General features: G+C 58.5%; 55 protein-coding genes and 1 other RNA gene (2 of these 56 cut by a window edge). 21 read left to right on the plus strand and 35 right to left on the minus strand.

Translation table 11 applies throughout. The features are described from left to right. The 3 genes from AC1P02_RS02775 to AC1P02_RS02785 all read left to right on the plus strand — a co-directional run. Positions 1–646, plus strand: the 3' portion of a protein-coding gene (locus tag AC1P02_RS02775; RefSeq protein ID WP_485183989.1) for a methyl-accepting chemotaxis protein. The gene continues 1,265 nt to the left of window position 1, outside the view; the window shows 646 of its 1,911 coding nt (coding positions 1,266–1,911); the start codon falls outside the window, past its left edge; its stop codon occupies positions 644–646. Between the two features lie 163 nt (positions 647–809). After that, positions 810–2,456, plus strand: a complete 1,647-nt coding sequence (locus AC1P02_RS02780; protein WP_256685959.1) for a methyl-accepting chemotaxis protein — start codon at positions 810–812, stop codon at positions 2,454–2,456. Between the two features lie 135 nt (positions 2,457–2,591). After that, complete coding sequence (locus AC1P02_RS02785; RefSeq protein ID WP_485183991.1) at positions 2,592–2,774, plus strand: hypothetical protein; 183 nt, start codon at positions 2,592–2,594, stop codon at positions 2,772–2,774. Here the strand turns inward: AC1P02_RS02785 and AC1P02_RS02790 are convergent. The 6 genes from AC1P02_RS02790 to ampD all read right to left on the minus strand — a co-directional run bounded on the left by AC1P02_RS02790 (position 2,771) and on the right by ampD (position 11,767). Next, a complete protein-coding gene (locus AC1P02_RS02790) occupies positions 2,771–3,727 on the minus strand; it encodes a GGDEF domain-containing protein (RefSeq protein ID WP_058394580.1) in 957 nt (318 codons plus the stop codon). The two genes, AC1P02_RS02785 and AC1P02_RS02790, sit on opposite strands and share 4 nt — an antisense overlap. A 129-nt stretch (positions 3,728–3,856) precedes the next feature. After that, entirely contained in the window at positions 3,857–5,284 is a 1,428-nt protein-coding gene (lpdA, locus tag AC1P02_RS02795) for a dihydrolipoyl dehydrogenase (protein WP_021139031.1), read from the minus strand. Between the two features lie 160 nt (positions 5,285–5,444). Then, the gene (aceF, locus tag AC1P02_RS02800; protein ID WP_485183993.1) at positions 5,445–7,328 is read right to left on the minus strand and encodes a pyruvate dehydrogenase complex dihydrolipoyllysine-residue acetyltransferase; all 1,884 of its coding nucleotides are present in this window, start codon (positions 7,326–7,328) and stop codon (positions 5,445–5,447) included. Between the two features lie 85 nt (positions 7,329–7,413). Next, complete coding sequence (aceE, locus tag AC1P02_RS02805) at positions 7,414–10,074, minus strand: pyruvate dehydrogenase (acetyl-transferring), homodimeric type (protein WP_485183995.1); 2,661 nt, start codon at positions 10,072–10,074, stop codon at positions 7,414–7,416. Between the two features lie 79 nt (positions 10,075–10,153). Next, positions 10,154–10,918, minus strand: coding sequence for a pyruvate dehydrogenase complex transcriptional repressor PdhR (gene pdhR / locus AC1P02_RS02810; protein ID WP_005314150.1), 765 nt, complete (start codon positions 10,916–10,918; stop codon positions 10,154–10,156). A 276-nt stretch (positions 10,919–11,194) separates the two neighbouring features. After that, positions 11,195–11,767, minus strand: a complete 573-nt coding sequence (gene ampD, locus AC1P02_RS02815; RefSeq protein WP_282790785.1) for a 1,6-anhydro-N-acetylmuramyl-L-alanine amidase AmpD — start codon at positions 11,765–11,767, stop codon at positions 11,195–11,197. Between the two features lie 149 nt (positions 11,768–11,916). On the opposite strand from ampD, the gene AC1P02_RS02820 reads away from it, so the two are divergent. The 9 genes from AC1P02_RS02820 to yacG all read left to right on the plus strand — a co-directional run bounded on the left by AC1P02_RS02820 (position 11,917) and on the right by yacG (position 19,628). After that, entirely contained in the window at positions 11,917–12,387 is a 471-nt protein-coding gene (locus AC1P02_RS02820; RefSeq protein WP_485183998.1) for a retropepsin-like aspartic protease family protein, read from the plus strand. Between the two features lie 4 nt (positions 12,388–12,391). Further along, entirely contained in the window at positions 12,392–13,249 is an 858-nt protein-coding gene (nadC, locus tag AC1P02_RS02825; protein ID WP_374993759.1) for a carboxylating nicotinate-nucleotide diphosphorylase, read from the plus strand. Positions 13,250–13,584: 335 nt separating this feature from the next. After that, positions 13,585–14,007 carry a pilin gene (locus AC1P02_RS02830; RefSeq protein ID WP_485184000.1) on the plus strand — a complete coding sequence of 141 codons (423 nt, stop codon included), beginning with the start codon at positions 13,585–13,587 and terminating at the stop codon, positions 14,005–14,007. 3 nt (positions 14,008–14,010) lie between these two features. Further along, complete coding sequence (gene tapB / locus AC1P02_RS02835) at positions 14,011–15,717, plus strand: PilB family type IVa pilus assembly ATPase TapB (protein WP_058394588.1); 1,707 nt, start codon at positions 14,011–14,013, stop codon at positions 15,715–15,717. Positions 15,718–15,849: 132 nt separating this feature from the next. After that, positions 15,850–17,091, plus strand: coding sequence for a type II secretion system F family protein (locus AC1P02_RS02840; protein WP_059113460.1), 1,242 nt, complete (start codon positions 15,850–15,852; stop codon positions 17,089–17,091). Positions 17,092–17,154: 63 nt separating this feature from the next. Next, positions 17,155–18,030: a prepilin peptidase gene (locus AC1P02_RS02845; RefSeq protein WP_125729778.1), complete on the plus strand. Its 876-nt coding sequence runs from the start codon at positions 17,155–17,157 to the stop codon at positions 18,028–18,030. A gap of 19 nt (positions 18,031–18,049) precedes the next feature. Next, the gene (gene coaE, locus AC1P02_RS02850; protein WP_096119755.1) at positions 18,050–18,664 is read left to right on the plus strand and encodes a dephospho-CoA kinase; all 615 of its coding nucleotides are present in this window, start codon (positions 18,050–18,052) and stop codon (positions 18,662–18,664) included. 37 nt (positions 18,665–18,701) lie between these two features. Next, positions 18,702–19,424 (plus strand): cell division protein ZapD, encoded by a 723-nt coding sequence (gene zapD / locus AC1P02_RS02855; RefSeq protein ID WP_005314166.1) that lies wholly within the window; start codon positions 18,702–18,704, stop codon positions 19,422–19,424. Between the two features lie 9 nt (positions 19,425–19,433). Beyond that, on the plus strand, positions 19,434–19,628 hold the full coding sequence (yacG, locus tag AC1P02_RS02860) for a DNA gyrase inhibitor YacG (RefSeq protein WP_005314167.1): 195 nt from the start codon (positions 19,434–19,436) through the stop codon (positions 19,626–19,628). Between the two features lie 77 nt (positions 19,629–19,705). Here yacG and mutT read toward each other — a convergent pair whose 3' ends face one another. The 21 genes from mutT to rsmI form a co-directional block, all read right to left on the minus strand. Continuing rightward, positions 19,706–20,113, minus strand: a complete 408-nt coding sequence (gene mutT / locus AC1P02_RS02865; protein WP_005314168.1) for an 8-oxo-dGTP diphosphatase MutT — start codon at positions 20,111–20,113, stop codon at positions 19,706–19,708. An 8-nt stretch (positions 20,114–20,121) separates the two neighbouring features. Next, a complete protein-coding gene (locus AC1P02_RS02870) occupies positions 20,122–21,306 on the minus strand; it encodes a tetratricopeptide repeat protein (RefSeq protein WP_485184005.1) in 1,185 nt (394 codons plus the stop codon). A gap of 74 nt (positions 21,307–21,380) precedes the next feature. Then, the gene (gene secA / locus AC1P02_RS02875; protein ID WP_021140335.1) at positions 21,381–24,101 is read right to left on the minus strand and encodes a preprotein translocase subunit SecA; all 2,721 of its coding nucleotides are present in this window, start codon (positions 24,099–24,101) and stop codon (positions 21,381–21,383) included. 59 nt (positions 24,102–24,160) lie between these two features. Then, the gene (locus AC1P02_RS02880; protein ID WP_485184007.1) at positions 24,161–25,066 is read right to left on the minus strand and encodes a M23 family metallopeptidase; all 906 of its coding nucleotides are present in this window, start codon (positions 25,064–25,066) and stop codon (positions 24,161–24,163) included. Positions 25,067–25,215: 149 nt separating this feature from the next. Further along, positions 25,216–26,139, minus strand: a complete 924-nt coding sequence (lpxC, locus tag AC1P02_RS02885) for a UDP-3-O-acyl-N-acetylglucosamine deacetylase (protein ID WP_017412296.1) — start codon at positions 26,137–26,139, stop codon at positions 25,216–25,218. Positions 26,140–26,240: 101 nt separating this feature from the next. Then, positions 26,241–27,392, minus strand: coding sequence for a cell division protein FtsZ (gene ftsZ, locus AC1P02_RS02890; RefSeq protein ID WP_005305686.1), 1,152 nt, complete (start codon positions 27,390–27,392; stop codon positions 26,241–26,243). 40 nt (positions 27,393–27,432) lie between these two features. Further along, a complete protein-coding gene (ftsA, locus tag AC1P02_RS02895; RefSeq protein ID WP_005314183.1) occupies positions 27,433–28,692 on the minus strand; it encodes a cell division protein FtsA in 1,260 nt (419 codons plus the stop codon). After that, complete coding sequence (locus AC1P02_RS02900; protein WP_058394593.1) at positions 28,673–29,425, minus strand: cell division protein FtsQ/DivIB; 753 nt, start codon at positions 29,423–29,425, stop codon at positions 28,673–28,675. The genes ftsA and AC1P02_RS02900 overlap by 20 nt, the downstream gene beginning before the upstream one ends. 97 nt (positions 29,426–29,522) lie before the next feature. Continuing rightward, complete coding sequence (gene murC / locus AC1P02_RS02905; RefSeq protein ID WP_058394594.1) at positions 29,523–30,977, minus strand: UDP-N-acetylmuramate--L-alanine ligase; 1,455 nt, start codon at positions 30,975–30,977, stop codon at positions 29,523–29,525. Continuing rightward, positions 30,974–32,059 (minus strand): undecaprenyldiphospho-muramoylpentapeptide beta-N-acetylglucosaminyltransferase, encoded by a 1,086-nt coding sequence (gene murG / locus AC1P02_RS02910; protein ID WP_485184014.1) that lies wholly within the window; start codon positions 32,057–32,059, stop codon positions 30,974–30,976. Before murG ends, murC begins: the two co-directional genes overlap by 4 nt. Then, positions 32,056–33,240 (minus strand): cell division protein FtsW, encoded by a 1,185-nt coding sequence (gene ftsW / locus AC1P02_RS02915; RefSeq protein WP_005314192.1) that lies wholly within the window; start codon positions 33,238–33,240, stop codon positions 32,056–32,058. Before ftsW ends, murG begins: the two co-directional genes overlap by 4 nt. Beyond that, a complete protein-coding gene (gene murD, locus AC1P02_RS02920; protein WP_485184017.1) occupies positions 33,237–34,520 on the minus strand; it encodes a UDP-N-acetylmuramoyl-L-alanine--D-glutamate ligase in 1,284 nt (427 codons plus the stop codon). The genes ftsW and murD overlap by 4 nt, the downstream gene beginning before the upstream one ends. A gap of 3 nt (positions 34,521–34,523) precedes the next feature. After that, positions 34,524–35,606 (minus strand): phospho-N-acetylmuramoyl-pentapeptide-transferase, encoded by a 1,083-nt coding sequence (gene mraY / locus AC1P02_RS02925; protein WP_005314196.1) that lies wholly within the window; start codon positions 35,604–35,606, stop codon positions 34,524–34,526. Next, on the minus strand, positions 35,600–36,955 hold the full coding sequence (gene murF / locus AC1P02_RS02930; RefSeq protein ID WP_021140328.1) for a UDP-N-acetylmuramoyl-tripeptide--D-alanyl-D-alanine ligase: 1,356 nt from the start codon (positions 36,953–36,955) through the stop codon (positions 35,600–35,602). The genes mraY and murF overlap by 7 nt, the downstream gene beginning before the upstream one ends. After that, positions 36,952–38,436 (minus strand): UDP-N-acetylmuramoyl-L-alanyl-D-glutamate--2,6-diaminopimelate ligase, encoded by a 1,485-nt coding sequence (gene murE / locus AC1P02_RS02935; protein WP_485184020.1) that lies wholly within the window; start codon positions 38,434–38,436, stop codon positions 36,952–36,954. Before murE ends, murF begins: the two co-directional genes overlap by 4 nt. A gap of 98 nt (positions 38,437–38,534) precedes the next feature. Continuing rightward, a complete protein-coding gene (locus AC1P02_RS02940) occupies positions 38,535–40,289 on the minus strand; it encodes a peptidoglycan glycosyltransferase FtsI (protein WP_005314203.1) in 1,755 nt (584 codons plus the stop codon). Next, positions 40,286–40,600, minus strand: coding sequence for a cell division protein FtsL (gene ftsL, locus AC1P02_RS02945; protein ID WP_005314205.1), 315 nt, complete (start codon positions 40,598–40,600; stop codon positions 40,286–40,288). The genes AC1P02_RS02940 and ftsL overlap by 4 nt, the downstream gene beginning before the upstream one ends. Positions 40,601–40,603: 3 nt before the next feature. Beyond that, on the minus strand, positions 40,604–41,542 hold the full coding sequence (gene rsmH / locus AC1P02_RS02950; RefSeq protein WP_485184022.1) for a 16S rRNA (cytosine(1402)-N(4))-methyltransferase RsmH: 939 nt from the start codon (positions 41,540–41,542) through the stop codon (positions 40,604–40,606). Continuing rightward, positions 41,543–42,001, minus strand: a complete 459-nt coding sequence (mraZ, locus tag AC1P02_RS02955) for a division/cell wall cluster transcriptional repressor MraZ (RefSeq protein WP_021140324.1) — start codon at positions 41,999–42,001, stop codon at positions 41,543–41,545. Positions 42,002–42,450: 449 nt separating this feature from the next. Continuing rightward, positions 42,451–42,837, minus strand: an RNA gene (gene rnpB / locus AC1P02_RS02960) — RNase P RNA component class A. 62 nt (positions 42,838–42,899) lie between these two features. After that, positions 42,900–43,733 carry a 16S rRNA (cytidine(1402)-2'-O)-methyltransferase gene (gene rsmI, locus AC1P02_RS02965; RefSeq protein ID WP_485184024.1) on the minus strand — a complete coding sequence of 278 codons (834 nt, stop codon included), beginning with the start codon at positions 43,731–43,733 and terminating at the stop codon, positions 42,900–42,902. A gap of 199 nt (positions 43,734–43,932) precedes the next feature. On the opposite strand from rsmI, the gene AC1P02_RS02970 reads away from it, so the two are divergent. Genes AC1P02_RS02970 through dolP form a run of 4 tightly spaced genes read left to right on the plus strand, consistent with a single transcriptional unit; the run spans position 43,933 to position 47,216 of the window. Next, positions 43,933–45,720, plus strand: coding sequence for a penicillin-binding protein activator (locus AC1P02_RS02970; RefSeq protein WP_238155206.1), 1,788 nt, complete (start codon positions 43,933–43,935; stop codon positions 45,718–45,720). Continuing rightward, the gene (locus AC1P02_RS02975) at positions 45,662–46,033 is read left to right on the plus strand and encodes a YraN family protein (protein ID WP_165484344.1); all 372 of its coding nucleotides are present in this window, start codon (positions 45,662–45,664) and stop codon (positions 46,031–46,033) included. Before AC1P02_RS02970 ends, AC1P02_RS02975 begins: the two co-directional genes overlap by 59 nt. A gap of 9 nt (positions 46,034–46,042) precedes the next feature. Next, positions 46,043–46,633, plus strand: a complete 591-nt coding sequence (locus tag AC1P02_RS02980) for an SIS domain-containing protein (RefSeq protein WP_005314325.1) — start codon at positions 46,043–46,045, stop codon at positions 46,631–46,633. A gap of 4 nt (positions 46,634–46,637) precedes the next feature. Next, positions 46,638–47,216 carry a division/outer membrane stress-associated lipid-binding lipoprotein gene (dolP, locus tag AC1P02_RS02985; RefSeq protein ID WP_058394603.1) on the plus strand — a complete coding sequence of 193 codons (579 nt, stop codon included), beginning with the start codon at positions 46,638–46,640 and terminating at the stop codon, positions 47,214–47,216. 53 nt (positions 47,217–47,269) lie between these two features. On the opposite strand, the gene AC1P02_RS02990 is transcribed toward dolP, so the two are convergent. The 8 genes from AC1P02_RS02990 to zapE all read right to left on the minus strand — a co-directional run bounded on the left by AC1P02_RS02990 (position 47,270) and on the right by zapE (position 53,446). Then, the gene (locus AC1P02_RS02990; protein ID WP_373966988.1) at positions 47,270–47,695 is read right to left on the minus strand and encodes a ClpXP protease specificity-enhancing factor; all 426 of its coding nucleotides are present in this window, start codon (positions 47,693–47,695) and stop codon (positions 47,270–47,272) included. Further along, a complete protein-coding gene (gene sspA, locus AC1P02_RS02995) occupies positions 47,692–48,321 on the minus strand; it encodes a stringent starvation protein SspA (protein ID WP_005314352.1) in 630 nt (209 codons plus the stop codon). The genes AC1P02_RS02990 and sspA overlap by 4 nt, the downstream gene beginning before the upstream one ends. 87 nt (positions 48,322–48,408) lie before the next feature. After that, the gene (locus AC1P02_RS03000) at positions 48,409–49,143 is read right to left on the minus strand and encodes a cytochrome c1 (protein WP_058394604.1); all 735 of its coding nucleotides are present in this window, start codon (positions 49,141–49,143) and stop codon (positions 48,409–48,411) included. After that, a complete protein-coding gene (locus tag AC1P02_RS03005; protein ID WP_005314360.1) occupies positions 49,140–50,357 on the minus strand; it encodes a cytochrome b in 1,218 nt (405 codons plus the stop codon). Before AC1P02_RS03005 ends, AC1P02_RS03000 begins: the two co-directional genes overlap by 4 nt. Before the next feature lie 2 nt (positions 50,358–50,359). Continuing rightward, positions 50,360–50,953 (minus strand): ubiquinol-cytochrome c reductase iron-sulfur subunit, encoded by a 594-nt coding sequence (gene petA, locus AC1P02_RS03010; RefSeq protein WP_005314362.1) that lies wholly within the window; start codon positions 50,951–50,953, stop codon positions 50,360–50,362. 295 nt (positions 50,954–51,248) lie between these two features. Beyond that, a complete protein-coding gene (gene rpsI / locus AC1P02_RS03015) occupies positions 51,249–51,641 on the minus strand; it encodes a 30S ribosomal protein S9 (protein WP_005314365.1) in 393 nt (130 codons plus the stop codon). Between the two features lie 15 nt (positions 51,642–51,656). Beyond that, entirely contained in the window at positions 51,657–52,085 is a 429-nt protein-coding gene (gene rplM, locus AC1P02_RS03020; RefSeq protein ID WP_005314367.1) for a 50S ribosomal protein L13, read from the minus strand. 266 nt (positions 52,086–52,351) lie between these two features. Then, on the minus strand, positions 52,352–53,446 hold the full coding sequence (gene zapE, locus AC1P02_RS03025; protein WP_290020837.1) for a cell division protein ZapE: 1,095 nt from the start codon (positions 53,444–53,446) through the stop codon (positions 52,352–52,354). A gap of 140 nt (positions 53,447–53,586) precedes the next feature. Here zapE and AC1P02_RS03030 point away from each other — a divergent pair, with 140 nt between their 5' ends. From AC1P02_RS03030 to AC1P02_RS03050, 5 genes are all read left to right on the plus strand, one after another. Next, entirely contained in the window at positions 53,587–53,967 is a 381-nt protein-coding gene (locus AC1P02_RS03030; protein ID WP_087756661.1) for a Z-ring associated ZapG family protein, read from the plus strand. An 81-nt stretch (positions 53,968–54,048) separates the two neighbouring features. Continuing rightward, a complete protein-coding gene (locus AC1P02_RS03035) occupies positions 54,049–55,410 on the plus strand; it encodes a Do family serine endopeptidase (protein WP_005314377.1) in 1,362 nt (453 codons plus the stop codon). A gap of 89 nt (positions 55,411–55,499) precedes the next feature. Continuing rightward, on the plus strand, positions 55,500–56,630 hold the full coding sequence (gene degS / locus AC1P02_RS03040; protein WP_485184032.1) for an outer membrane-stress sensor serine endopeptidase DegS: 1,131 nt from the start codon (positions 55,500–55,502) through the stop codon (positions 56,628–56,630). Positions 56,631–56,946: 316 nt separating this feature from the next. Then, positions 56,947–57,306, plus strand: a complete 360-nt coding sequence (locus AC1P02_RS03045; RefSeq protein WP_485184034.1) for a transcriptional regulator — start codon at positions 56,947–56,949, stop codon at positions 57,304–57,306. Positions 57,307–57,324: 18 nt separating this feature from the next. Beyond that, a protein-coding gene (locus AC1P02_RS03050) for an SFCGS family glycine-rich protein (RefSeq protein WP_485184035.1) crosses the window boundary here: on the plus strand, positions 57,325–57,361 show its 5' end (the start). 329 nt of this gene lie beyond the right edge of the window; 37 of the gene's 366 nt are visible here — the first part of the coding sequence; it begins with the start codon at positions 57,325–57,327; its stop codon lies off the right edge, out of view.

The raw sequence follows: 57,361 nt of genomic DNA on the forward strand, positions 1-57,361 counted from the left end.
ACAGGCCAACGAGCAGGCGGATGCGGGGGCTGTCGTCGTCGCCCAGGCCCGCCACGGCATCGTCGGCCTCTCCAGCGAGATTGAGCAGGTCGCCGGTGTCATTGAATCCCTGGCCAACCAGACCGACTCCATCGGCAGCATTCTCGACACCATCCGCAGCATCTCGGAGCAGACCAACCTGCTGGCACTGAACGCAGCCATCGAGGCGGCGCGGGCAGGTGAACAGGGCCGGGGCTTTGCCGTGGTAGCCGACGAGGTACGCAATCTGGCGAGCCGCTCCGCCGCCTCCACCGCCGAGATCCAGGGCATGATCAACCGGCTGCAGGAGCAAAGCGCCCGCGCGGTCAGTGCCATGGCCCAGGGTCGCAGCCAGAGTCTGGAAGTGGTGGCTCAGGCTGATGAAGCCAATGCCGCCCTTGGCCATATCACAGCCCACATCACCCAGATCAGTGACATGAACATCCAGGTCGCCACCGCTACCGAGGAGCAATCCAGCGTGGTGGGCGAGATCAATCGCAACGTGGAAGACATCAACCAGCTCACCATGGAGACGGCCGACATAGCCCACCAACTGACCGAGTCGAGCCGCAGCCTGCAACAACTCTCGGGCGAGCTGGACAAGCTGGTCGGCAACTTCCGCCTGTAAGCGGCGTCGGGAGTCACACCTAAAAAGGAGCGCCATAGCGCTCCTTTTTTATGCGGCTTGCGGCCCATTCCCCGTGCCTTTGCCCGGGAGGCGGCCAATTCATATCTATACTGGCAACAACCCTCATCGACCACATCATGGCCAGCCATGAAGGAGCACTCCCTTGCTAGAAGGTAAACTGACGCTCAAATTGCAGCTGATCCTGGCTGTCACAGTGCCCTGTCTTGCCCTCTTGCTCGTGGGTGGCGCCAGCCTGCGAAGCATGGGCTCCATCCAGCAGCAATCCACCGAGCTCTACCAGAACACGGCCACCCCCATGCGCGCCATGGCGGAAGTTGTATCACGCATCCCCCGCATGCGGGTGGGGATCGACATGATGCTGCTGCAAGATACCTCCCTCAAAGATGAACGGGGCGTACTCAGTCGGGTCAAGGATGCCCGTGACGAGGACATTCCCGAGATGCGTCAGGCCATGCAGCAGGCGGTAACCGCCCAGACGGATCCGGCGGCCAGAGCAGATGCGCAAAAACTGCTGAGCCAGTTTGAAGGAATGGAGAGCAACGAGCTGAACCCCATGCTGCAGGCGCTGGAAAAAGGGGACATGGAGGCGGCAAGAGGCATCTATCGGGATCGCTATACGGTCACCTATGGCACCATGCGCAAGGATGCCAACGCCCTGCTCGACGGCCTGATCCAGCAGGCACAGCAGCGCCATCAGCGCGGTGAGCAGAGCTATGCCAGCGGACGAATGCAGATGATCACCATCATCAGCGGCGCCATCCTCATCTCGCTGCTGGTCTCGGTGCTCATCCTGATCAACCTCAAGCGTCGGGTCGGCTTCCTGCAACAGTACATCGGCTATGCCGCCGAGCATCTGGCGCTGGACTCCCGCGCCAAGCTCACTGGCAACGACGAGCTGGCGGAGATCACTGAGAGCTTCAATCACTTCGTCAGCAAGATCCACAGCGCCATCGAGCAGGTCGCCAGAAACTCCCACCAGCTCGCCGCCACCGCCGACGAAGTGGCCAGCAAGGCGCAGCTGACCCAGCAAAACTGTACCGCCCAGCGTGACCGAACAGTGCAGGTGGCCACCGCCATCCACGAGATGGGGGCAACCGTGAGCGAGATAGCGGGCAACGCCTCGCAAGCCGCCGAGGTGGCCAGGCAGGCCAACGACCAGGCTGAAGCGGGCGCTGGCGTGGTGGCACAGGCCCGCCACGGCATAGTCGGTCTCTCCGACGAGATTGCACAGGTGGCGGGCGTGATAGAGTCGCTGGCGACGCAGACCGACTCCATCGGCAGCATCCTGGAGACCATTCGCAGCATATCGGAGCAAACCAACCTGCTGGCCCTCAACGCCGCCATCGAGGCAGCCCGCGCCGGTGAACAGGGCCGCGGCTTCGCCGTGGTGGCCGACGAGGTGCGCAACCTCGCCAACCGCTCTGCCGCCTCCACCGCCGAAATTCAGGGCATGATCAACCGGCTGCAGGATCAGAGTGCCCGTGCTGTCAGCGCCATGACTCAGGGCCGCAGCCAGAGCCTGGCGGTAGTGACCCAGGCCGACGAGGCCAATGGTGCACTCGGTCAGATCACCGCTTACATCACCCAGATCAACGACATGAACATCCAGGTCGCCACCGCCACCGAAGAGCAGTCGAGCGTGGTCGGCGAGCTCAATCGCAACGTGGAGGACATCAACCAGCTCACCATGGAAACTGCCGACATAGCCCACCAGCTGACCGACGCCAGCCGCAGCCTGCAACAACTCTCCGGCGAGCTCGACAAGCTGGTGGGCAATTTCCGGCTGTAACCCCTTCTTCCCCTCACACGAGGAGCGCCGCGGTGCTCCTCGTCATATCAGCGGCAAGCCATGACGCACACCCGCAAACTCGCCTCCGCCCCTGCCTGGAAATGCCCCATAATCAGGGAAATAACAGGAGGTATCATGAGCAAGCTGGTGGTGACTATGTTGCTGGGGAGTCTGCTCTGCGCCTGCAGCAGCGGGCCTGTGCGAGTGCACGAGGCCGATGTCAGCGTGGACGATACCCGGATCCGGGTCAGTGATGGCAGCAATGGGGGCAATGGAACCTTCTGCCCTCCAGGTCAGGCCAAAAAAGGGCGCTGCTAGCGCCCTTTTTTACAATCGTACATTTGCTTGTCCGCCTGTTGCAGCAGCAGGTCCAGCGCCGGTGGCGAGAGCGCATCATAGTGCCCCACCCCGACCGAGCAGCTCAGCCGATAGGGTTTGCCGCTCTCCCGATTGAACCCGGCCAGGGCCTCATCGAGCCGTGCCAACACCCGTGGCACCTCTGCCGGCCCAGTACCCGGCAGCAATACCGCAAACTCGTCCCCGCCCAGCCGGGCAAAGATGTCTGCATCACGAAATACGCCACACATGAGGCTCGCCATCTGTCGCAGGGCATCGTCACCGACGTCGTGCCCCAGCCGATCGTTGATCTCCTTGAACCGGTTGAGGTCGAGAAACAGCAGGGTCGCCGCTCTCCCCTGACGATGGGCGAGTTGCAGGCATTTGTGTGCCAGCAGCATGAAACCGCGCCGGTTGGTGATGCCGGTCAACTCATCCATGGTTGCCAGCTGGATCGCCGCCAGTTCGCGCTCCACCATGCCGGCCAGGTCCGTCAGCAAGTCCCGCTGACGCTCATCCAGCAGGCGCGGCTTGCGATCTATGATGCACAGGGTCCCCAACTTGTACCCCTCCCCAATCTGCAACGGGCTGCCCGCATAGAAACGGATGTGGGGATCCCCGGATACCAGCGGATTGTCGGCGAAGCGCAGATCCCGGGTCGCATCCTCCACCACGAAGAGGTCATCGCCGAGAATGGCATGACCACAGAAGGAGATGTCCCGCGGCGTCTCCGGCACAGGCAAACCACAGCAGGATTTGAACCACTGCCGATCCTCATCCACCAGCGACACCAGCGAGATGGGCACATCGAACATGTTGCGGGCCATGCGGGTGATCCGGTCGAATCTTTCTTCGGCAGAGGTATCCAGAATGGCCATACGGCGCAGCGCATCGAGGCGCAGGCGTTCGTTGTCAGGAGTGGCCGGTGTTTGCATCGCAGGATCCATCGCGTGAAGTAACAGCCCTCAGCATAGCAATCGGCCCCGAACAAATCTCTTTATTCATCAAAAACAAAAAAGCCGCTCCTGAGAGCGGCTTTTTTCATGTTGGCTGCGAGAAGAAAATTACTTCTTCTTTTTGGCCTTGGCGTTCGGCAGGTCGGTGATGGAACCTTCGAACACTTCTGCAGCCAGACCCACTGACTCGTGCAGAGTCGGGTGAGCGTGGATGGTCAGGGCGATGTCTTCGGCGTCAGCACCCATTTCGATGGCCAGACCGATTTCACCCAGCAGTTCACCACCGTTGGTACCCACGATGGCACCACCGATGACGCGGCCGCTCTCCTTGTCGAAGATCAGCTTGGTCATGCCGTCGGAGCAGTCGGACGCGATGGCACGGCCGGACGCAGCCCACGGGAAGGTGGCGACTTCGAAGTTCAGCCCCTGTTGCTTGGCTTCCTTCTCGGTCAGGCCAACCCAGGCCATCTCCGGCTCGGTATAGGCGATGGACGGGATCACTTTCGGGTCGAAGTAGTGCTTCTTGCCGGCGATCACTTCGGCCGCAACGTGGCCTTCGTGAACACCCTTGTGAGCCAGCATAGGCTGACCGACGATGTCACCGATGGCGTGGATGTGAGGCACGTTGGTACGCAGCTGCTTGTCCACCTCGATGAAACCGCGCTCGGTCACGGCAACGCCGGCCTTCTCGGCATCCATCAGCTTGCCGTTCGGCACACGACCTACGGCAACCAGCACGTTATCGTAGCGAACCGGCTCGGCCGGGGCGTGCTTGCCTTCGTAGGAGACGTACAGGCCGTCTGCACGGGCTTCAACTGCGGTGACCTTGGTCTCCAGCATGATGTTGAATTTCTTGGCAACGCGCTTGGTGTAGATCTTGACGATGTCTTTGTCGGCAGCCGGTACCAGCTGGTCGGCAAATTCCACCACGTCGATCTCGGAACCCAGGGAAGAGTAAACGGTACCCATCTCCAGACCTATGATGCCACCACCGATCACCAGCAGCTTGCCTGGTACGGAAGTCAGTTCCAGCGCATCGGTTGAATCCCATACGCGCGGGTCATCATGGGGGATGAAGGGCAGTTTCACCGGACGGGAGCCGGCCGCTATGATGGCGTTGTCGAAGGTCACTGTCGTCTTGCCGTCAGCACCGTCTACTTCGAGGGTGTTCGGGCCGGTAAACTTGCCGAAACCGTTGACCACCTGAACTTTACGCATCTTGGCCATGCCAGCCAGACCGCCGGTCAGCTGGTTGATGACCTTCTCTTTCCACAGGCGAACCTTGTCGATGTCGGTCTGCGGGGCACCGAAGATGATGCCGTGTTCGGACAGCGCCTTGGCTTCTTCAATGACTTTGGCGACGTGCAGCAGTGCCTTGGACGGGATACAACCCACGTTCAGGCAGACGCCACCCAGGGTGGAGTAACGCTCGACGATAATGGTATCCAGACCCAGATCGGCGGCACGGAAAGCAGCGGAATAACCGGCAGGGCCAGCACCCAGTACTACGACCTGAGTTTTGATTTCTTTACTCATCATGACCTCTTTGTCGTTCTTATATATCCCCGGACGGCGCAGTCTTATGCCAACACAATGCCAAACAAGGCGGCTGCAACCGTGAAAAAACGGGGCAAGTTTACAATCCTGTTAATGAAATGAGAAGTAAAAAGGGCAGGCTCTGGGCCCGCCCTCTCACTTACAGGACCAATCGACGAATGTCGGACAACACACCACTCAAGGTGGTGACGAAGCGGGCTCCGTCAGCACCGTCTATGACTCTGTGGTCATAGCTCAGGGCCAGCGGCAGCATCAGGCGAGGCACGAACTCCTTGCCATTCCACTTCGGCTTCATCTCGGACTTGGAAACACCGAGGATGGCCACTTCCGGCGCGTTGACGATCGGGGTAAAGCTGGTACCGCCGATGCCACCCAGGCTGGAGATGGTGAAGCAACCGCCCTGCATGTCGGCAGCGGTCAGCTTGCCGGCACGTGCCTTCTTGGAGATCTCGGCCAGATCGCGAGACAGCTCGTAGATGCCCTTCTTGTTGACGTCACGCACCACAGGAACCACCAGGCCCCCCGGAGTGTCTACTGCCACACCGATGTGGATGTACTTCTTCATGATCAGCTTGCTGCCGTCTTCGGACAGGGCGCTGCAGAAGCGCGGGTGTGCTTCCAGGGCCTTGGCGGCGGCTTTCAGGATGAACACCAGCGGGGTGATCTTCACGTCCAGCTTCTGCTTCTCGGCCAGCAGGTTCTGCTCTTTGCGGAACGCTTCCAGATCCGTGGTATCGGCTTCGTCGAACTGGGTGACGTGCGGGATCATGGCCCAGTTGCGATGCAGGGCAGGACCGGAGATCTTCTGGATCCGGGTCAGTTCCAGCTCTTCGACCGGGCCGAACTTGCTGAAGTCAACCTTGGGCCATGGCAGGACACTCATGCCGTTGCCAGTACCGGTACCGGCTGCAGGGGCAGACTCGGCACGCTTGACCGCATCCTTCACATAGGCCTGCACGTCTTCTTTGACGATGCGACCCTTGCGACCGGAGGCCTTCACCTTGGCCAGGTTGATACCGAACTCACGGGCCAGACGACGTACGGCCGGTGCGGCGTGTACGTAAGCGTCATTGGCAACGAAGTCGGAAGAAGCAGCAGCCTGGGCAACCGGTGCCGGAGCAGCGGCAGCAGCGACCGGGGCGGCGGCCTGAGCAACCGGAGCGGCAGCGGCCGGAGCAGCACCAGCCACTTCGAATACCATGATCAGGGAACCGGTGGAGACCTTGTCACCCGCCTTCACCTTGATTTCTTTGACGATGCCGGCGAACGGTGCAGGCACTTCCATGGAGGCCTTGTCACCTTCCACGGCGATCAGGGACTGGTCGGCTTCGACCTTGTCACCCACGGCGACCATGATCTCGGTCACTTCGACTTCGTCACCGCCGATGTCAGGTACATTGACCTCTTTGGCAGCAGCGGCCACAGGGGCAGCAGCCACGGGAGCAGCAGTCTCAACCGGCGCAGCAACGGCGGCAGGAGCAGCGCCCGCCACTTCAAATACCATCACCAGAGAACCGGTAGACACCTTGGCGCCAGCGGCAACCTTGATCTCGACCACGCGACCCGCAAACGGTGCCGGCACTTCCATGGAGGCCTTGTCACCTTCCACGGCAATGATGGACTGGTCGGCTTCAACCATGTCGCCCACGGCAACCATGATTTCGGTCACGTCCACTTCGTCGTCACCTATGTCCGGTACGTGCACATCTTTGCGCGCGGCGGCAACAGGGGCGGCGGGAGCGGCAGCAGCAACCGGGGCGGCAGCCTGGGCAGGCGCCGGCGCAGCAGCGCCTTCCGCTTCGAAGATCATGATCTGGGAACCGGTGGCAACCTTGTCACCCACCTTGATCAGGATCTCTTTGACGATACCGGCAGCCGGAGCCGGTACTTCCATGGAGGCTTTGTCACCTTCCACGGCAATCAGGGACTGGTCGAGTTCGACCTTGTCACCCACGGCCACCATGATCTCGGTGACTTCAACTTCATCGGCGCCGATATCCGGAACCATAATCTGTTTGGACATAGTGCTTTATCCTCTTACGCGTCTGTCGCGTTAACCTTTGCAAGGCAGTGCCGGGCAATGTGTCCCGGCACTGCACTCGATCCTCTTACGCGTACAGCGGGTTGACCTTGTCGGCATCGATGCCGTACTTGGTGATGGCATCGGCCACAACCTGCTTGTCGATCTCGCCGCGCTTGGCCAGTTCGGTCAGGGCAGCAACCACCACGTAGAATTCGTTCACTTCGAAGTGACGACGCAGGTTGGCACGGCTGTCGGAACGGCCGTAACCGTCGGTACCCAACACACGGTAGTTCTCGGTCGGTACGAAGGCACGCACCTGATCGGCGAAGGACTTCATGTAGTCGGTCGCGGCTATGGTGGCGTCGGAGCCCAGTACGGTGGCGATGTAAGGCACGCGAGCCTCGGCGGTCGGGTGCAGCATGTTCCAGCGATCCACGTCCTGACCGTCACGGGCCAGTTCGTTGAAGGAGGTGACGCTGAACACGTCGGAACCCACGCCGTATTCGCTCGCCAGGATCTGGGCGGCGGTGCGCACATGACCCAGGATGGAACCACAACCCAGCAGCTGTACCTTGCCCTTGGTGCCGGCAACGGTTTCCAGCTTGTAGATACCCTTGCGAATACCCTCTTCTGCACCTTCCGGCATGGCCGGCATGGCATAGTTTTCGTTCAGGGTAGTGATGTAGTAGAAGACGTTCTCCGGCTTCTCACCGTACATGCGACGTAGGCCGTCCTGAACGATAACCGCTACTTCATAGGCGTAGGACGGGTCATAGGAGATGCAGTTCGGGATGGTGTTCGCCAGGATATGGCTGTGACCATCTTCGTGCTGCAGACCTTCACCGTTAAGGGTGGTACGACCCGAGGTCGCGCCCAGCAGGAAGCCACGGGCTTGCTGGTCACCGGCTGCCCACGCCATGTCGCCGACGCGCTGGAAGCCAAACATGGAGTAGTAGATGTAGAACGGGATCATCGGGCAATCGTTGGTGCTGTAAGAGGTCGCAGCAGCCAGCCAGGAGGACATTGCGCCCAGCTCGTTGATACCGTCTTGCAGAACCTGACCCTGCTTGTCTTCCTTGTAGTAGGAGACGATGTCACGGTCTTGCGGGGTGTACTGCTGACCGTGCGGGCTGTAGATGCCGATCTGGCGGAACAGACCTTCCATACCAAAGGTACGGGCTTCGTCAGCCAAGATAGGGACTATGCGCTTGCCGATGGACTTGTCTTTCAGCAGCACATTCAGGGAACGCACGAACGCCATTGTGGTGGAGATCTCGCGAGCCTGCTCGCCCAGCAGGGGACCAAAGGTCTCCAGCGCCGGGATGTCCAGCTTGGTGGTGGTCTCACGCAGACGGGTCGGTACATAGCCTTTGAGCGCGGCACGGCGGGCGTGCAGGTATTTGTGCTCTTCGGTACCCTCTTCGATCTTCAGGTACGGCAGGTTTTCCAGCTGCTCGTCGGTGACCGGCAGGCTGAAACGATCGCGCAAGTGACGCACAGAGCCCAGATCCATCTTCTTGACCTGGTGGGCAATGTTCTTGCCTTCGGCCGCTTCGCCCATGCCGTAACCCTTGATGGTCTTGGCCAGGATGACAGTCGGCTTGCCCTTGGTCGCTGCGGCTTTGGAGAAAGCGGCAAACAGTTTACGGGGATCGTGACCACCGCGGTTCAGGGCAAAGATCTCCTCGTCGGTCATGTCTTTGACCAGCGCGGCGGTTTCCGGGTAACGGTTGAAGAAGTGCTCACGCACGTAGCCGCCATCGCGGGACTTCATGGTCTGATAGTCGCCGTCCACGGTTTCGTTCATCAGCTGGATCAGCTTGCCGGAAGTGTCTTTCTTCAGCAGCTCATCCCACTTGCGACCCCAGATAACCTTGGTGACATCCCAGCCGGCACCTGCGAACAGGCCTTCCAGCTCGTTGATGACCTTGCCGTTACCTACGACCGGACCATCCAGACGCTGCAGGTTGCAGTTGACCACGAAGACCAGGTTGTCGAGCTTTTCACGCACGGCAACGGTCAGGGCGCCCTTGGCTTCCGGCTCGTCCATCTCGCCGTCACCCAGGAAGGCGTAAACGGTCTGCTCGGAGCAATCCTTGATACCACGGTCGGTCAGGTACTTCAGGAAGCGAGCCTGATAGATGGCGGCGATGGGGCCCAGACCCATGGAAACGGTCGGGAACTGCCAGAAGTCCGGCATCAGTTTCGGGTGCGGATAGGAAGGGATACCCTTGCCGTCCACTTCCTGACGGAAGTTGTCCAGCTGATCTTCGGTCAGACGACCTTCAGCGAACGCACGGGCGTAGATGCCCGGGGAGATGTGACCCTGGAAGTAAACCAGATCACCACCGTCCTTCTCGCTGCGAGCGCGGAAGAAGTGGTTGTAGCAAACTTCGTAGATGGTCGCAGAGGAAGCGAAGGAAGACATGTGACCACCGAGGTCCAGGTCTTTCTTGGAGGCGCGCAGCACTATCATCATGGCGTTCCAGCGGATGATGGCGCGGATGCGACGTTCCATCTCCAGATCGCCCGGGTAAGCCGGTTCGTCACTGGACGGGATGGTGTTGATGTAGTCGCGATTCGCCTTGGCAGCCACGTCCACACCGCTCACGCGGGCTTTCTCGGCCAGTTGTTCAAGAATGAACTGAGCGCGTTGCGGACCCTCTTCACGCAGCAGGGATTCCAGAGAGGCAAGCCACTCCAGCGTTTCTATCGGGTCCACATCGTTCTTCAGGATATCAGACATGGCTGGTTCCTATTTTGTTGTGATTGCACGGCATTGCACGGCGAAGGGCGCAAGCATTCGACAATAAAGCCTTGTGGGATTAGTTTTCCTGCTGACGGATCCGACGCATGGATCGCTGGATCCGGCTGTCTTCCCTCTGCATATCCAACAAGGTGTCCTCGATAAAGGCCAGGTGCTCATGACAAGCAGCCCTGGCCCGCTCCGGAGCCCCCGACAGGATAGCCTCGATCAGATGCGCACGATGGCGACGTATCTTGGCTACCACTCCCGGACGGCGATTCAAAATTTCGTTATTGCGTAAAATGTTCTGCTCAAGCATGGGGCCCATGGCCCGCAACAGGTGCAGCAGCACCACGTTGTGGGACGCCTCGGCCACCGCCAGATAAAACTGGGTAACAGCGGCGGATTCGGTGACCAGCGAACCTTGCTGACCGGCTTCCTCGATGGCGGACTGCGCATTGCGTATCCGCTCGAAGTCGGCATCGGTTCCCCGCAACGCAGCATAGTAGGCACAGATGCCTTCCAGCGCGTGACGAAACTCCAGCAGGTCATACTGGGCTTCCGGGTGGGTGCTGAGCAGCTCGAACAGGGGATCGGCGATCCCCTTGCTCAAGGCATTTTGTACGTAAGTGCCACCGCCCTGACGGCGATACAAGAGTCCTCTGGCTTCCAGGCGCTGGATGGCTTCGCGCAGGGAGGGGCGCGATACCTGAAACTGGATGGCGAGTTCACGTTCGGGCGGCAACTTCTGGCCCGGTTGCAAACTGCCTTCCAGAATCATCTGTTCCAACTCGGCGACAATGGCGTCGGCCAGCTTGGGTTGAGTAATCTTGAGATAGGGCATGAGGCTACTTTGTTAAATTGGTATTACCAATTTCATGAATGGGGCGAAAATTAGCAGAGGGCTTGGAAAAAGTCCACCCAAAAGATGATCTGAATCAAGGTTCAGCCTTGCCACTTAAGGGGTAAAAAGAGGGATTTATGATTTAGCTCATAGAAATTGGTCTGACCAATATTTTTGAGCTGGCTCACAGGCAACAATTGATCAACAGCAGGAAAAAATGGCCTGCCACAAAGGCAAGCCATTGATTTTAAAAACACTAACTTATCTTTAGAATATTTACTTAAAGTTGAGCATTTGCCGATATCGCTGCCATTCGAAACTGTCACCCGGATCCGTCTTGCGACCGGGGGCGATATCACAATGGCCGACAATTCGTTGCGCAGTAATGGCTGGATAATGGCGAGATATGGTTCGACTGAGCCCTGATAGCACCTCATATTGCGCATCGCTGTAGGGCTGCTCGTCGGTCCCCTCCAGCTCGATGCCGATGGAAAAATCGTTGCAGGCCTCTCTCCCCTCCCAGCTCGATACACCGGCATGCCAGGCGCGGGCGCCAAACGGCACGTATTGCACCAGCTCACCGTCCCGCCGGATCAGGCAGTGGGCCGAGACCCGCAACTGATGAATGCTGGCGAAATAGGGATGCGCGGTCGGATCAAGCCGGCCCAGAAAGAGATCGTCAATCCAGGGACCGCCGAACTCCCCTGGCGGCAGGCTGATGCCGTGTACCACCAGCAGGGAGACATCGTCCACACTGGCTCGCTCGTTGTGGTGCGGTGACGGCACCTTGCGCGCCTGCTCACACCAACCGTCTGAATCAATGGAAAAAACTGCTTTAGGCTGGGTCATCATCTACTCGTTCTGCAATGGAATGGCGCACTTGACAAGGGGCGACTGGACAGCAAGATGATCTGCCTCTCACGGTCGCCGCAATCGCCTGAATCCAGTCAGGCAACTGTGATAGGCTGAGCCCTCTGTTGCCCAACACAGGAAAGGATATGCACCCTATGGCACGCCGCTTCTGGTTGCTGGCCTGGCTCTCTCTGATGGGGCTGCTGACCCTCTATTTCCACCACAGCTCACAACCGACCGTGACCGCCAGCGGCGAGCTGCGGCTCAAAGCCGATGCCAGCGGCCATTATCGTCTGGAGGGTGCCATCAACGGCCAACCGGTGCAACTGCTGCTGGACACGGGCGCAACCCGGGTCACAGTGCCGCTGCATGTGGCCGAGCGCATCGGGCTGACCCCCAGCGGCCATAGCCGTGTCAACACGGCAGCCGGCACCATCCAGGTTCAGACCAGTCAGATCGAAACCCTGGCGATGGGTCCGCTGACCTTGTACGATTTGCCCATCTTTATCAATCCAGCGGCCGGCGGGGACGAGATCCTGGTGGGCATGAATGCCCTCGGCCGGCTGGAATTGCGCCAAAAAGACAGGCAGTTGCTTCTCAGACCCTTGCAGGAATAAAGGCATGTTTCAACAGGATATCAGCCGCGCCGTGCGCGCCGCGCTACTCGAAGACCTAGGTCAGGCCCTCACCACGCTCGATCAACCGGATGCCAGCGCCGATATCACGGCCCAGCTGATCCCGGCGGATCGCATTGCCAGCGCCCGGGTCATTACCCGGGAGGCGGGCGTCTTCTGTGGCCAACCCTGGGTGGATGAAGTGTTCGCCCAGCTCGGCGGCGAGGTAAAGGTGGAGTGGCTGGTGCAAGATGGCGAACCGCTCTCCCCTAATCAGGAGCTGTTTCGCCTGCACGGCCCGGCCCGCGTTTTGCTGACCGGCGAGCGCAACGCACTGAACTTCGTGCAGACCCTCTCGGGTGTTGCCACCCTCACCGCCCGCTATGTGGCCGAACTAGCGGGCACCCGCTGTCGTCTGCTCGATACCCGCAAGACCCTGCCTGGCCTGCGCACCGCCCAGAAATACGCAGTCACTTGTGGCGGTGGCAAGAACCACAGAATCGGTCTCTATGATGCCTATCTCATCAAAGAGAACCATATACTTGCCTGCGGCGGCATAAGCGAAGCCATCACCGAAGCCCGCCGCCTCAATCCGGGCAAACCGGTGGAGGTGGAGGTCGAATCCCTGGCCGAGCTGGCACAGGCACTGGCCGCCAACGCCGATATAGTGATGCTGGACAACTTCGATGTGCCCATGATGCGCGAAGCCGTGACCCTCAATCAGGGCCGTGCCAAGCTGGAGGTCTCCGGCAATGTGACGCTGGACACGCTGGCAGAATATGCCGCCACCGGCGTCGACTTTATCTCGGTAGGGGCACTGACCAAGCATGTGCGGGCACTGGATCTCTCCATGCGCTTTATTTAGCTGGATAAAGCCAACTGAGAAAGACTCGCGATCTCATCATGGCTCGGCTGACATATAAGAAGATGAAGGACTTGCAAAAGGCGCCACGGGCGCCTTTTCTTTATGCAGGATCCCTCAGCAAAGGAGTGTGATGATGGACCCCATCCCGCCAGTAAAAAAGAGCCAGTAGAGGCTCTTCATCCATGATTTATATCAAGTTCCTCGCAAATGACAGGAAACTAGTTAACAAAGGCGATGCGCTCTGTTGCCAAGTCGAACAGCTCGGATAAGATACTGACGTGTGGATAGTTTTCCACCAGCACGTCTCAGGAACCAAGGACAAAAGGATATTTGACATGAAGAAGCAATCAGGCTTTACCCTTATCGAACTGATGATCGTGGTCGCGATCGTCGCCATCCTGGCCGCCATCGCGCTGCCTGCGTATCAGACTTACACCAAAAAGGCCAAGTTTACAGAAGTTGTAGCTGCAACAGGGGCGCTAAAAACAGCCGTAGAGGTATGCTTCAGCTCTACAAGTGACATGACAACTTGCCAAGATGATGGAACGAACGGAATTCCTACAATCTCTGGTTATCCAAAAGGCTTAGTGGCAAGCCTCACTCTTGCTGCAGCCCCATCTAATGCGAGTGCAGCCATGATCACAGCTACTGGAGAGGACGAAGTAGATGGCGACACATATATCCTAACCGGTGAAGCTGATAATGGTTCAGTCATATGGACTAAATCTGGTACTTGTACTACCAGTGGCCTCTGCTAACGCATGACCTCTAGCCCCAATAGCGGCCTGGCGTTAAGCCTGGCCGCCTCATCTCTGCTCAGTGAGTCCGACTCACAGCGTTACCTGAGCCAAGCCAAGGCCCAGCGCAAACCATTCGTGACATTTCTGATTGAAAACGAGATCCTCGACAGCAAGGCGCTGGCGGATTTTTGCGAGCTGGAATATGGGGTGCCTCTGCTGGATCTTGCCGCTTTCGACCTGGCCGAGATCCCGCAGAAGTACCTCAATCAGAAGCTGATTGAAAAACACCATGTGCTGCCCATCTACACCCAGGGCCACACCCTCTATATCGCCATGTCGGATCCGACCAACGTGTCGGCACTGGAGGATTTTGGCTTCAGCTTCGGGCTCCATACAGAAGCCCTGCTAGTGGAAGAGAACAAGCTCACCGCCGCCATCGGCAAGCTGCTGGAAAGCGAGCAGGATGCCCTCGGCATGGAGGAGATCGACGAGTCGGAGATCTCCGAGCTGGAAGTCTCGGACGAAAACTCCCGCCTCGATGAGAGCGTCAATACCGCCGACGACGATGCCCCCATCGTCAAATACATCAATAAAATCATGATGGATGCCATCAAGCGCGGCGCCTCGGATCTGCACTTCGAACCCTATGAGACCAAGTACCGTATCCGCTTTCGGATCGATGGCATACTGCACGAGATAGCGACGCCGCCGGTCAATCTGGCCAACCGCTTTTCGGCCCGCCTCAAGGTGATGGCGCGACTCGATATCGCAGAGCGACGGCTGCCTCAGGATGGTCGCATCAAGCTCAAGCTGTCGCGCAACAAATCCATGGATATGCGGGTCAACACACTGCCCACCATGTGGGGCGAGAAGATCGTTATCCGTCTGCTCGACTCCTCAGCGGCGCGGCTCAATATCGAACAGCTCGGCTTCGACGACCGGCAGAAGGCACAGTATCTGCGTGCCCTCTCCAAGCCACAGGGCATGATACTGGTGACAGGCCCGACCGGCTCTGGCAAGACTGTATCTCTCTATACCGGTCTCAATATTCTCAACACCACAGAGGTGAACATCTCCACTGCAGAAGATCCAGTGGAGATCAACCTGCCCGGTGTCAACCAGGTACAAGTCAATCCCAAGGCGGGGCTGACCTTCGCCAGCGCCCTGCGCTCTTTTCTTCGCCAAGACCCCGACGTTGTGATGGTGGGGGAAATCCGGGATCTGGAAACCGCCGAGATTGCCATCAAAGCCGCCCAGACCGGCCACCTGGTGCTCTCCACCCTGCACACAAACTCGGCTGCCGAAACCCTGACCCGGATGATGAACATGGGGGTCCCGGCCTTCAATATCGCCTCTTCAGTAACCCTCATCATGGCCCAGCGCCTCGCTCGCAAGCTCTGCGATCACTGCAAAGCGCCGGAAGTGGTGCCCGAGGCTGAATTGCTGGAGCTGGGCTTCACCCAGCAGCAGTTGGCCGCCGGCTTGCGCCTGTTCAAACCGGTAGGCTGCAAAGAGTGCTCGGGGGGCTACAAGGGTCGGGTCGGTATCTACGAAATCATGCTAATGTCTGAAAACATTGCAAAATTGATCATGCAAGGGGCCAACTCCCTGCAAATTGCAGCGATTGCTCAAAAAGAGGGAATGCGAACCCTGCGTGTCTCGGGCCTGGAGAAGGCCCGCCTGGGAGTGACCAGCCTGGCAGAGATCAACCGAGTGACCACCAACTGACAGACCATTTCCAATCAGACTGACTGATCCAGGTGATGCCGAACCGGCGTCCTTGACGATTCCCATCAGGCTAGGGCATCCAGGCAACAAGAGAGTGGCTCGGATGCCAGCGCCCAATTGCAGGATGCAGTGATGGCAACGCTAACGCAAAAACAGAATGCCCCCAAGAAAGTCTTTGCCTTCCGCTGGAGCGGGGTAAATCGCAAAGGTCAGAAGGTATCCGGCGAGCTGCAGGCCGACAGCATCAATACGGTCAAGGCCGAACTGCGCAAGCAGGGGGTCAATGTCACCAGAGTGAGCAAAAAGAGCCAGGGGCTTTTTTCCAAGGGTGGCGCCAGGATCAAACCGATGGATATCGCCATCGTTTCCCGTCAGATCACCACAATGCTCTCCGCCGGGGTACCTCTGGTGCAGAGCCTGCAGATCATAGCACGCAGCCATGAAAAAGCCGCGATGCGCGAGCTGATGGGCCAGATCGCTGCCGATGTGGAGACAGGCACCCCGATGTCAGATGCCCTGCGCCGCCACCCTCGCCACTTTGATGCGCTCTATTGCGATCTGGTGGAAGCGGGCGAGCAATCCGGCGCCCTGGAAACCATCTACGATCGCATCGCCACCTATAGAGAAAAATCGGAAGCGCTCAAGTCCAAGATCAAGAAGGCGATGTTCTATCCCGCCATGGTCATCCTGGTCGCCATCGTCGTCACCTCCATACTGCTGCTGTTCGTCATCCCGCAGTTCGAGGACATCTTCAAGAGCTTTGGTGCCGAGCTGCCCATCTTCACCCAGTTTGTCATCGGCATCTCCCGCTTCATGCAGAATTGGTGGTATGTGATTTTTGGCGGGATAGGGCTTGGCATTTTCCTTTATGTACGTGCATGGCGCGCATCCCAGAAAGTCAAAGACAACACAGACAAGTTCATCCTCACCATTCCCGTGGTGGGCATGATACTGCACAAGGCGGCCATGGCCCGCTTCGCCCGCACCCTCTCCACCACCTTCTCGGCGGGCATACCCCTGGTGGATGCACTGATCTCGGCCGCCGGCGCCTCAGGCAACTATGTCTATCGCACCGCCGTCATGGCCATTCGCAACGAGGTGGTAGCCGGCATGCAGATCAACGTGGCCATGCGCACCGTGGATCTCTTCCCCGATATGGTGATCCAGATGGTGATGATCGGTGAGGAGTCAGGCGCCATCGATGATATGCTCTCCAAGGTCGCGACCATCTTCGAGCAAGAGGTCGATGACTTGGTCGACGGCCTCACCAGCCTGCTGGAGCCTCTCATCATGGTGGTGCTGGGGGTACTGGTCGGCGGTATGGTCGTTGCCATGTACCTGCCCATCTTCAAGCTGGGTGACGTGGTAGGCTGATCCGCGAGGGTGTGCACTCACAACGGCATGCCCTTTTCCCAATTTCATGACAGACGGTTGGTTATGACACTTCTTCTCGAGCTGGCACACGGCTTGCCATGGCTCTACTTCTCGCTGGTATTTCTCTTCTCCCTGATGATCGGCAGCTTTCTCAACGTGGTGATCCACCGCCTGCCCATCATGCTGGAACGGGAGTGGCAGGCCGAATATCGCAGCTATTTCAGTTCAGACACGCCGCAGCCAGAAGCTGACGAGCGCTACAATCTGATGGTGCCGCGCTCCTGCTGCCCTCACTGTAATCACCCCATAACGGCCCTGGAAAACATTCCCCTGCTGAGCTGGCTCTGGCTCAAAGGTCGCTGCCGGGGCTGCCAGGCCGCCATTTCGGCTCGCTATCCGCTGGTGGAGCTGCTGACCGCTCTGCTCTCTGTGGTGGTTGCCATGACGCTCACCCCTGGCTGGGGCACGCTGGCTGCCCTCCTGCTGACCTGGGTGCTGGTGGCGCTCACCTTTATCGATCTGGACAAGATGCTGCTGCCGGACCAGCTCACCTTGCCGCTACTGTGGGGCGGGCTGCTGTTCAACCTGCTTGGCGGATACGTGCCTCTCGGCGATGCTGTCATCGGCGCCATGGCAGGCTATCTGGTGCTGTGGAGCCTCTACTGGGCCTTCAAGCTGCTTACCGGCAAGGAGGGCATGGGCTATGGGGACTTCAAACTGCTGGCAGCGCTGGGAGCCTGGCTTGGCTGGCAGGCGCTGCCCATAGTACTGCTGCTCTCTTCTCTGGTCGGCGCCATCTTCGGCATTGGCCTCATTTTGCTGCGCAACCATCACCAGAGCAAACCCATCCCCTTTGGCCCCTATCTCGCCATCGCAGGCTGGATCGCACTGCTCTGGGGCGATAGCATCACCCGCTGGTATCTCTCCACTATCCTCTGAAAAAAGGGTGCACTGACTCATGTATATCGTTGCAATCACAGGCGGTATTGGCAGCGGCAAAACCACCATTGCCAATCAGTTTGCCGAGCTTGGCATAGACATAGTGGATGCGGACGTCATCGCTCGCGAAGTCGTGGAGCCCGGCACACCGGCCCTGGCCGCCATCGCCGCCCAGTTTGGCCCCGAGATGCTGGATCCGCAGGGGCAGCTCGATCGGCGCCGCCTGCGGGAGCGGGTATTCAGCGATCCTGACGCCAAGGCATGGCTCAACGGCCTGCTCCATCCGCTGATCCGCCAGGAGATGCTGCGCCAGTGCGCCAACGCACGCTCGCCCTATTGCCTGCTGGTGGTGCCGCTGCTGATCGAGAACAGACTTACCCAGCTGGCCAACCGGGTGCTGGTGATCGATGTGGATGAGGCAACCCAGGTTGAGCGGACCTGTCGCCGGGATGGCGTTAGCCGAGCGCAAGCAGAGGCCATTCTCGCTGCACAGGCAAGCCGTGCCGAGCGGCTCGCGGCAGCCGATGACGTGCTGGACAACCAAAATGACGCAGCCGAGACCATAAAGCGCCGGATTTTAGCGCTGCACGAGACATATATGGCATTTGCCTCTCAACAAGCCAGTCAAGTGTGAGTACACTAGGCCGGTTTATGGCTGGCCAGGATTAGGCATGATTTACGATTTTCCCCTCAATGAAAAAAGCCGGACCTATCTTCGTCTGGAGTCTCTCTTTTCCCAGATCCGCGACAATCTGGACAGTGACCAGTCCTGGGCACACATCGCCTTCTTCAAGGGGCTGTTCGATCTGCAAGAATTGCTGGAGCGCGGAGACCTGCGAGCCGATCTCATCAAGGATCTGGAGCGTCTCGGCCAGCGTCTGAGCCACTGGGCCAGTCTGCCGGATGTCGATCTGGAACAGATCAAACAGATGCAGCAGGAGAGCACCCAGCTCTCTCGCAACCTGCTCAGTGCCTCACGCCCCGGCGCTCGGCTGAAAGAGGATAGACTGCTCGGCTCAATCCGTCAGCGCTTCTCTATTCCCGGCGGTCTGTGCGCCTTCGATGTACCGCAACTGCACCACTGGTTGGGTACGCCGACGATGGTTCGCAACCAGCAGATGCAACTTTGGCTCAGCGACATCAATCTGCTGATGAATGCCATTACCCTATTGCTGCGGCTATGGCGTGAATCCGGCAACTTCAGCGACGAGATCGCTACCAATGGTTTCTTCCAAGATACTGCCGAGAATGCGGAACTGATCCGCATCCGCCTGCCCGATGCCCAGCAGTGCTATCCGACGCTGAGCGGCCACAAGAACCGTTTCGCGCTGCGCTTCCTGCCCACTACAGAGCAACAGATTGGCGACGTTCCCTTCCAGCTCGCCTGCTGCTAAGGAGTAACCATGGTCACCAAAGTAAAGTGCCCGACGTGTAAAACCGAATTGGAATGGGGGCCGCAGAGCCCGTTCCGCCCCTTCTGCAGCAAGCGCTGCCAGCTGATCGATCTTGGCGAATGGGCGGATGAAGAAAAGCGAATCCCGGGCCCCATCAACCCGGACCTGCTGCCTTACCCGGATGAAGGTGAGCAGTGGCAGTGAGCCGCACACAAAAAAGGGCCGACAAGGCCCTTTTTAAATTGCTGTCAAATCCGTAGCAATGACTTAGCCAGGGTCAATCAGACCGCCAGAGAGGCTTGCAGCCGCCCCACGATAGGACCGTTGGCATCCGGGAACTGGTATTCATGCAGTGATGCCAGCGGCACCCACAGGCACTCCTGCCCCTCCTTGCCAAACGGCTCACCGCTAAAACGGGTTACCTTCCAGATATCCAGCAATACCTGCTTCTCGGGGTAGTCATGATGCAGCTCCATGAAGGGAGCGCAATCCAGCACCCGGATACCAATCTCTTCCCACAACTCCCTGTCCAGCGCGGTGAGCAGGTCTTCCCCCGCCTCTACCTTGCCACCCGGGAACTCCCAGCGATCGCCCTGATGGCGGTCTGAAGAGCGCTTGGCGATGAAGATATCGCCCTGCTCATTCTCGATGACGCCAACCGCCACCCAGATCCGTTTTTTCTGTTCCATCATTGTCCTCAACGTAAACACGGCAATGTGGCTATCCAGGGGGCCAGCCGACGAGCTTGCAGCGCCCCTTGCGCCGTAAATATATCCTGCCCCACATGTTCAGTCCCGTCAGGTGCGGGAAGGGGCCAGGGGATGGCCCCTGGCGGGGTGAAGCAACGGTCATGAACCAGACAGCTCTGGGCCAGATAGCTCCAGAGAGTGTCACGCAGAAACCATTGGTCTATGTTCGGCGTTTCCATCGCCTCCGGTTGATAGGTATCCAGCAAGGGCGCCAGCGGCGGCAACACGCCGGCCACCCCACCCCACATACCCGCCAAGACCAGGTCGGTATGGCTCCACCAGTCCCGCATGATATGAAACCAGCGGCCCGATGCAAGCCAGCCATCAACGGCAACCCGCTCTCGCACGCCCGGCACTGAATCCACATCCCGCACCAGAAAGCGGCCTACTTGCGGGTCGTTGGCCACCTGAAAGCGCCAGCACAGGCGCTGACGCAGGGATTGACCGGACGCTTGCATGCACACCTCGGCACCCAATTCCCCCAGAGTGGCAAGCAGCGTCGACGGCACGCTCTCATCCACGTAGAAACGAACGCTCCACCCCGGATAGAGGTAGGAAGCAGCCAGCACATTGTCGACAGCTCCGCGCAAATAGCGGGGCGCGCTGCCCCACAGAGAGAAGGCGATGACATTCTGCTTGCCGGCGTGTCCTGCCAGCCAGGCATCAGGCTCTCCATCGGGTAACGACCAGCCCTGTGGCTGCTGGCGAACCGCCCTATCCTTCAGGATCAGCGCCCTGGTTCCGGCGGCAGCCGCCTCGACATAGCGCCCACGTTTGGCTTGCGAGGTGCACAACCCATCCAGGGCATGGAAATCCTCAGGAGTGCGTACCAACAGGGTTTGCAGCCTCTCCACCGCACGTTCATGCTGACCCGAACGTGACAGACAGACGCAGAGATTGCGCAGCACCTCGTCGTTATCAGGAGCCGCCTGATGTGCCATCTCCAGCACCTGTGCGGCAGAGGCAGGGTCATCACACAAGAAGAGGTAATAGGCAAATTGCAGCTGCAATGCCACTGGCTTTGCCGCAGTACTGTTCAGCTTTGTCAGCAGTTGCTGGATCGCAGCCTGTCTCTGTCCTCCAAGCCAGCGCTCATGGGCACTGGCATCCCATCCTGTCGGCATTTTGCTCATGGTCTTCCCTCTCCTTTTGCCGCCCTGAAACAAATGCACCGCCCGGAGGCGGTGCATGAAGCGTCACTGTGCGATCAGGTCAACTGACCGTGGCAATGCTTGTATTTTTTGCCGGAGCCACAGGGGCAGGGATCGTTGCGACCGATCTTCTGCTCATCCCGCACGAAGGTGGTGTGACCCTCTTCGGCAGCAGCCTCTTCATCAGCCAACTGGCTCTCTGCGGTGGCATGGGTGTAAGTGCGGGGAGCAGCTTCGGACTGCTGGCGCTGCTGCTCTTCCAGGGCTTCCACATCACGCTCCTGCACCTGAACACGGCTCAGTATGCTGACCACGTCGCGCTTGAGAGTTTCCAGCATCTGGGTGAACAGATCGAAAGACTCGCGCTTGTACTCCTGCTTGGGGTTCTTCTGGGCGTAGCCGCGCAAATGGATGCCCTGACGCAGGTGATCCATGGCCGCCAGATGCTCCTTCCACAGGCCATCCAGAGTTTGCAGCATCACCGCCTTCTCGAAGTTGCGCAGCACCTCGACACCGACCAGTTCCTGCTTGTGGGCATAGAGTTTGGTGGCTTCGTCCAGAATGCGCTCGCGCAGCTTCTCTTCATACAGCTTGTCATCTTCCGCCAGCCATTGCTGCAACGGCAGATCCAGCCCGAAATCGGCTTTCAGACGCGCTTCCAGACCCGGCACATCCCACATCTCTTCCAGAGACTGGGGCGGAATGTATTCGTCGATCACGGCACCATAGACATCGTCACGGATGACGTGGATGGTCTCGGAGATGTCGTTGGTATCCAGCAGCTCGTTGCGCTGCTCATAGACCACCTTGCGCTGGTCGTTGGCCACGTCATCAAACTCGAGCAAGCTCTTGCGGATATCGAAGTTGCGACCTTCCACCTTGCGCTGGGCATTTTCGATGGCCTTGGTTACCCAGGGATGCTCGATGGCCTCGCCCTCTTCCATGCCCAGCTTCTTCATCATGCCGGTCACGCGATCGGAGGCGAAGATCCGCATCAGGGTATCTTCCATGGAGAGATAGAAACGGGAGGAGCCCGGGTCACCCTGACGACCAGAACGGCCGCGCAGCTGGTTGTCGATACGACGGGATTCGTGACGCTCGGTACCGATAATGTGCAGACCACCTGCGGCCAGCACTTCATCGTGACGCACCTGCCAGGCCGCTTTCAGCTCGGCGATTTGCTCGTCAGTCGGGTTATCCAGCTGGGCAATCTCGGCCTGCCAGTTGCCACCCAGCACTATGTCGGTACCACGACCGGCCATGTTAGTGGCGATAGTAACGGCGCCAAGCTGACCTGCCTGAGCCACGATTTCCGCTTCCATGGCGTGGAACTTGGCGTTCAGTACCTTGTGCGGAATATTCTCCTTGGTCAGGATGCCGGAGAGCAGCTCGGAGTTTTCGATTGAGACAGTACCCACCAGCACCGGCTGACCACGGGAGACACAACCGCGAATGTCTTCGACGATGGCGGCGTATTTCTCCTGGGCAGTCAGATAGACCAGATCGCCCATGTCTTTACGCACCATCGGCTTGTTGGTCGGGATAACCACGGTATCCAGGCCGTAAATCTGCTGGAATTCAAAGGCTTCGGTATCTGCCGTGCCCGTCATGCCCGCCAGCTTGTCATAGAGACGGAAGTAGTTCTGGAAGGTGATGGAGGCCAGAGTCTGGTTCTCGTTCTGGATCTTGACCCCTTCCTTCGCCTCGACGGCCTGGTGCAGGCCATCAGACCAGCGACGACCCGGCATGGTACGGCCGGTGTGTTCGTCAACGATGACGATCTCGTCTTTTTGCACTATGTAGTCGACGTTGCGCTCAAACAGAGTGTGGGCACGCAGACCGGCGTTGACGTGGTGCAGCAGGCTGATGTTGGTCGCGGAGAACAGAGAGTCCTCTTCGGCCAGCAGCCCTTCTCGCTTGAGCAACTCTTCCACGAAAATCTGACCATTTTCGGTCAGCAGGGCCTGACGGTTCTTCTCGTCTACCGTGTAGTGACCTTCGCCTGTGTACTCCTCGGTATCTTCCTTGTCCTGCTTGATCAGTTGCGGGATCAGCTTGTTGACCTGAATGTAAAGGGCGGAGCTGTCTTCGGCCGGGCCTGAGATAATCAGCGGGGTACGAGCTTCATCGATGAGCACGGAGTCGACTTCATCGACCAGCGCGTAGTTGAGCGGACGCTGGACACGCTGCTCGGGCGAGAACGCCATGTTGTCACGCAGGTAATCAAAACCGAATTCGTTGTTGGTACCGTAGGTAATATCTGCAGCATAAGCGTCACGCTTCTGGGACGCATCCATGCCAGGCACGTTGCAATCGACCGTCATGCCGAGGAAGGTGAACAGGGGGCGGTTAGCCTCGGCATCACGCTTGGCCAGATAGTCGTTCACCGTCACCACGTGCACACCACGACCGCTCAGGGCATTCAGATAGGCCGGCAAGGTAGCAGTCAGCGTCTTGCCCTCACCGGTTTTCATTTCAGCGATGCGGTTGGAGTCAAGCACCATGCCGCCGATCAGCTGGACGTCGAAGTGACGCATGCCAAACACCCGCTTGGAGGCCTCACGCACGGTCGCGAACGCTTCCGGCAGCAACTGATCCAGCGTCTCACCCTGCTCCAGACGCTGACGATATTCAGCTGTCTTGGCCTGCAACTCGCTATCGGACAAAGCCTCAAACTGAGGCTCCATCGCATTGATCTGTTTTACAATTTTGCGCAAAGCCTTGAGCGTTCTGTCGTTCCGGCTGCCGATAATCTTGGTAAGCAGTGTGCTAATCATGGGTACCAACTATTTCTGGTTATATAAGTGTTCCGTCACTGGAACCTGGAGAAAAAAACCTAACCCCGTCTGGCGTTGAGAAAGCGTGCGGGGTTGACCTGACGACCGTCTTTCAATACTTCGTAATGCAAATGGACCCCGGTCGCGCGACCGGTGCGTCCCATCAAGGCAATCTTCTGACCCTGATCGACTAGCGTGCCCACTTCAACCAGCAACTTGGAGTTGTGGGCATAGCGGGTCACCAAACCATTGCCATGGTTCACTTCCACCATGTTGCCAAATTCCGGATGGCGGCCTGCCCAGCTGATGATGCCCGGGCCCGTCGCCAAAATAGGGGTACCGGGCTTGCCACGGAAATCGACCCCTTTATGCATCTTGGCGCGACCGTTGAACGGGTCGATCCGACCACCAAAGCCTGACGAGATCCAGACCCGCTCCTGTTTGACAGGCGAGCCTGAAATAAAACCGGCATCGGCTATATGGTGATTCATGATGAAAGATTCAAGTACCGACAGCTGCTCTTCACGACTGCTGAGCTGCTGGCTGAGATGCTTCATGGAATCCTGCAATTCATTCAGGTTGACTTCCAGATCCACATCATAGGAAGGACCGCCCATAGGGGGCAGTTCCTTGAAATTGAACTCCTCGGGATCGAGGTCTGCCTGCTCGGTCAAGCGTTCACCGAGCGCATTGATACGACCCAACTGCCCCTGCATGGTGCCCACCTGGGCGGCCAGCATGGCAAGCTGTTCGCGGGCTTCATCTGCCCCTTGAGTGGATGTCTGTTGTTCGGCCATGGCCAGCGCCACTTCGAGCGCATCCATTTTCTGGTGCCAGCTCTGCCAGAGCCAGCCGCCACCCAGGGCCAATACAGAGAAGAGGATTCCGCCGACCCAGGCCAGACGTTGTTTGGGCAAATGCAACTTGCGTCGCTGCTTGCCGTTGAGGATCAGGGTAATGCTCATAGAAATCTGTCTGCTCGGTCAGGTGAGGCCAGGAGCCTGCACGGGAAATAAAACCGGGAGATAATCGGTATCGGTATCGGTATCAGGATGGAAAAATGAATGACAGGACGTCGGTGCGGAGAGATGACCGGCGTCCTGTTGCACAGCTATCAGGCCAGAACCAGACCGTTATCGTAGTAAGCGATAGGCGCTTTGGCACCCTCGCCCTCGAAGGTGACCAGTTCCCAGGCCTCCTGCTTGGCCAGCAAGGCACGCAGCAGCTTGTTGTTCAGAGCATGGCCGGTCTTGTAGGCACGGAATTCGCCGATGATGCTGCGGTTACACATATAAAGGTCACCGATAGCATCCAACATTTTGTGTTTGACGAATTCATCTTCATAACGCAAGCCATCTTCGTTCAGTACCCGGTAGTCATCCAGTACAACGGCATTTTCCAGGCTTCCGCCCAATGCCAGGTTCTGGGAACGCAGGTACTCGATGTCACGCATGAAGCCAAAAGTGCGGGCACGACTGATCTCTTTCACGAAAGAAGCACCGGAGAAGTCCAGCACGCAACGCTGATTGCGTCCTTCAAATACCGGATGCTGGAAGTCGATCTCGAGATCCATTTTGAAGCCGTTGCGATAGGGGTGGAATTCCGCCCACTTGTCGCCGTCTTCAACCCGGATGCTCTGCTTGATCCGCACGAACTGCTTGGCAGCATTTTGCTCGCGGATACCGACTTCTTGCAGCAGGTAGATAAAGGGGTGCGCACTGCCGTCCATCACCGGGATCTCGGGTGCGTCAACCTCCACATAGAGGTTGTCGATCCCCATCCCAGCCAGCGCGGCAGAGAGGTGCTCAATGGTAGAGACACGGACACCGGCTTCGTTGACCAAAGCGGTACAAAGCACGGTATCGCGCACCTGATCGGCATTGGCTGGCAGCGCTACCACAGGATCAAGATCGGTACGCAAGTAAACGATCCCTGTGTTAACAGGCGCCGGACGGAACGTCATTGTGACTTTCCGGCCCGAATGCAGGCCAACACCAGTGGCCTGGACACTCGTTTTCAAGGTTCTTTGTCTAATCATGGGCGTATCCGCTTAACAGCTCATATTCCGGACCAGATGGTCGTTGGCAGGCCATCTTAGCACATTCCTTAAGCAACAAACAAACTAGTGCCATTAGAGGCTTAGTCAGCTTGCTTGCGCAGGAACGCAGGAATATCGAGATAATCCGGTTCACGACGAGCTTGCGGCTCGGCGTTGACCACCTTGGCCGGAGCCTCTTCCATCACGCGAGACTGCAGGGCTTCGCTGATCAGGGGCTGACGGGCCGGACGCTCTTGTACCATGTTGTTTTTGACCAGCGTGATGTCGGGCTTGCGCTCGGCACCGATACCGGTAGCCACCACGGTCACACGCAGTTCGTCGTGCATTTCCGGGTCGATTACGGTACCCACCACCACAGTGGCGTTCTCGGATGCGAAGGCCTTGACCGCGTTACCCACGGTTTCGAACTCTTCAATGGTCATGTCCATACCGGCGGTGATGTTGACTAGGATGCCACGGGCACCGGCCAGATCCACGTCTTCCAGCAGCGGGCTGGAGATGGCTTTCTCGGCCGCTTCTTCGGCACGGTCATCACCGGAGGCGGAACCGGTACCCATCATGGCGGTACCCATTTCACGCATCACGGTACGCACGTCCGCGAAGTCGACGTTGATCAGGCCCGGACGGGTGATCAGCTCGGCGATCCCCTGTACCGCACCCAGCAGCACATCGTTGGCTGCCTTGAAGGCGTCCAGCAGGGAGATGCCACGACCCAGTACCTTCAGCAACTTGTCGTTGGGGATGGTGATCAGGGAGTCGACGTTCTTGGACAGCTCTTCGATGCCGTGGGCGGCGAAGCCCATCCGTTTTTTCCCTTCGAAGGAGAACGGCTTGGTTACGACAGCAACTGTCAGTATACCCATCTCGCGGGCCACTTCGGCCACGATCGGTGCAGCACCGGTACCGGTACCACCACCCATGCCGGCGGCGATGAACACCATGTCGGAACCGGTCAGCAGCTCACGCAGCGCTTCCCTGTCTTCCATGGCCGCATCACGACCCACTTCCGGATTGGCTCCGGCACCCAGACCCTTGGTGATGCCACCACCGATCTGCAGAGTTGTGTTGGCGCTGGAGTTACGCAGAGCCTGGGCGTCAGTGTTGACGGTAATGAATTCGACACCTTCGATGTTTTGACGAACCATGTGCTCGACTGCGTTACCGCCGCCGCCACCCACACCAATCACTTTAATGACGGCTTCGTCAGTGTGGCTATCCATAAATTCAAACATGTTGTCTCTCCGCTTTATTTGCCTGACTCAGCAAAATCTTTTAGAACTCGCCACGCAACCAGTTGCTGACCCGTTTGACCAGCCCACCTACGCTTGCCTTGGCGGCATATTCCTTGCTACTGCCTGAAGATTGATGGGTGCGGCCGTACTGCAGCAACCCGACCGCGGTCGAGTACACAGGTGCCTGCACATAATCACTCAATCCCCGTATATTCATGGGCTCTCCCACCCGGACCTGGCTCTGGAAGATCTGCTCTGCGCACTCCACAATGCCTTCGATCTGGGCAGCGCCGCCGGTCAAGACCACACCGGCTGCCAGCTGATGCTTGACCCCCTGCGCTTTCAACTCGCTTTGTACCCGCACCAGCTCATCATTCACCATGGAGAGCAACTCGGTGTAACGGGGTTCAATCACTTCAGCCAGTGTCTGCCGTTGCAGGCTACGCGCCGGACGACCGCCGACACTGGGTACTTCAATATTGTCTTCCTTGCTGACCAGACGGCCGAGTGCACAGCCATAGCGCACCTTGATCGCTTCTGCGTCAAGCGGCGGTGTGCCGAAGGCGTAGGCGATATCGCTGGTCACTGTGCTGCCGGCGTACGGGATCACCTTGGTGTGGCGCAGGGCACCGCCGGTAAACAGCGACATGTCCATGGTACCGCCACCTATGTCCACCACGCAGACCCCCAGCTCTTTCTCGTCTTCGGTCAGCACGGCATAGCTGGAAGCCAGCGCGGAGAAGATCAGCTGATCCACTCGCAAGCCGACCTTCTCCACACATTTTTCAATGTTGCGGGCCATGTCGTTGTGGCAGGTGATCAGGTGCACCTTGGCCGCCATCCGCACACCGGACAGACCAACCGGGTTCTTGATCCCTTCCTGGTAGTCGATGGCAAACTCCTGGGGCAGCACATGCAGCACCCGCAGCTCATCGGACAAACGTACCGACTTGGCGGTGTGGATGACGTTGTCCACGTCCTCCTGGGTCACCTCCTCATCGGAGATGGGCACCATGCCGGTTTCGTTGCGGCAATCGATATGCTTGCCGGACAGCCCCAGATACACAGAGCTGATCTGGCAGTCGGCCATCATCTCTGCCTCTTCCACCGCACGACGCAGGGACTTGACCACGGAATCGAGATCGTTGACCCCGCCCTTATCCATGCCACGCGAGGCGTGACTGCCCATGCCGATGACATTGAGCTCACCGTCTGGCAGCACTTCGCCGACCAGAACCGCCACCTTGGTTGTGCCGATATCCAGTCCGACAATCAGATTTCTATCTGCGGTTTTGGTCATTCACTTTCTCTTCGTTCTTCTTCCAGCCAACAGCCATTCCGGTGTCATATCGAAGATCCACATAAGCAACCCGCTCACGGGGTTCGATGACCGGAAAAGCATCGATAAACCGCTGCAGTCGGAGCGCAATATCCGCGCGCCCCAAAAACAGCTGAATGTTGCCATCCAGGGTCAATTCCCAGGCATGGCGGGGAGTCAGATTCACCCCCAGCAACTTGTATCCTCTGGCCGCCAGCTGCGCCTCGTACTGACGGCTGGCTTCCAGCACCTTGGCGGCCTGGTCTTCAGGCCCGGATAGCTGCATCAGGGGGGTCTTCACCCTGTCCGGCGCACTGAACACCTCACCCTTGGTGTTGACGAAGCGGTTGCCATTCCAGCGTGCCGCTACCGCCTGTTCGGTGAGATAGACCTTGATCTTGTTTGGCCACTTCTTGCGTACAGAGACCTGGGCCACCCAAGGCAAGGCGTTCAACCGCGCCTGTAATTCGTTAACGTCCAACTCGAAGAAGTTACGCAGCTCGGCACCATCCAGCACGGCGCTACGCAACTCGTCGGTTTGCAAATACTGGTGTTGCCCCTGCAGCAAGAGCTCGCTCATGGGCAACCGGTTGGCATCCGTCAGCCAACCTTTAACATCCAGCGCAGTCTGGTAGAGACCCCACATGACCAGGATGAAAAATGTCACCCCTGCAATGAAGCCACCCTTGGTGCGCCCTTGTGCACTTGCCTCCACCCGATCTTTCCCCGTTTAACGCGCCACTTTGGCCCTTTGCAGACCGGCTCGCCATTATATAGGCGCCGGCTTGGCGGTCAAAATACTCATTGGGCCCTCAGGCGCCGGATTTCATGCTGTCGATGCTCAATTTCATCTCACTGAGGCGACGGGACAAGGCACCTACGTTCCCGGCCCCCTGGGTCAGCACCAGATCCCCCTCGCCAATCAGGTCCGCCAGTATTGCAGGGACATCGTCCGGAGTAGCGGCAAAGATGGGTTCCAGGCTGCCACGGGAACGGATGGAGCGGCACAAGGCTCGACCATCTGCCCCGGGGATTGGCTCTTCGCCGGCGGCATAGACTTCCAGCATCACCAGCACATCCACCTTGGAGAGCACGTCCGAGAAGTCTTCATAGAGATCGCGGGTACGGGTGTAGCGGTGTGGCTGGAACACCATGACCAGGCGCTTGTCCGGCCAACCGGCGCGTGCGGCATTGATGGTCACCTTGACTTCGCTCGGGTGGTGACCGTAGTCATCCACCAGCATGGCCTTGCCACGACCTGTCTCGAATTCACCATATTGCTGGAAGCGGCGTCCTACCCCTTCAAACTTGGCCAGCGCACATATGATGGCATCATCGCCGATCCCGTCTTCGGTAGCGACAGCAATCGCTGCGGCAGCATTGAGCGCATTGTGGATGCCAGGCAGGTTCAAGGTCACTGCCAGCTCGCCTGCATCCTTGCGACGCACCCGGAAACAGCTGCGATTGCTGGTCTGCACGAAGTCCAGTACCTGCACATCGGCGTCGTCGCTCAGACCGTAGGTGATGGTCGGGCGAGCGATCTCGGGCAACATGCCACGGATCACGGGGTCATCCACACACACCACGGCCAGACCGTAAAACGGCAGGTTGTGCAAAAAGTCGATGAAGGTGGCCTTCAGCTTGGAAAAGTCGCCACCGTAGGTTTCCATGTGATCCGCTTCGATGTTGGTCACTATGGAAACCATGGGCTGCAGATGCAGGAAGGAGGCATCGCTCTCGTCCGCTTCTGCAATCAGGTAACGGCTGCTGCCCAGACGCGCATTGGTACCGGCGCTGTTGAGCAGACCGCCGATGACGAAGGTCGGATCCCTGTCCGCTTCTGCATAGATACTCGCCACCAGACTGGTGGTGGTGGTCTTGCCATGCGTCCCCGCTATGGCGATACCATGACGAAAACGCATCAGCTCGGCCAGCATCTCGGCGCGGCGCACCACGGGTATGCGCAACTCGCGGGCAGCCAGCAACTCGGGGTTATCCTGCTTGATTGCGGTAGAAACCACCACCACGCTCGCCTCGCTCACGTGTTCAGCACTGTGCCCCACGAAGATATGGGCACCCAGCGACGCCAGTCGCTCAGTCACCGCATTTCGGGCCAGATCAGAACCGGTAACCTGATACCCTTCGTTGGCAAGCACCTCGGCGATCCCGCCCATACCGGCGCCACCTATGCCGATAAAGTGGATGCGACGCACCCGACGCATTTCAGGGATCATGGTACGCAGTTTTGCCAGTTCAACCTTGGTCATAGTTCTCTCTCATTCTGCCCGGCTGCAAGTCGCTTGCATTCATCGGCAACCCGCTCGGCGGCATCGGTAATGGCAACACGACGGGCGGCCTGGGCCATGTTCAATAGGGTTTCCCTGCGCCCGGAAAGCCAGGAGAGACGCGCAGCCAGCGAGGCCGTGGTCAGCTCGGATTGGGGCAGGAATTCAGCAGCGCCACCATCGACCAGGGTCAGGGCGTTGCGGGTCTGGTGATCATCCACCGCATGGGGCAGTGGCACAAAAATGGCGGCGACGCCGGCAGCGGCCACTTCGGAGACGGTCAGGGCCCCCGCGCGACACACCACCAGATCGGCCCAAGCATAGGCATCAGCCATGTCCTTGATAAACTCGCTCACCTCGGCCTCGACGCCCTGTTTGGCATACGCCAGTGCGACAGATTCACGGTTGCCCTTGCCACACTGGTGACGCACTTCAATTGGCACGCCGGCAGCCGCAACCGCCGCTGGCACCTGTTCGTTGAGCACCCGGGCTCCCAGGCTGCCACCGACGATCAGCAGATGCAGCGGCTCTGTGCTGCTGCTTCGCTGCGGATCCGGCAAGGCGACCACTTCGGGTCGAACCGGGTTGCCCACCACAGCGGTGCGACGACTCGGTGCAAATGCCCCCGGAAAGGCCATCAGCACCCGCTTGGCGAGGCGCGCCAGCAGTTTGTTGGTCAGGCCGGCCGCCGCATTCTGTTCGTGCAGCAGCAGGGGAATACCGGACAACCAGGCCGCCACGCCGCCAGGGCCTGAGGCAAAGCCGCCCATGCCGAGCACAACGTCGGGCCGTATGGTCTTGAGCACGCGGCGAGCCTGCAGCACCGATTTGACGATGCGATACGGGGCGGCCAGCAGACGCTTGATGCCGTTGCCACGCACTCCCTGAATGTCGATGAAGGAGATGGGATAACCGTGGGCGGGCACCAGCTCGGCCTCCATACGGTCGGCGGTGCCGAGCCAGTGGATGGTCCAGCCCTGGGCCTTGAGGCGATCGGCCACGGCCAAGCCAGGGAACACATGGCCCCCGGTACCGCCTGCCATCACCAGCAGTGTCTTGCTCACGAAACCTCCCGCACACGCGCCTGGGCACTGGCCTGACGCAACTCGAAATCGATACGAACCAGCATGCTCACCGCCACCATCATGATGATGAGACTGGAACCGCCATAACTGACCAGCGGCAGGGTCAGCCCCTTGGTGGGCATCATGCCGCTGGCGGCGCCGACGTTGACGAAGGTCTGGAAGCTGAACCAGATGCCGATGCCGATGGCCAGATAGCCTTCATACAAGCGCTCGGCAACCAGAGCCTGGTGACCCAGCTTGAGCGCCTTGAACGAGAGCGCAAAAATGAGAAACAGCGCGCCCAGCACGCCGGCATAACCCAGCTCTTCACCCAGGATCGCAAACACGAAGTCGGTGTGGGCCTCCGGCAGGTATTCCATCTTCTGGATGGAGTTGCCAAGCCCCTCACCAAACCAGCTACCACGACCAAACGCCATCAACGACTGGGTCAGCTGGTAACCGCTGCCGAACGGATCGGCCCAGGGGTCAAGGAAGGAGGTCACCCGCCGCATCCGGTACGGCTCGGCGATAACCAGAGTCACTACGGCGCTCACCCCCACCAGGATAAGGCCGATGAATTGGCCCAGGCGCGCCCCCGCCAGAAACAACATCCCCAAAGAGGTGACAAACATCACGACCACAGAACCCAGATCAGGCTGGGCCAGCAGCAGGATAGCCACCACGAACAGCACGGCCATCGGCTTCATGAAGCCGATGAAGCGCTCGCGCACCTCGCTCTGGCGGCGCACCAGGTAGCCCGCCAGATAGACAAACAGCGCCAGCTTGCCAAACTCCGCCGGTTGCAGGTTGAAGGGGCCAAGGGGCAGCCAGCGGATAGAACCGTTGACGCTGCGCCCCACCAGCAACACCAGCACCAGCATCAGGATGGCGAGTACCAGCATGGGACCGTTGTAATGCTGCCAGCGTGCCATGGGCACTTGCAGCACAAACCAGGAGATGCCAAGGGCCATCACCAGAAACAGGCCGTGACGCTTCACGAACATGAAGGGATCGTTGTTGATGGCGATCCCCTCCGGGATCGAGGCCGAGGCCACTATCACCAGCCCCACCGCCATCAATGCCAGCGCCAGAACCACCAGCTGCCGATCGTAGAGACCCGCAGGGCGCGCCGGTAACAACCAGCGTTGCAGCAATCCTGCGACGGAGCGAAGGGCGCTCATAGTGCCAGCACCATGTCGGTGAAGTGATCGCCACGGGCTTCAAACGACTTGAATTGATCCAGGCTGGCGCAGGCCGGCGCCAGCAACACCCAGTCACCCGGTCTGGCATCGGCCGCGGCCTTGGCCACGGCGGCATCGAGGTCAGATACCCGCTCGGTTTGCTCACCGAGGGCGAGCAGTATGTCTGCATCCTGACCGAAGCAATACATGTGATCGATCTGGTGACCAAGCAGTGCCTGCAGCGGACCAAAATCCTGTCCCTTGCCCTGACCACCGGCCAGCAGCAACAGGCGTCCCTTGACCGCTTCCCGCACACCGGCCACGGCAGCCAGAGTGGCGCCCACATTGGTGGCCTTGGAATCGTTGACCCAGCGCACTCCGTTCACCTCCCGCACGAAGCGGGCGCGGTGGGGCAGGCCTTCAAAACGGCGCAGCACGGCGAGTTGCGGCTCGCGGGGAATACCCACCGCATCGCACAGGGCCATGGCGGCCAGAGCATTCGCCTGATTGTGGGCACCGACGATCTTCATTTCGTCCACGGGGAGCAGCGGCTCACCGTGCAGGGTCAACCAGTGGCGGCCATCCAGCAGGCAGCGGCCATAGCCGTTGCAGTCGAGACCGAAGCTCTGCCATACCTGACCCACGTCGGGCTGGGTCTGGACATCGTCCCGGTTGACCAGAATGTGTTTGGAATGCTGGTGGATCTCCATCTTGGCGGCGCGGTAATCGGCCATGCCCTGATAACGATCCATATGGTCTTCAGACAGGTTCAGCACCACGGAGGCGGCGGCACGCAGGCTGTGGGTGGTCTCCAGCTGGAAGCTGGAAAGCTCCAGCACGCAGAGATCCATCGGCTGCTTGAGCAGCTCCAGCGCTGGCGTGCCTATGTTGCCACCAACGCCAACCTTGAGGCCGGCCTCGGCAATCATCTCGCCGACCAGGGTGGTGACTGTGCTCTTGCCGTTGGAACCCGTGATGGCGATCACCGGCACCTGTGTCTCGCGCACGAACAGCTCGATATCACCAACGATACTCACCCCGAACTCGGCCGCAGCTTTCAGTTCGGGAGTGGCCAGGGCAATGCCCGGGCTCGCCACTATCATGTGCGCCTGCTTGAGCAGATCGCCATCCAGCCCATGGATCAGTTCTACCTCGGCGGGCAGTTGATCCTTGCCAGGTGGATTGGCGCGGGTATCCATCACCAGAGGCGTGATGCCACGGCCGAGGAAGTAATCGACGCAGGAGAGTCCGGTTTTACCGAGTCCGATGATGATGACCATGGCTTACCTCACCTTCAGGGTGGCGAGGCCAAGCAGCACCAGCATGAGAGTGATGATCCAGAAACGCACTATGACGCGCGGCTCCGGCCAGCCCTTCTTCTCATAATGGTGATGGATTGGCGCCATGCGGAAGATGCGCACGCCGCGCAGCTTGTAGGATCCCACCTGCAGTATCACCGAGACAGTCTCCATCACGAAGACCCCCCCCATGATGACCAGCAGAAACTCCTGGCGCACCAGCACGGCTATGGTGCCAAGCGCGCCGCCGAGGGCCAGGGAACCGACGTCCCCCATGAAGACCTGGGCCGGATAGGTATTGAACCAGAGAAAGCCCAGACCCGCCCCGACGATGGCGGTGCAAACGATCACCAGCTCGGAGGTATAGGGCACGTAGGGAATATGCAGGTAGTTGGCGAAGTTGACGTTGCCGGTCGCCCAGGCGATCAGGGCAAAGCCCCCTGCCACCATCACGGTCGGCATGATGGCCAGACCATCCAGACCGTCGGTCAGATTGACCGCGTTGGAGGTGCCGACGATGACAAAATAGGTCAGCACTATGAACATCAGTCCCAGCTGCGGCATCACATCCTTGAGGAAGGGCACCACCAGCTGGGTCTGGCCGTCGTGGGTGGCCGTGGTATAGAGGAACACAGCCACCAGCAGCGCAACGGCGGATTGCCAGAAGTACTTCCAGCGGGCGATCAGGCCGTCAGTATTCTTGCGCACCACCTTGAGGTAGTCATCGGCAAAGCCGATGGCGCCGTAGGCACCGAGCACGAACAGCACCAGCCAGACATAGGGGTTGTCGAGACGGCTCCAGAGCAGCACAGAGATGAAGATGGCCGCGATGATCATCAGCCCCCCCATGGTCGGGGTGCCCCGCTTGCTCAGATGGGATTCGGGGCCGTCGTTGCGGATCACCTGACCGAATTTCAGGATCTGCAGGCGACGGATGAGGTGAGGCCCCATCCAGAGCGCCACCACCAGACCCGTGATGATCGACAAAATGGCGCGAAACGTCAGGTAGGAGAATACGTTGAAGAAGGTGAAGTGCGGGGTGAGCAGTTCCGCCAGCCAGACTAGCATGTGGCTGACTCCTGACGGTCAACGACCATCTTGACGATATCTTCCATGCGGGAGCCGCGGGCACCTTTGACCAGAATCGAAATTTCTTGATGTGTATTTATCATTTGCGCAAGCACTTCAAACAACGACGCCTTGTTATCGAAATGTCGGCCAGCCGCGGCATCTGCGGTGTGGCGACTCTGTTCCCCTACTGTCAGCACGGCGTCCAGACCGCACTCACTGGCATGGCGTCCGACCCGGGCGTGTTGCTCGGCAGACTCCTCACCCAACTCCTTCATGTCACCGAATACCAACACCTTGTAGCCGCCCATGGCAGTCAGGGCATCGATACCCGCCAGCACGGATTCCACGCTGGCGTTATAGGTGTCATCCACCAGAGTGAGACCACCCCAGCGCTGTACGCAAAAGCGTCCCTTGACCGGCGCCATCTGCTCCAGCCCCGCCTTGACGGAGGCAAGCGAAGCTCCGAGCGCCAGACAGCCTGCGGCAGCAGCCAGGGCATTGGCCACGTTGTGGCGACCTGGAATGGCCAGAGTCAGGCTCAATTCCCCGTTCGGCGTCACCATCACGAATTCGGCGCAGCCCTGCCCGTTGAGCGCTATGCCACGGGCATGGAAAGGCTGGTTCTGATCCTCGATGGAGAAGGCACAGTGGATCCCGGCTGCCTGCCACTTGGGCCAGAAGGCGCTATCGGCGTTGACGATGGCGGTTCCCTGCTCGCTCAGACCTTCAAAAATCTCGCTCTTGGCGTGAAAGACCCCCTCAAGGGAGCCGAAGCCCTCCAGATGGGCAGCCGCCACGTTATTGATGAGGGCGGCATCGGGTCGGGCCAGCGACGTGGTCCAGGCGATCTCGCCCGGATGGTTGGCACCCAGCTCCATCACCGCAAACTGGTGCTGCGGTTCGAGCCGCAACAGGGTCAGCGGCACGCCCACTTCATTGTTGAAGTTGCCGGCGGTGGCCAGCACTTCCCCTTCGTGGCGCAAGATGGCGGTCGCCATCTCTTTCACCGTGGTCTTGCCACAGCTACCGGTAATGGCCAGCACTTTCGGATTGATGCGCTCGCGCACCAGCTTGCCGATATGCCCCAGCCCCTTGAGACTGTCGGTCACGACAAGCTGTGGAATGGCCAATGGCAGCTCGCGCTCCACCAGCAGGGCAGACGCCCCTGCGGCAACGGCCTGATCGCAAAAATCGTGGGCATCGAAACGCTCACCGCGCAGCGCAACAAACAAGGCGCCCTTCCCCAAGGTGCGGGTGTCGGTACTGACAGTCGTGATCTCGCCGTCTTCACCAATCAGACGGGCATCGAGCACCTGCGCCAGGTCAGCAAGCCTGAGGGTCATCATGTGAATGACTCCAATAATGTGTGCAAGGCGGCGGCGACGGTTTCCCGGTCGCTGTAGTGCCGCTTGTCGGTTCCAATGACCTGATAATCCTCGTGGCCCTTACCGGCCACCAGGATGATGTCCTGTTTGCCCGCCTGACCGAGGGCCAGTGCAATCGCCTTGACCCTGTCGTGCTCAATCTGCACGGCAGCAGGATCACGAAGGCCCGCCACCATGTCCGCCATGATCTGGGCCGGCTCCTCGGTACGGGGGTTGTCGTCGGTGAGGATCACGCGATCCGCATGCTGCTCTGCCATGGCAGCCATCATGGGGCGCTTGCCTCGGTCCCGATCGCCACCGCACCCTACCAGACACCAGAGCTGACCTTCGCAGTGCACCCGCAGGGCCTGCAACGCCTTCTCCAGCGCGTCCGGGGTATGGGCATAATCGACCACGGCGAGCGGTGCATTGCCGCCACCGAAGCACTCCATGCGACCAGTCACCGGCTGCAATTGAGGCGCGGTTGCCAACAGCGCGTTGAAGTCATAACCGAGCACCAGCATGGCGCCCATGGCGGCCAGCACATTGCTGACGTTGAAGCGGCCGAGCAAGGGGGCGGATAATACACCATTCCCCCAACTGGAGTTAATCTGTGTGCGAAAACCTTGTTGGTGGAAGTGGGGATCCTGCGCCGTCAGCTGTCGACCCGGATGGTCTGCAATCGGGCCGTTTACGCTGAATGCCACCGCGCCAGGATAGGCCGCCAGCCACTGGTACCCCAGCCGGTCATCGGCATTGATGACGGCGCAGGGTTCATCGACCAGTTTGAGCAGCTCTTCCTTGGCGGCGCCATAGGCTTCCATGGTGCCGTGGTAGTCCAGATGATCCCGGCTCAGGTTGGTGAAAACGGCGGCGGCAAACGGCAGCGCCGCAACGCGATGCTGTACCAGACCATGGCTGGACACCTCCATTGCCACCAGATCCGCCCCCTGCTGTTGCAGGCTCGCAAGATTGGCCTGCACCTGCACGGCACTGCCAGTGGTGTTTTCTGCTTCAACCAGCTCACCGAACAGGCCATTGCCTATGGTGCCCATCACGCCGGCCTTGCCACCCAGCAGGGTGCGCCAGTTGGCAACCAGCAGCGCAGTGGTGCTCTTGCCGTTGGTACCAGTGATGCCCACCAGATCCAGCTTGCTGGCTGGTTGCCCGTAAAAATAGCCAGCCAGCTCGGAGAGCCTGGCAGGCAGATCACGAATCCCGATGCAGGGAATGGTCAGAGGCGGCGCGACAAATTCCCCGTCCTCCTCAAACACGATGGCGGTCGCTCCCTGAGCCACCGCCTGTTCGATAAACCGTCTGCCATCCATCTGATGCCCGCGGATAGCGATAAAGAGACAGCCTGGCCCGACCCGCCGACTGTCCAGCTGGATATCGGTGAGGCTGAGCGCCGGAGCACTTATGCCAAAGGGGCGCAGCAGTGAATCAAGTGCGCGGTGCAACATGGGAAGCCTCCGTACAGGCGAGAAGGCGGGTGCTCAAACGGTAAAGCGACATGGAAAAGGCCCCGAGAACAACAGGAACAAACAAGGAATGCAGCAGATCAAGTACGTGGCGCAGCATGGGTGGCCTCCGTACGGGCAAGCTTGGGGGGTACCGAAGGCGGTATCGCATCAGGACGAATATTGAAAAGTTGCAGCACCCCACCCATGGCCTCGGCAAACGGTGGCGTCGCCACGGCACCGCCATAGTAAGCGCTGCCCTTTGGCTCGTTGATCACCACCACCATGACGAAACGGGGATTGCTGGCCGGGGCGAAACCGGCAAACCAGGCCATGTAGTCCTTGCCGTAACCGCCGGCGACAGCGACTTTGGCGGTACCACTCTTGCCACCAACCCGATAGCCTGGGATCTGTGCTTTCGGGATGGCATTGCTGACCACATACTCCAGCGCCTGCAGCATGGCGGTGGCATTGTTGTGGTCGATGACCTGCTCACCCTTGGGCGGCGTGGTTACCTTGACGATGGAAAGCGGCACCCGCTTGCCCTTGTTGGCCAAGGTGGCATAGGCAGAAGCCAGTTGCAGCGGGGTGACCCGCAGGCCATAGCCAAACGAGAGGGTTGCCCGCTCGATATCGGACCAGCGGCGGCGCTGGGGCAGCATGCCGCTGCTTTCGCCCATCAGACCGCTGCCGGTATCCATGCCGAAGCCGACCATGCTGAGGGTATTGATCATCTCCTGCGCCGGCATCCGCAGCGCGATGCGCGACATGCCGATGTTGGAGGAGTAGCGCAATATGTCATACAGGTTGGTCGCTTTGTGGATACTCACGTCGCGGATCTGCTTGGCCCCGATAAACAGGGGCCCACCAGGGATAATGTCCTTCCAGCTGGTGACACCCGCCTGCAGGGCGCTCAACAGGATGAGGGGCTTGATGGTCGAACCCGGCTCATAGGTATCTGTCACTACCCGGTTGCGCACCCGGAAACTCTGGTACTGACCGCGGTTGTTCGGGTTGTAGGAGGGGGTGTTGACCATGGCGAGCACCTCGCCGGTCTTGATATCCAGCATCACCATGGAGCCGGACGTCGCCTTGTTCTCGTCGGTGGCATGCTTGAGGGCTCGATAGGCGAGCGCCTGTACCCGCTGATCGATGCTCAGCTGCAGATCGTTGGCGTTCTTGCCCTCTTTGACCAGCCCGAGTCGCTCTATGACCCTGCCCTGGCGGTCTTTGCGCACCCGCATCTCGCCCGGCGTCGCCGTCAACCACTCGTTGTAGCTGCGCTCAATCCCCTCGATGCCACTGCCATCTATGTTGGTTACCCCCACCAGATGGGCGCTGATCTCGCCGGTCGGATAGAAGCGACGTGCCTCGGGACGCAGATAAATGCCGCCCAGCTTGAGGCCCTTGATGTATTCCGCCACCGCCGGTGTTACCTGCCGCTGCAGGTAGACGAAGCGCTTGCTCGGGTTGGAGATGCGGTGCTTGAGGGTATTGATGTCGAGCTTGAGCACGGCAGAGAGCGCGAGCCAGGCGCGCTCATTATGGATGGCGCCAGATTCGTGCACGGTTTTGGGGTCGGCCCAGACCGCTTCTACTGGTACTGACACCGCCAGCTGTTCGCCGTTGCGATCCGTGATCATGCCACGCACAGCCTGGGTTGAGGTGGTTCGCAGGGAGCGCATATCCCCTTCCTGGCGCAGTCGATCCGGATCAATTACCTGGATCCAGGCCAGCCGCAGGATCAGGCCGGCAAACGCAATGCCGATAAAGAACACCAGCGTGCGAAAGCGCCACGGATAGAGTGACGGCGCTTTGGCTTTGGGTGGAGTCTTGGCAGATGCCTTGCGTTTCATGGTTGTGTAATTACCTTCTCGGTGGTCACCAGCGGGCGAGCCATCTGCAACTTGTCCATGGCCAGACTCGCCACCCGGGAATGCTCAGCCAGGGTGCCCTGTTCCAGCAGCAGGTGGCGCCATTCGATGTTGAGTCGATCCTCCTCGGCCATCAGATCGTTCTGCTTGGCTGTCAGACCGCGAGTCATGTTGGTCACCAGGATCACGCCAAAGGCGGTGATCAGCACGGCAAAGGCCAGTACAACCGGCAACTTGTGCCGCCAGAGATCAGCGAGGATCTCTTTGGCCAGATGAACACGCACCTCGCTCATGGCTTACTCCGCCAGACGCTGAGCGACCCGCAGCACAGAGCTGCGGGATCGGCTGTTTTCGGTGACTTCATGCTCGGAAGGCTTGAGCGCCTTGCCGACCGACTTCAATTTGCGACCACCGGCCAGTTGAGCTTCGGTCAAGGGGATACCGCGCGGCACTTCGGGGCCTTTCTCGTGCTTGCGGATGAAGTGTTTCACCAGCCGGTCTTCCAGCGAGTGGAAGCTGATGACGGAGAGGCGCCCTTCTGGTGCCAACGCCTGCAGTGCACCGTCCAGCGCTGTCTCTATCTCGTCCAGTTCGCTGTTGATATAGATACGGATCGCCTGGAAGCTGCGTGTGGCGGCGTGTTTGCCCTTCTCCTTGCTCGGATTGACCCGGGCAATCATCTCGGCCAGCTGGCGGGTGCGTACGTAGGGCTCGGTGACCCGATCGTGGACGATGGCACGGGCTATCTTCTTGGCAAAGCGCTCCTCACCGAAGGTCTTCAAGACCCAGGCGATATCATCCACATCGGCACGGGCCAGCCACTGCGCGGCACTCTGGCCGGAGGTGGGATCCATACGCATGTCGAGCGGGCCGTCTTTCATGAAACTGAAACCACGTTCGGCATCATCCAGCTGGGGTGAAGAGACACCGAGATCCAGCAGGAAGCCATCTACTTTGCCCAGCAAACCGCGCTCATCCAGATAGGAGACGATACCGGAGAAGGGACCATGCACGATTTCAAAACGCGGATCATGGATCTTGGCCGCCTCGGCAATGGCCTGGGGATCCCGATCGATGGCGATCAACCGGCCATTGGGGCCAAGGTGCTGGAGAATGAGACGAGAGTGACCACCACGGCCAAAAGTACCGTCCACGTAGATGCCGTCCGGCTTGATGGCCAGCCCTTCAACGGCTTCGTGCAACAGCACTGTGATGTGTTCAGCGGCTTGGGTCATTTATAAAGAAAAATCCTGTAGTCGTGGCGAGCTTGCCCAGTCATCCTCAGGCAGGCCCTGAATGTCATCATTGACCTGTTGTTGCCAGCGGGCTTCATCCCACAGCTCAAACTTGTTGAGCTGGCCCACCAGCATGATCTTCTTGTCCAGCCCTGCGTGGCTGCGCAGTGGCTGGCTGAGCAGCAGACGGCCATTGCCGTCCAGCTCGCATTCGGTCGCATGGCCGAGCAACAACCGCTGCAAGCGGCGTTCTACGGGATTCATGCTGGAGAGCATCTTGAGCTTGCGCTCGATCTCTTCCCATTCGTTCAGGGGGTAAAGCAGCAGACATGGATGGGCAATATCTATGGTGCAGACCAGCTGGCCGTCGCTTTCGTCGCGCAGCCAATCACGGTACTTGGTCGGAATCGCCAGTCGCCCTTTACTGTCCAGGCTGATGGCATGTGCACCACGCAACAAATTGCAGTCCCTGAAAATGAGTTAAGGGGGCAAATCGCCCGATAAAAACCACTTTGATCCACTTTTCCCCACCTTGAAGTTTAAGGACGTGCTGAGGGCTTTTCAAGCGAGGATATCGGGCATGGGGAACATATTGACGCAGCGTTTGGTCACTAAGGATTAAATGAGTTGATTTTCCACAGGTTATTTGTGTTAACAGCGATACGATTAATTGAAATCAATTAAAAAATAAACAAGTTGAACAAATAAGACACTCCCGTGTCATCTCTCGTTGGCCCAACGACAAGCAACACTCATACAGCACACAGAAGAACCATAACAATATGATTTATAAAGAATACTTTGGGTGAAAAATCATTTATCAACAAATATCACGGCTCAAACAGGGCAATATTTCTCCAAAAATAAAAAAAGAGCCCCACGATAAATCGCGGGGCTCTGCGGAATGAGTTCGGAGTCGGCCTGTAAGCCGGGTTCTGTACCGGGTTGCCCCGGGTAGCAATCATTCCTCTAGGCCAGCAATCGCTCGCTGGCTCAAGCAACCTACCCGCCCCCAACGCGGGCCGCGCCAATAGGGGCCTATTTGGTCTTGCTTCGGGTGGAGTTTACCGTGCCACGAACTGTTACCAGACGCGCGGTGCGCTCTTACCGCACCCTTTCACCCTTACCTGATCCCTTGCGGGCCATCGGCGGTTTGCTCTCTGTTGCACTGGTCGTGGGCTCACGCCCCCCAGGCGTTACCTGGCACCCTGCCCTATGAAGCCCGGACTTTCCTCCCCTCCGCCCGTCTGTCCCGAGGGACACAACGACGAAGCAGCGATTGCCCAGCCGACTCCGAAGTCGCGGATTATAGCCTCGTGACACTGTGGGGTAAACCGGCAATTCCCGTTTACAGCAATTAATAGTGCTCTAATCCATACTTGTAGAGGGCATTTTTCTTCACACCATGGATTTCCGCGGTGAGTGCCGCCGCTTTTTTCAACGGCAGCTCCGCCACCAGCAACCCCAGGGTACGGATCGCCTCGGCAGGCAGCTCTTCTTCCGTTTTGCTGGCTCCCGCGACCACCAGCACTATCTCGCCACGGCAGCGATTATCATCCTGGCCAAGCCAGGTCAGCATCTCGGAAGCGGGCAGACCATGGATGGATTCAAAGGTCTTGGTCAATTCGCGACACACCACCACCTGACGCTCGCCCAGAATGCGAGCAATCGCTTCTACCGTATCCTGTACCCGACGTGGGGATTCATAAAATACCAGTGAGCGGGTGTCTTCGATCACGGCCTGCAATCTGTCATCACGCCCTTTGCTTTTGGCGGGCAAAAATCCTTCGAAGGCGAAGCGGTCGGTCGGCAAACCGGCTGCGCTCAGGGCCGTGATAGCGGCACAAGGACCAGGCAGTGGTACCACCTTGACGCCTGCTTCGCGACAGCGGGTGACCAAGTGGTAGCCTGGGTCGCTGATGAGCGGAGTCCCCGCATCGGAGACCAGGGCGACGGTCTTGCCTTCCTTGATCCGGCCGATCAGCACATCGGCTTTCTGCTGCTCGTTATGATCGTGCAGCGCGAAGGTGGGCACCGAGATTTGGTAGTGGCTCAGCAGGATACCGGTATGACGCGTATCCTCGGCAGCCACCAGATCGACACTGCGTAAAATGTCCAATGCACGCTGGGTAATATCCGCCAGATTACCGATCGGAGTGGGGACTATATACAGGGTTGGGATGTCACTCATGGGATCTCCGAGTGTCCCGACAATTGTGTCGCCATATTGGCCCGTTTACACTATGGGGAACTTCAACACTGGTCGGGGAATGAACTTGAACCGGGTTACAAAGCAGCTAAGTGTATCACGACTCTTCGGCATCATACTCGCGGCAGCACTGCTCGCCGCCTGTGCGTCGGGGCCCAATCAACCTTCCGGGCAGCCAGGTATGCCGTCGGCCTTCTCGGATCTGACCAAAAATGCCCAGTGGTATCTGGAGCAGGTGGATCCTGTCAAACCTGCCGAAGCCTTTACTTGGCAGGTGATGGCGGCACGCAGCTACTTGGCACTCGGCCAGGCCAAGCCGGCATCGGCGCTATACCAGCAACTACAGAAGCAGGCCCAGAGCGCGGAGCAGAAAGCGCAGCTGCAACTGTTGCAGGCACATCTGTTGCTCGCCCAGGGCAACGCCAACCAGGCGCTGATTCTGCTGGAGGGCAAACCCGACGTGCCGCTGGATGCCGATACGCAGAAAAATTGGTATCGCCAGCGGGTAGTGCTGCAGCTGGATATCAACAACAAGTTTGGTGCAGCCAAGTCGTTGATCTTGATGGAGCCCTATCTGGCCCAGAATGAGCTGGCGACCAACCATCAGCAAATATGGTCTCTGCTCAAAAGCATGACACCCTCCACCTTGCAGGCACTGGAAGAGGCGCCAGCCCCTGACGTGACCACAGGTTGGCTGCGACTGGCGGCACTGGTTAACGAGTTCGGTGCCCAGCCCAGTCAGCTGGCCCGTCAGCTGGCAGGATGGAAACAGGCTTTCCCTGACCACCCGGCCCAGAAAGACATGCCGGCCGGTCTGGGGGATCTCGCCACCAGCCACATCAATGCGCTGCAGCAGATCGCCGTGTTCCTGCCGCTCTCGGGCAATCTCGAGCCGCAGGGCGCAGCCATTCGCAACGGTATGTTGATGTCTTACAAGGAGAATCAGAGCCAATTTACCCTGAACTTCTACGACACCCAGACCAAGGCGATGGGCGAACTCTACAAGCAAGCCATTCAGGAAGGGGCCAACATGATCATTGGCCCGCTGCTCAAGGACAGAGTCGAAGAGCTGCTCAAGGCCAATCCGACCGTGCCCGTGCTGGCGCTGAACGAGTTGGACAAACCTATCGTCAACGACAGCACCTTCTACTTCTCGCTCTCTGCCGCTGCCGATGCAGCCCAGGCAGCGCAATATCTCTACGGTCAGGGTTACCGAAAACCGCTGCTGATCGCTGCTCAGGGCCGAATTGGCTACAGCAGTATCAAGGCATTCGAGCAGGCATGGGCCACAGTGAGTCAGGACAAGCCGGTCGTGGCCACCTTTGGTGCTCGTAACGAAGTGCAGGGCATGGTCAAGAATGCTCTAAGTGGTCGCTCGACCGCACGGGCCGGGGAGGTGGTACAACTATCCGCAGCCGCGCCACGCAGCATAGATGTGGTCTACGTAGTCGCCAATAGCCTGGAGACCCGGATGATCAAGCCCTACGTGGACATCTCGGTCAATCCCATGGGCAGCCTGCCCATCTACAGCAGCTCACGCAGCTACGACAGCGCCACCACAGAGGTCGCCTCCGAGCTCAATGGTATGCACATCTCAGACATGCCGCTGCTGCTGGGTGGCTACGAGCAGCAACGGGAGCAGATCGCACTGCTCTGGCCGCAGACCCAGGGTGATCTGATGCGCCTGTTCGCACTGGGCTACGATGCCGTCAGCCTGGCAGAAAACCTGCAGCAGATGCGCAAGGTCAATGCCATGCAACAACCAGGCATGAGCGGACAGCTGAGCGTGGATGCCAATGGCAACATTGTGCGGGTACTGGATTGGGCCACCTATCAGAATGGTGAACTGGTCAGCGACAGTGCAGCACCTCAGCTTGAGGGAGCCCCCAATGAAGGATCTATTGGCACGGATGAGCCAGCAGTGGCAGAACCTGTTTCCGTCACCGACGAGCAAGGGACAACACTTTGAGCAAGTAGCGGAACGCTGGTTGCAGGCTCGCGGCCTGCAACCCGTGACGCGCAACTACCGCTGCCGCGGCGGCGAAATCGATCTCATCATGCGCCAGGGGAATACCCTGGTGTTTGTTGAGGTCAGATACCGCGCTCATGCCAGCCATGGCGGGGCCGCCAGCTCTGTCACCCCGCGCAAACAGCACAAGATCGTGCTGGCAGCGCGCCACTATTTAACGCAACATGCCATCAACGAGGCCAGTCAGGCCTGCCGATTCGATGTGATCGCGTTTGAGGATGACCAGCCAAACTGGATCCAGAACGCATTTTAAGAGGACCCTATGACTGACCGCATCAAAGAAAACTACACCGAAAGCATCCAGACCAAAATTGCCGCCGCCGAGGCGCTGCCGGACGCTATCCATACTGCGGCCCAGATGCTGACCATCTGTCTGCTCAATGGCCACAAGGTGATGGCATGCGGTAATGGTCCCTCTGCGGCACTGGCCCAGCTGTTCATCTCCGAGCTGGTCAACTGTTACGAGACCGAACGCCCTTCCCTGCCCGGCATGGCACTGACCCCTGACATGGCCACCATCAGCGCCATCGCCACCGATCACGGCTTCGAAGAGGTCTATGCCAAACAGATCCGGGCCTTGGGGCAAGCCGGCGACATCCTGGTGGTCATCACCACCACAGGTAATAGTCGTAGCTTGATCAAGGCCGCGGAGGCCGCGTTATCACGGGATATGACCATAGTGGTGCTCGGTGGGGGAGACGGTGGTGAGATCGCCGGGCTGCTCGGTCCCAACGATGTGGAGATCCGGGTACCATCCGCCCGACGCCCCCGTATTCTGGAGGTTAACCTGTTGACCCTGCACTGTCTGTGTGATCTCATCGACCAGACACTTTTCCCGCAACAGGAAGATTGAAACCATGAAGAAGCAAACACTCCTGCTCGGCCTGCTGGCTGGCACCCTGCTGCTGCAAGGCTGCGCAGCCGTGGTAGTAGGCGGTGCCGCAGGCACTGCCAAGGCTTCCGGCGATCGCCGCACTCTGGGTGCCCAGTGGGATGATCAGGCCATCGAACTGAAAGCTGCCAATCTGTTGGCCGACAACAAACCGTTGAGTGCAGCCAGCAAGATCAGCGTCTACAGCAACAACGGCCGCGTACTGCTGGTCGGCCAGACACCTTCTGACGCATACAAACTCGAAGCAGGCAAGGTCGTGGCCCGTATCGACGGCGTACGCCATGTCTACAATGAGCTGCGACTCGGCCAGCCAGTCAACATAGGGGTGCGCAGCAATGACTCCTGGATCACCTCCAAGGTCCGTGCAGACATGCTGGGGGCCAAAAACTTCGACAGCGCCAAGGTCAAGGTGGTCACCGAAAACGGCGAGGTGTTCCTGATTGGCCTGGTGACTCGCCAGGAAGGGGACCAGGCCGTTGAGATCGCTCGCCACGTCAGTGGCGTGAAGCGCGTAATCAAAGCGTTCGAGTTCGCCCAGAACTGAGCACGCAGGTAGCAAAGAGAAATAAAAAAACGCAGCCAGTTGGCTGCGTTTTTTTATTTGATGACTTTCAGCGTCGGCCGACCGGTCGGCCGCGGTGGTTCCGGATCGGGCTCCACCGGTGCTTCGGCCTGCTCCAGCCAGAGGTCATAACCTGGCTCGGGCGGGAACAGGGTACCCACGCCGTTCTCCCTGGCATGAATGGCCAATATGGCAGCCATAGGGATATAAACCTGCTGGGAGACACCGCCAAAACGGGCGCTGAAGCTGACTGCTTCATTGTCCATGTGGAACTGTCCTACCGCACGCGGCGCTATGTTCAACACTATCTGTCCATCCTGAACAAACTGCATCGGCACCATCACATGGGGGATATTGACGTTGACCACCAGATGCGGAGTCAGCTCGTTATCCAGCAACCAGTCAAAGAACGCCCGTAACAGATACGGGCGACTGGGTGTCATTGTTGGTTCCATGCTCATACGCCAGCGCGGATCTCACGTTCAGCTTCAGTCAATGAAGCCTGGAAGGATTCACGCTCGAACAGACGAACCATATAGGCTTTCAGCTCTTTGGCACCACGACCGGCGAAATCGATCCCCAGACTGGGCAGACGCCACAACAGCGGTGCCATGTAGCAATCGACCAGACCGAACTCTTCGCTCATGAAATACGGCATTTCACCGAAGATAGGCGCGATGGCCAGCAGGTTGTCACGCAATTCGGCACGCGCCGCGTCGACATCGGTACCTGCCATGATCTTGTCGGCCAAGGAGTACCAGTCCAGCTCGATGCGATGCATCATCAGGCGGCTGTTACCACGGGCAACCGGGTAAACCGGCATCAGGGGCGGGTGCGGGAAGCGCTCGTCCAGATACTCCATGATGATGCGTGAGGTGTACAGTGCCAGCTCACGATCGACCAGAGTCGGTACAGTGTTGTACGGGTTCAGCTCGGCCAGCTCATCTGGCAAGTTGCTTGGGTCAACCTGGCAAATATCTACGCTAACACCCTTCTCCGCCAGGACAATACGCACCTGATGGCTGAACATATCGTTGGCACCGGAAAACAGCGTCATTACCGAACGCTTATTGGCAGCTACAGCCATTGAACCCTCCCGTCATTAAAAAGCAGAAACGGCAATGAAGCATCTTGGTCTTCATTGCCGTGCATTATATTACCCGGATCTGGTCGCTTAGTGAACGTCGCGCCAGAATTCCTTCTTCAACAGCACAGTGAAGATGAAGAAGATTACGATGAATCCAAGTACCCAGAAGCCCATGCGTTCGCGCTCCTGTTGTACCGGTTCAGCCGAGTAGACCAAGAAGTTTACCAGATCCAGTACCGTCTGATCATACTCTTCGTTATTCATTTCACCGTTGCCGTCAGATTTGACACTGACAACCTGCTGTACGTCCACCCCATCCACAGTGTGGGTCGCAAACTCGGCACGGGGCGTGCCTTGCAGCGGCTCCAGCACGTGAGGCATGCCCACGGACGGGAAAACAGCGTTGTTCACGCCAAACGGACGAGTCTCATCCACATAGAAAGAGCGCAAATAGGTATAAACCCAGTCAGCCCCGCGCACCCTCGCTACCAGCGTCAGGTCGGGAGGCGGTGCACCAAACCACTTGGCCGCATCCTTCTCCGACATGGAGATTTTCATCAGATCGCCGATTTGGGCTCCCGTGAAGATAAGATTTTCCCTCATCAGCTCATCAGGAATCCCCAGGTCTTGCGCAACGCGGTTGTAGCGCTGGTACTGGGTAGAGTGACAACCGGCACAGTAGTTCATGAAGGTCGTGGCACCACGCTGCAGAGACGCCTTGTCACTCAAGTCATAGTCGGCCTTGTCCAGTGGGAAAGTACCGCCAGCAGCAAGCGCCAGGCTGGGCAGCAAGGCCAGCACTGCAAATATTATTCTTTTCATTTGAATGTCACCCTCTCCGGCAGCGGCTTGGTACGCTCATTCTTGCTGTAGAAGAACAGCAGGACAAAGAACCCGAAATACCCCAGCGAGCAGAACTGGGCAACCAGGGTCAAGGTCGGGGTCGATGGCAAGACGCCGAGGATACCGAGAATGACGAAGCAGACCACGAACTGGGCGATATTCAGCTTGTGCAGCGTGCTGCGATAGCGAACGGAGCGTACCTTGCAGCGATCCAGCCAAGGCAACAGGAACAGCACAACGATGGAGAGACCCATCATGATGACGCCGAGCAACTTGTCCGGCACCGCCCGCAGGATGGCGTAGAAAGGAGTGAAGTACCACACAGGAGCGATATGCGCCGGCGTCTTCAGACCATTGGCCACTTCAAAGTTCGGCTTCTCGAGGAAGTAGCCCCACATATCCGGCTTGAAGAAGATGATGGCGCAGAAGAAGAACAGGAAACCGGCCACGCCGATCATGTCCTTGACGGTGAAGTAAGGGTGGAAAGCCACCGCATCCAGCGGCCAGCCGTTAGCATCCTTGTGCTTCTTGATGTCGATGCCGTCAGGGTTGTTGGAACCCACTTCGTGCAACGCCAGTATATGCATGGCCACCAACATCACCAGCACCAGCGGCAACGCTATGACATGCAGCGCGAAGAAGCGGTTCAGGGTCGCCCCCGAGATGACATAGTCACCACGGATCCACAGGGTCAGATCCTCTCCGATCACCGGAATGGCACCAAACAACGAGATGATGACCTGAGCCCCCCAGAATGACATCTGGCCCCAGGGCAGCAGATATCCCATGAAGGCTTCCGCCATCAGCACCAGGAAGATCAGCATGCCGAAGATCCAGAGCAACTCACGCGGCTTCTGATAAGAGCCATAGATCATGCCGCGGAACATGTGCAGATACACAACGACAAAGAACGCAGAGGCCCCGGTGGAGTGCATGTAGCGCAGCAGCCAGCCGTAGTCCACATCCCGCATTATGTATTCGACTGAGGCAAAGGCGCCCTCAGCAGAAGGGTTGTAGTTCATGGTCAGCCAGATGCCGGTGATGATCTGATTGACCAGTACCAACATGGCCAGCGAGCCAAAGAAGTACCAGAAATTCAGGTTCTTTGGTGCCGGGTACTTGGCCATATGGTCGTTGTACATGGCAGTGAGCGGAAAGCGATAGTCAATCCAGCCCATCAGTTTGGAAAACATGGTCAGGCCTCCTTGCCATCATCGGCACCGACCAGGATGGTGGTGTCGCTAAGATATTGGTACGGCGGAATGACCAGGTTCAAGGGTGCAGGCACCCCCTGGAACACTCGACCAGCCATGTCGAACTTGGAGCCATGGCACGGGCAGAAGAATCCGGAGGTCACGCCTTGAACCTGCTCACCGAAGTTATCCGGCAGGTAGGAAGGAGAGCATCCCAGATGGGTACAAATGCCGACCGCAACAAAGATTTCGGGTTTGATGGATCTGTAGCCGTTATGGGCATAATCCGGCTGCTGTGGTTCGTCAGATGCGGGATCCCGCAGCTGGCCATCGTGAGCCGCCAGTGCATCCAGCGTCTGCTTGGTGCGTTTCACCACCCAGACAGGTTTGCCTCGCCACTCAACACGGATGAGCTGGCCTGGTTCCAACTTACTGATATCCACTTCTACCGGAGCGCCCGCCGCTTTGGCCTTGGCACTCGGGTTCCATGACTTTATAAACGGCACTGCGGTAAAAGCAGCTCCTACCCCACCAACGGCAACCGTTGACCAGGTAAGAAATCTGCGGCGACCGGTATCAACTGGCGCATTGCTCATCCAAAAACTCTCCCATGTGGACTCCGCACATTCTTATTGTGTCCCTGTTCCCCTTTCTTCCGTGACAACAGCGGCGGAAGCGGAGTTACAATTGTCACAGAAAAACCGAGGGAATTTTAAAGAAAAGATAACAACTTGACAAGAAAGACCAGCGAAGGGCAAAAACAATAAATATACATTTTTTTGTCTTTTGTGACGTGGTGTTAGCATTGGCGTAGGTAATATTACCAATAAAAAAAGCCTGGCACATGGCCAGGCTTTTTTGACACTCGTGAGAGTGAGTACAAAAAGCGAATTAACGCTTGGAGTACTGCGGACGCTTACGAGCTTTGTGCAGACCGACTTTCTTACGCTCAACCTTACGGGCATCGCGAGTAACAAAGCCTGCTTTACGCAGTTCGGCGCGCAGGGTTTCATCGTACTGCATCAGAGCACGAGTGATACCGTGACGGATCGCACCAGCTTGGCCGGAGATGCCACCACCATTAACGGTGATGTACAGATCCAGTTTCTCGGTCATCTCAACCAGTTCCAGCGGCTGACGAACTACCATGCGGGCAGTCGGACGGCCAAAGTACTGCTCCAGGGAGCGCTGGTTGATTACGATTTTACCGCTACCCGCTTTGATAAACACGCGAGCAGTGGAGCTTTTGCGACGGCCGGTACCGTAGTATTGATTTTCTGCCATGTTGCCAGTTCCCGATTAGATATCCAGTACTTGAGGTTGCTGAGCAGCATGAGCATGCTCGGCGCCTGCGTAAACTTTCAGTTTACGGAACATGGCACGGCCCAGAGGACCCTTCGGCAGCATACCTTTGACAGCAGCTTCGATTACCATTTCCGGCTTACGCTTGATCAGCTTGTCGAAGCTGATTGACTTGATACCACCCGGGAAACCGGAGTGAGAATGGTAGATTTTATCGGTAAATTTCTTACCGGTTACATGCACCTTCTCAGCGTTTACAACGATGATGTAATCACCGGTGTCAACGTGCGGAGTATATTCAGCTTTGTGCTTACCACGCAGACGAGAAGCGATCTCGGTTGCGATACGACCCAGAGTTTTACCCTCTGCGTCCACAATGTACCAGTCACGTTTTACGGTTTCTGGCTTGGCAACGAAAGTTTTCATTAAGTTAAACCCAATTACCTGTTACAGACCCAATTGCTTATGGGGGCTCTCCCACAAACAACAAACGATGGCCTACCTGTACCCCTTCGAATACAAGTAAAGCTTAAAGTGTCGCTGTCTTATCGACAGCTGTAACGTGGGCCGGGCGATTATAAGTGAAGTTGCCTTAAATATCACCTGCTAATTTCACTGCCATGAAGCTAGCAAATGTCGCCCGGCCCTACCTGCCGCAGATGCCCATCCGACTGGCAGGCGCGGTATTGTGACTAAGGAAGGTGCACTCTGGCAAGGTATTCGTGCGATTGCATTTCCTGAAGCCGTGAAAGACAACGTTTGAATTCGAAATTCAACAGCCCGTTCCCGTAGAGTTCTGTCATGGGGACAGCCGCCGACATGATGAGTTTCACGTGCCGTTCATAGAACTCGTCCACCATGGCGATGAAGCGACGAGCCGCATCATCCGTGCCCGCCCCCATGGGTTGCACATTGGCAAGCAGCACAGTATGAAACAGGCGGGCCAGCTCTATATAGTCGCCCTGTGAGCGAGGAGTACAGCAAAGTTGCTCGAACTCCATGTACAGCACACCTTCCCCCATTCCCAGCGACGTCAATTGACGATGATTGATCTCGACACTGCCAGCGTTGACCTGCTCCAGACCCGTTAACTGTTGGAAATATCGGTCCAGATTGGATTTTGCCTGCTGATCCAGAGGGAAGTGATATATCTCTGCCTGCTCCAGGGTACGCAAGCGATAGTCGATGCCACCATCCACGTTAAGTACCTCGCAATGACGCTCGATGAGCTCGATTGCTGGCAGAAAACGGGCCCGTTGCAGACCATTGCGATAAAGATCCTGTGGCGGGATGTTGGAGGTCGCCACCAGCACAACCCCATGACCAAACAGCTCCTGGAACAGGGTGCCAAGCAACATGGCATCCGTGATGTCGGAGACAAAAAACTCATCGAAACAGATGACATCTGTCTCGCTGGCGAGCTTGCTGGCGATGAGCTTGAGCGGATCGGCCTGCCCGGTCAGTCCCTTGAGTTCGTCGTGCACCCTGTGCATGAAACGGTGGAAGTGGATACGCAGTTTTCGCGTCCCCGGCAGGCTCTCAAAAAAAGTATCCATCAGCCAGGTCTTGCCTCTGCCCACTCCGCCCCACATATATAGCCCGAGGACAGGTTCCTTGGCCTTGGGCTTTTGCAACCAGCCCAACAGGCCGCGGGATCTGGTCGGAGTCGGGCTTTGGCACAAATCCTGATAGAGTCGCTCCAGGCGGGTCACGGCCATCGCCTGAGCCGGGTCGGCCACAAAGCCGGGGCGCTGCAAATCCTGCTGATATTTTTGCTGCGGGGTCATCCTGTCAACCGCCTCCAAGTCCCTGAATGAAGGACAAAATGGTATCACGCTCTCGGGGTGCACGGTATAGTGCCATCAAGGCGTAGCGGCCATCCAGGCCGCCTCAACACACATTGATTTAGCTGTAACAAGGAGCATCTATGAGTCTGTTAAACGGGATCCTGCTGGCTGTCGCCGCCTTGATTATCGGTATCATCATCGGTCGCTTCACGGTGCGCAGCCGGGATGCCGGACGTCTGGAACAAGAGCTGAAAAAAGCGCACACGGAGCTGGAAAACTACCAGGGCCAGATCAATACCCACTTTGCCGACAGCGCCGCTCTGATGGAGCAGCTTGCCGAGCAGTATCAGACCCTCTATCGCCACATGGCAGAGCAGAGCAAATTCCTGGCCAAGGCACAGGAGCCGCTGTTCCGTGAAGCACTGCTTGAAGAAAGTGCCGATACTCCGGCCAACGAAGAACCCGGCGTACCGCCCCGTGACTATGCCGGCGCCTCCGGTCTGCTCAAGCAGTCCAGTTAGTTCCCCGCGGAACTAATTGCGCTGTGTTGTGGTCAGACCTTGACGATTGCATTGCAACTTTTTCTGGGAGCTGTTTTTCATATGCGTAAACCTCTTTCTGTGCTCAGTGTGCTAGCCCTCAGTGTCGGTATCGCCATGTCTGCGGCCCCTGTGCAGGCTGCACTGCCCTCTTTGCTGGCGAACAATCAGGAGATGCCGAGCCTGGCGCCGGTTCTCGAACAGGTCACGCCTGCCGTGGTCAATATCTCCGTCTCTGGCAAGAAAATCACTCGCCAGCGTCTACCTGAACAATTCCGCTTCTTCTTCGGCCCCAACATGCCTGATGAGCAGGTGAGCGAGCAGCCCTTCCAGGCGCTGGGCTCCGGCGTCATCATAGATGCCAAGAAGGGCTACGTGATCACCAACGCCCACGTTGTACACGAGGCGGACGAGATCAAGGTCAACCTGAAAGATGGTCGTGAATATGCGGCCAAGAAGATAGGCGAAGACAAACAGTCCGATATAGCCCTGCTGCAAATCAAGGCCGAGGATCTGGTGCAGATCAAATTTGCCGATTCAGACGAACTGAGGGTCGGCGACTACGCACTGGCCATCGGCAACCCGTTTGGCCTGGGCCAGACAGTCACCTCCGGCATCGTCAGCGCCCTGGGACGCAGTGGCCTCAACATCGAAAATCTGGAAAACTTCATCCAGACCGATGCGGCCATCAACTCCGGCAACTCGGGCGGCGCCCTGCTCAACCTGCGTGGGGAGCTGATCGGCATCAATACTGCCATTTTGGGTCCCAACGGTGGCAACATAGGTATCGGCTTTGCCATTCCGTCAAACATGGTGCGTGACCTGTCTGAGCAGATCGTCAAGTACGGTGAAGTTCGCCGTGGTCAGCTGGGGATCACGGGCTCTGAACTGACCTCGGATATCGCCAAAACCTTCGGTTACAACAAGAAGGATGGTGCCTTCGTCAACCAGGTCATGCCTGACTCCGCCGCCGCCAAAGCCGGTATCAAGCCTGGCGACATCATCGTCAGCATAGATGGCAAGGCAATCCGCTCGTTTGGCGAACTGCGAGCCAAAATAGCGACCATGGGTGCCGACAAGCAGGTCGCGCTGGGCCTCATCCGCGACGGCAAAGAAGAAACCGTCAAGGTCATGCTGAAGAAGGCCGATGACAGCGAGATCCTGGCCAGCGTCCTGCACCCTGCACTGGAAGGGGCCAAGCTCAGCACCACCTCGGAGCCGGTGACAGGCGTAGCTGTCTCCGATATAGCGGCTCGCTCCCCTGCTGCGGCCTCCGGTCTGCAGAAAGGCGACATCATCATTGGCGTCAACCGCCTGCGAGTAAACTCGCTGGCCGAGCTGACCAAGGCATTGAAAAACAAGCCGGATGTGCTGGCGCTGAACATACAGCGCGGAGAGTCTTCTCTCTATCTGGTGATCCGTTAATAACCTCACACCCGCGGCCCTCGCCGCGGGTGATTTTTATCCACCGATAGTGTTATTCTCTGCCCGCTGCATGTACGGATGAGAATGACATGAAAATCCCACCTTTGATCAGTTACTTGGGCAAGTCTGTCGGCTTCGGTCTCACCGTGGCGGCTCTCCTGTTGCTGCTGTTTCCCGATTTCCGTGGCGGTGCCCAACTCCCCGGCATCATCACCAATGCCCGTGAACTGAGCTTCTCTTACGCTGCTCATAGAGCCGGCCCTGCCGTCGTCAACATCTATACCCGCAGTTTCTCCCGCAATCAGGGCAACCAGGCTGAACTAAGACCCCAGGGACTGGGCTCGGGAGTCATCATGAACCAGCGCGGCCATTTGCTGACCAACTATCACGTCATCGCCGATGCGGACCAAATCATAGTCGCACTGCAGGATGGGCGGGTGTTCAGTGCCGAGCTGGTCGGAACCGATCAGTTAACCGATCTGGCGGTGCTCTACATAGAATCGGACAACCTGCCGGTGATCCCCCAGGATCCCGACAGGCAGCCGGATGTGGGAGACGTTGTGCTCGCTATCGGCAACCCTTATAACGTCGGCCAGACCATCACCCAAGGCATCATCAGTGCGACCGGTCGCCTTGGTCTCTCCAGCATGGGACCGGACGGCAACGGCCGGCAGGATCTGCTGCAGACCGATGCGGCCATCAACGAAGGCAACTCGGGGGGAGCCCTGGTCAATGGCCGCGGCGATCTGGTGGGCATCAACACGGCCGCCTATCACCTCAACGGCAATCAGGAGAGCTACGGTATCAGCTTCGCCATCCCTTACCGGCTGGCCAAACGGATCATGGATGAGCTGATCACCAACGGCCGTGTCATTCGCGGCTACCTCGGCATCTCCAGCGTTGAACTCAACCCCATAGTGGCGCGCATGATGAACCTCGGTGATTTGCGCGGACTGGTGATCGAGAGTCTGGATCCTGACGGTCCGGCCAGCAAGGGAGGTCTGAAGCGGGGGGATGTGCTGCTCAAGATCAATGGGGAAGCGCTCAGCGGCGTGCGCTCCGCCATGGACAAGATTGTCGAGAGTCGTCCCGGCACCAAACTCACCATATCAGTGTTTCGTGATGGCAAGCCGCTGGAAGTGGAGGTCACCATAGAGGAAGACCTGCGCTACCAGCAGGGCAAGGCCAATACGAATGTCAGTGGCGCTAACGCCAGCTGACCCTCTTGTCTCTTCATATCACAAGGGCGGGTAACCGCCCTTTGTCATTTCTGCGAATCCTCGCTCCCCTCATACGTGAGACGACTCACAGTTTCAGCCTGTGCGGCTCTGGGGCTATCTGCCAGAGAAGTGCGCCATCGATCACACTAATCCAGCCCCGATAAGCTCCCTTTCCCCTGCTGGTACACAAAAATGGGCCTTTTAAGCCGCTTCGCACGGGAATTTCCGCTTCGAATCGGAAAAACGCTGCCTCCTCTGCACGCCCCTGCGGGCTTAGGGTAATCCCATACCTTCTGCCAGCCTTGGAGAGCAGACATTGCACACAGAGACTCATGACCAGAACCTGACCCCGGACAGCGCTGCGTTGCTGCACCAGACCGACCTGATCCTGGCACGCATCCACACCCTGCTAGGCGATCAGGCCATACGTCCCAACGAGGTGCAAAAGCAGATGCTGGCCTCCCATGTCAAAGCCATGGTGTGGCGTTCCCATAGCGGGGAATCCCTGCCGGAGGTCGATCTCAGCCTGTTTGACGAGATCTCCCCCCTTTCCCTGCGACTGGCCGAACAGGTCGTCGCCTGGCTGGACAAGCTGGCCTATGAAGAGGCTCACCTCTTGTCCGTCCATTTCGAAGTCGCCAAAGAAAATGAACTCAGCTCAGTGCTGAATCAATAACAAAAAGGAGATATCCAGATGTCAGCCATCAAACTCGTGATTGGAGATCGTCTCG

The sequence above is a fragment of the Aeromonas sp. TS_SC_11 genome (assembly GCF_057318915.1).

Bases quoted from the DNA above. Each gene is read 5' to 3' on its own strand.
- AC1P02_RS02785 (WP_485183991.1), top strand. From the start codon at position 2,592: ATGAGCAAGCTGGTGGTGACTATGTTGCTGGGGAGTCTGCTCTGCGCC.
- AC1P02_RS02790 (WP_058394580.1), bottom strand. From the start codon at position 3,727: ATGCAAACACCGGCCACTCCTGACAACGAACGCCTGCGCCTCGATGCG.
- lpdA (WP_021139031.1), bottom strand. From the start codon at position 5,284: ATGAGTAAAGAAATCAAAACTCAGGTCGTAGTACTGGGTGCTGGCCCT.
- aceF (WP_485183993.1), bottom strand. From the start codon at position 7,328: ATGTCCAAACAGATTATGGTTCCGGATATCGGCGCCGATGAAGTTGAA.
- aceE (WP_485183995.1), bottom strand. From the start codon at position 10,074: ATGTCTGATATCCTGAAGAACGATGTGGACCCGATAGAAACGCTGGAG.
- pdhR (WP_005314150.1), bottom strand. From the start codon at position 10,918: ATGCCCTATCTCAAGATTACTCAACCCAAGCTGGCCGACGCCATTGTC.
- ampD (WP_282790785.1), bottom strand. From the start codon at position 11,767: ATGACCCAGCCTAAAGCAGTTTTTTCCATTGATTCAGACGGTTGGTGT.
- AC1P02_RS02820 (WP_485183998.1), top strand. From the start codon at position 11,917: ATGCACCCTATGGCACGCCGCTTCTGGTTGCTGGCCTGGCTCTCTCTG.
- nadC (WP_374993759.1), top strand. From the start codon at position 12,392: ATGTTTCAACAGGATATCAGCCGCGCCGTGCGCGCCGCGCTACTCGAA.
- AC1P02_RS02830 (WP_485184000.1), top strand. From the start codon at position 13,585: ATGAAGAAGCAATCAGGCTTTACCCTTATCGAACTGATGATCGTGGTC.
- tapB (WP_058394588.1), top strand. From the start codon at position 14,011: ATGACCTCTAGCCCCAATAGCGGCCTGGCGTTAAGCCTGGCCGCCTCA.
- AC1P02_RS02840 (WP_059113460.1), top strand. From the start codon at position 15,850: ATGGCAACGCTAACGCAAAAACAGAATGCCCCCAAGAAAGTCTTTGCC.
- AC1P02_RS02845 (WP_125729778.1), top strand. From the start codon at position 17,155: ATGACACTTCTTCTCGAGCTGGCACACGGCTTGCCATGGCTCTACTTC.
- coaE (WP_096119755.1), top strand. From the start codon at position 18,050: ATGTATATCGTTGCAATCACAGGCGGTATTGGCAGCGGCAAAACCACC.
- zapD (WP_005314166.1), top strand. From the start codon at position 18,702: ATGATTTACGATTTTCCCCTCAATGAAAAAAGCCGGACCTATCTTCGT.
- yacG (WP_005314167.1), top strand. From the start codon at position 19,434: ATGGTCACCAAAGTAAAGTGCCCGACGTGTAAAACCGAATTGGAATGG.
- mutT (WP_005314168.1), bottom strand. From the start codon at position 20,113: ATGGAACAGAAAAAACGGATCTGGGTGGCGGTTGGCGTCATCGAGAAT.
- AC1P02_RS02870 (WP_485184005.1), bottom strand. From the start codon at position 21,306: ATGAGCAAAATGCCGACAGGATGGGATGCCAGTGCCCATGAGCGCTGG.
- secA (WP_021140335.1), bottom strand. From the start codon at position 24,101: ATGATTAGCACACTGCTTACCAAGATTATCGGCAGCCGGAACGACAGA.
- AC1P02_RS02880 (WP_485184007.1), bottom strand. From the start codon at position 25,066: ATGAGCATTACCCTGATCCTCAACGGCAAGCAGCGACGCAAGTTGCAT.
- lpxC (WP_017412296.1), bottom strand. From the start codon at position 26,139: ATGATTAGACAAAGAACCTTGAAAACGAGTGTCCAGGCCACTGGTGTT.
- ftsZ (WP_005305686.1), bottom strand. From the start codon at position 27,392: ATGTTTGAATTTATGGATAGCCACACTGACGAAGCCGTCATTAAAGTG.
- ftsA (WP_005314183.1), bottom strand. From the start codon at position 28,692: ATGACCAAAACCGCAGATAGAAATCTGATTGTCGGACTGGATATCGGC.
- murC (WP_058394594.1), bottom strand. From the start codon at position 30,977: ATGACCAAGGTTGAACTGGCAAAACTGCGTACCATGATCCCTGAAATG.
- ftsW (WP_005314192.1), bottom strand. From the start codon at position 33,240: ATGAGCGCCCTTCGCTCCGTCGCAGGATTGCTGCAACGCTGGTTGTTA.
- murD (WP_485184017.1), bottom strand. From the start codon at position 34,520: ATGGTCATCATCATCGGACTCGGTAAAACCGGACTCTCCTGCGTCGAT.
- mraY (WP_005314196.1), bottom strand. From the start codon at position 35,606: ATGCTAGTCTGGCTGGCGGAACTGCTCACCCCGCACTTCACCTTCTTC.
- murF (WP_021140328.1), bottom strand. From the start codon at position 36,955: ATGATGACCCTCAGGCTTGCTGACCTGGCGCAGGTGCTCGATGCCCGT.
- murE (WP_485184020.1), bottom strand. From the start codon at position 38,436: ATGTTGCACCGCGCACTTGATTCACTGCTGCGCCCCTTTGGCATAAGT.
- AC1P02_RS02940 (WP_005314203.1), bottom strand. From the start codon at position 40,289: ATGAAACGCAAGGCATCTGCCAAGACTCCACCCAAAGCCAAAGCGCCG.
- ftsL (WP_005314205.1), bottom strand. From the start codon at position 40,600: ATGAGCGAGGTGCGTGTTCATCTGGCCAAAGAGATCCTCGCTGATCTC.
- rsmH (WP_485184022.1), bottom strand. From the start codon at position 41,542: ATGACCCAAGCCGCTGAACACATCACAGTGCTGTTGCACGAAGCCGTT.
- rsmI (WP_485184024.1), bottom strand. From the start codon at position 43,733: ATGAGTGACATCCCAACCCTGTATATAGTCCCCACTCCGATCGGTAAT.
- AC1P02_RS02970 (WP_238155206.1), top strand. From the start codon at position 43,933: ATGCCGTCGGCCTTCTCGGATCTGACCAAAAATGCCCAGTGGTATCTG.
- AC1P02_RS02975 (WP_165484344.1), top strand. From the start codon at position 45,662: ATGAGCCAGCAGTGGCAGAACCTGTTTCCGTCACCGACGAGCAAGGGA.
- AC1P02_RS02980 (WP_005314325.1), top strand. From the start codon at position 46,043: ATGACTGACCGCATCAAAGAAAACTACACCGAAAGCATCCAGACCAAA.
- dolP (WP_058394603.1), top strand. From the start codon at position 46,638: ATGAAGAAGCAAACACTCCTGCTCGGCCTGCTGGCTGGCACCCTGCTG.
- AC1P02_RS02990 (WP_373966988.1), bottom strand. From the start codon at position 47,695: ATGAGCATGGAACCAACAATGACACCCAGTCGCCCGTATCTGTTACGG.
- sspA (WP_005314352.1), bottom strand. From the start codon at position 48,321: ATGGCTGTAGCTGCCAATAAGCGTTCGGTAATGACGCTGTTTTCCGGT.
- AC1P02_RS03000 (WP_058394604.1), bottom strand. From the start codon at position 49,143: ATGAAAAGAATAATATTTGCAGTGCTGGCCTTGCTGCCCAGCCTGGCG.
- AC1P02_RS03005 (WP_005314360.1), bottom strand. From the start codon at position 50,357: ATGTTTTCCAAACTGATGGGCTGGATTGACTATCGCTTTCCGCTCACT.
- petA (WP_005314362.1), bottom strand. From the start codon at position 50,953: ATGAGCAATGCGCCAGTTGATACCGGTCGCCGCAGATTTCTTACCTGG.
- rpsI (WP_005314365.1), bottom strand. From the start codon at position 51,641: ATGGCAGAAAATCAATACTACGGTACCGGCCGTCGCAAAAGCTCCACT.
- rplM (WP_005314367.1), bottom strand. From the start codon at position 52,085: ATGAAAACTTTCGTTGCCAAGCCAGAAACCGTAAAACGTGACTGGTAC.
- zapE (WP_290020837.1), bottom strand. From the start codon at position 53,446: ATGACCCCGCAGCAAAAATATCAGCAGGATTTGCAGCGCCCCGGCTTT.
- AC1P02_RS03030 (WP_087756661.1), top strand. From the start codon at position 53,587: ATGAGTCTGTTAAACGGGATCCTGCTGGCTGTCGCCGCCTTGATTATC.
- AC1P02_RS03035 (WP_005314377.1), top strand. From the start codon at position 54,049: ATGCGTAAACCTCTTTCTGTGCTCAGTGTGCTAGCCCTCAGTGTCGGT.
- degS (WP_485184032.1), top strand. From the start codon at position 55,500: ATGAAAATCCCACCTTTGATCAGTTACTTGGGCAAGTCTGTCGGCTTC.